Below are 57,671 nucleotides of genomic sequence, written 5' to 3'. Positions count from 1 at the left end.
GACGCGAACAGGCGCGCGTCGGCGCCGCGCTCGAGGGCGGCGAGCAGCTCCTCGGGCGCGCGGTACGTCGGGTTGTCGTCGCGCGTGTACTCGTGGGCGGCGGGCAGGCGATAGCCCTCGTCGCGCGCGTACGTCGTGCTCGCGTGGAGCGGCGGCACGACCGCGCCGGTCGTGTCGTCGATGAAGTGGCGCGCCTGCGCGGCGAGCGTCTCGGGAGAGGCCATGGGCCGGAGGATAGCGCGGCGGCCGGCGCTCGCGCCCGCCCCGGTCGATGGCCTCGTGGCTCATCGCCGCGGCGGCAAGGGACTGCGAGGAGATTCGACTCAATCCACGCGGACGACGGCGACCTGCGCGATCGTGCCCGGGGGCTCGACGTCGACCGTGACGAAGTGTCGCCCGATGCCGTCGAGCCGCTCGGGGATCGCGCCGCCGCCGCCCGAGATGTACGCCGGGATCCCCGCGTTCTCGAACGCATAGAACGAGTGGATGTGGCCGTAGAACGTGAGATCCACGCGCCCGTCCGCGAGCATCGTGAGCAGCTTGTTCGCCTCGGCGCGGCTCGCGAACGCGCCGTTGCGCGAGCCCACCGGGTCGAGGGGCGCGAGGTGCATCGTGACCACGTGCAGGCGCTCCCGCCCCTCGGCGAGCCAGCCGTCGAGCCACCCGTACGCGAGCGGATCGATCGTCGCGCTCGCCGAGTCGAGCATCGTGAACTGCACGCCCCGGAACGCGAAGCTGAAGTTCCCCCGGCCGAACCACTCGTGATACAGGTCGTCCCGCGTGCCGAGCTCGTGGTTGCCGAGCGTCGCATAGCACGGGAAACGGAGCGTCTTCATCTCGCGCTGGAACCGCTCGAGCTGCTCGGTCGAGCCGCGCGAGGTGAGATCGCCGCTGATGAGCGCGAAGCGGACGCCCTCCGCCTCGTTCATCTTCGCGTAGATGTCCTGAACGCTGTCGATCTTCTCCTGGACATCGGCGAACACCGCGAACCGCCACGGCTCGAGCCGCGCCTCGTCCGGCGGGCGCAGCGAGAGCGCCGCCTCGGCGCCGGGCGGCAGGGAGAGGCGGAAGGTGCGCTGGGTCGGGAACGGCGCCTCGACGAGCTCCACCGGCACGCGCTCGTCGCCGACGCGGGCCGAGAGCTCGGCGTCGGCGAGCATGTTCTCGATCGTGATCGTCCACGGCCCGCCCGCCTCGTCGGTGAGGCGGATCGAGAGCGCGGGCGCGCTCGCCCAGAGCGAGAGCGCGCCGGGCTCGAGGCGGCGGACCGCCGCGAGCCCCTCGTCCACGGCGACGCGCGCCTGGCCCCGGGAGGCCTTCCCCACCTCCAGGTCGCGGCGCGCGCGGCCCTCGGCGACGTCGAGGCAAGACAGGGTGAGCGGCGCGGTGAGGGCGAGCAGCGCGAGGAGAGCGTGTCTCGGGATCATGGCGAGCCTCCAGGGCGGAAGAGCAGCGACAGGCGCCCGACGTACGCGGAGCCGGCCTCCACGTCGGCGAGCAGGCCCCAGCGCGGCGAGGCGTAGAGCCGGCCCTCGAGGCCGAGGTGGCCCGGGACGCCGCTGCCGAGGCCGGGGATCTTCGCGCCGCCGGCATACCCGTCGTGCCGGTGGTCGTAAACCACCTTGGCCTCGCCGCGCGGAGTTCCGGCGTGCCCGAGGTACATGCCGAACGCGAAGTGGGGAATCAAGAGCTCGTTCCCCTCGAACGGGCGTCGGCCGTAGCGGTAGCCCTCGACCGCGATCCCCCACCCCATCTCCGCGAACGAGCCCCGCAGCGTGCGCCCGATGTGGGCGAGATCGAGCCGGCCCTGGAGGGTGACCTCGCCGGTGGTGATCGAGAAGTCGTCGGAGGTGTAGCGATGATGGGTGATCGCGCCCTCGAGCTCGAGGAACGAGCCGTCGGCCGCGCGCGGGCTGTCCGGCGTGCGGGGGCCGAGGAAGCGGTATGCGGCCTCGGCGCGGAGGCGCGCGTTGTCGTCGTTCAGGGAAAACCAGCCTGAGCCCGAGAGGCGGAGCGAGCTCAGGCGCAGATCCATGCCCGGCACGAGGAACGTGCGGTAGGCGAACGTGGGGTCGTACACGTAGGCCATGCCGAGCTGCGTCTCGACCCAGGGCAGCGACCGAGGAGGGCTGCCGGTGCCGCCCTCCGGGGCGAGCACGCCATAGAGGTCCGCGAGGAGGGAGATCCCGAACAGGCCTGCGCCCGTCACGGTGGTGAGCACGATGGGGGCGATGACGCGCCGCGAGGCGCCGGAGACCGCAGCGCCCGCGAGGCCGCCCACGGCGAGCCCGGCGCCCGCGCCCTCGAGCCCCAGGAGGATCCAGCCCGTGCGCGCCTCGCCCAGGAGGAAGTGCCCGGTGCCGTGCGCGATGACCCCGGGGATCACCGCGCCGGCCGCGGCGAGGGCGCGCCGCCCGGTGGAGACGCCCTCCTTTGGCGGCGCGGCGGCCGCAGGCGCTTCGCTCGATGCGGCGGACGCAGGCGCTTCGCTCGATGCGGAGGCCGCAGGCGCTTCGCTGGGCGCGGGCGTGGCCGGGGAGCCCGGCGCGCCCTTGCCCTCCCCGGCCTGGGCCGGCGCGGCGACGAGGAGGAGCAGCAGGGCGAGGAGGTGGCCTGTCGTACGCGGGGTCCTCAGCATCGAGCTCTGCGCGGCGGACACCTACCGTGACACGGTCTCGCGGGCTTTGCACGCGTCGAGCGACCGTCTTGCTGGTGCTGGGCCTCGTCGGGCTCCCGCGCGAGCGCGACCTGCGCGGCGCGGTTGCTCCTGGTGAAGGGAAAGCTCGAGCAGGGAGAGGTGATTCACGTGTTCGCGCTCGAGCTCGAGCTCGAGCGGTTCAGCCTGCCAGCGGACGAGGAGCTGCCGGTGCCAGGTCCTTGCGGATCGCCTTGCCCTTGAACGTCAGTCCATCGGGCACCCAGAGGACGGTGCTCAGTAACACCAGCCCGCCCGCGGCGCTATCGCGGCGGGCATTCCTCTTCGGGCTCCTCACGGCCGCGCGCTTTTCACCACGACCAGGGCAGCAGGCTCGTGTAGTTCGACATAATGGCTTGGCACGTCGGCAAACTGCGGTATGAGGCCGCGGAAGTCTTGATAGATCGCGCGGGCGCCGTGCCGCAGCAGGGTCGGATCGCCGCCGATGCCGACGCACAGGGCGCCGCTCTGGACCGCCGCCTTAACCCCGCTCTCGGAATCCTCGAACACCAGACATTCTGCGATCGGTACCTCCAGCCGCCTGGCCGCCAGCAAGTAGCTGTCCGGGTGCGGCTTACCGAGCGCCACGTCGTCACGGCTGATCACGGTGGCAAAGGCGCTCCTCAGATCGTGCTGTCGTAATACGTAGCCGATCCGTGCCGGCCAGCTGCTCGTCACCAGCGCGAGCGGCACCCGGGCATGGCGCAAGGCGTCCAGCAGCTCGGCGACGCCCGGCACCAGAGCACAAGGGGCGGTTTCCTCCTCCGCGTCGACACGTTGCTTGATCGCCTGGCGCTCGGCCTCGGAGACCCTGCCAAACAGCGCGTCTAGCGTGTAACTGCCCGGTCGCCCGTGGATGTGCGCCTGTATGCAGGCCTCGGTCAGGGTAATGCCGTAAGCGCGCGCCACGCTGGTCCAAGCGCGTTCGATCACCTGACGAGATTGGAGCAACACGCCGTCCATGTCAAAAAGGACGGCGGAGAACTGCGCGCGCGTCATCCTTTGCTCCTGTTCGTTGGTTGGCCAAATAGGCTGTGACGGTGCCGCCGAGAGCGATCAGCGCCATACATAGATAGGCCCGGCTCGGGCTGATGTCGAACAGCCAGCCGGCGAGCGGGGTTACGATGCCCATTGGCAACGCCACTGCTAGAGAGTAGTAGAGTCCTTGAATTAGCGTGCGCACGCCCTCGGGAGAGTGGTCGCGAAGATAGCGCATCAGCGCAGAGTGATAAGCGGCAAAGCTGGCGGCGTGAAGCAGCTGACCCGCCAGGATTGACACCAGTCCGCCGCCCAGCGCGGCGAGCAGCCAGCGTAGCACGGCGCACAGCCCGGACAGCACGATCACTTGCAGCGGGGCGATGCTCCGCATCACCCGCGCCGACAGGGCGAAATAGCTAATTTCGGCTATCACTGCCACTGCCCAGAACGCGCCGATCAGCGGAGGGGAGTAGCCAGCGGCGCTCCACATATTGGATGCTGTCGAGAAGTACAGGCAGTGACTGAGCTGGATCAGGCCTGCGGCGGCCAAGGCTAGCAGCAGCGGCGCGTTGCGCAGCTGCCGCCAGTCAGGGGCTGGCCGCTTGGCGACCGGACACACCGACCCACTCACGCGGCGTTGTGCGGCTATGCTGAAACAGGTCTTCGCGGTCAGCAGCATGCAGGCCGCCACCAGGCCGGGCACCAGGCCTTGGCCAAAGCGCTCGAGCAAGCTGCCTGCACCGATGCTCGCCAGCACGAATGCCAGCGAGCCCGCGGCGCGGATAAGGCCGTAGTCGTGAAGCGCCTGCTTGTCGAGCTCCAGTAGATATGATTCACCCAGCGGCAGCACCGCTGTCCACAGTCCCCCGTAAAGGATGGTAATCAGCAGATATAGGCCGACATGGTGCGGCAGGTAAAATAGCAGCATGCACAGCGTCGCCAGCAGCGCCGCTGCCGCCGCGAGGCGCATCTGGCCAAAGCGCCAGTCGGCGAGGTAGGCGAGCGAGAAGCCGACCAGGACCTGCGGCCAGTAGGCGGCGGCGATGAACAGACCGATATCGCTGTTGCGATAACCGAGCGACCTGAGCCATGTCGGCCAGAAAGGATAGAGAATGCCTTCTGCCGCGAAGTAGTACAGGTAGATTCGGTACATCGGGTGGGGTCGATGGCGGGCGGACGGATGACGGTGGCACCCGCCCGCGCCGCTGAGGGCCTATTCGAAATACTGCCTGGCGAAGCGGTTGCGGCCTCTCTTCCACACCAGGATCTGCTCGTTCATCACCACGAAGTCGACCATGCCAGCTCGCAGCGCATCAAACGCGTCGCGAGCGCTGCTGATAATCGGCTCCTCATGCTTGTTGAACGAGGTGTTGATCAGCGCCAGCTGGGCCGTACGGGCATGCCAGGCGGCGAGCAACCGGTGCATGAACGGGTCGCTCTGCGGGTAGACGATTTGCGGACGGGCGGTGCCGTCGATGTGCACCGCTGCCGGGCAGGCTCGGCAGAACTCAGGGTGGCACTCGTAGGTCATGGTCATGAAGTCGGCCGCTACCTGGTCGGGCTTCCAGCCGATATAGCTTTGGGCGGCATGCTCGACGGCGCTGACCGGTGCGAACGGCATGAACTCGGTGCGGTGCATCCGAGCGTTCAGCCAGTCGTTCACGCTCTTGTCGGCGGCGTGATAGATGATACTCCGGTTGCAGAGCGCGCGCGGCCCGAACTCCATCCGCCCCTTGACCATGCCGAGCACCTGGTCATGGGCCAGCGCCTCGACGAGGCTGGAGATGATGTTGTCGGGCCGGTGATAGCTCAGCTCCGGATAATCGCCCGACAGCAGAGCCAGGGCGGCTCGCGTGTCGCCGGAATCGGGGCCCAGCGCCATCGACGGGGTGGAGAATCGGCTACCGCGCTTGAGGTAGGCAGCGCCGACCGCGGCCGCCAGTGCCAGGCCGCCATCACCCATGCACGGCAGCACGTAGACATTCTCAACTCCGCGAATTTCACGCAGGCGTTGGTTGATCTTGACATTGCCAAACACTCCGCCAGCGAGGCACAGGTTTTCATCCCCGTCGCAATCGAGGTGATGGCGAACCGTATCGACCAGCAGGTTTTCGGTATGACGCTGCGCCGCAGCCGCGATGTCCTCCGGCTTTTCCTGGGCCAGCAGCGCTCTGAGCCGGTCGCTATAACCGTCGTAGGATGGCTGATACAATTCGCCGCAGCGGGCGCGGATCCTGCCGTCCGCGAAGTCGATCATCTGTTGCATCAATGGCAGGAGTTTCTCCGGGTCGCCGTGGGCGGCCAGTCCGGTGATCTTGCCCTCGTGGCGGTTCGGCGTGTAGCCGAGCAGCCGGGTGATGCGGCCATAGAAGTAACCCAGGCTGTCGATGCTGGTTTCACGCTGTAGCACCGTACTGCCGTTTGGACCGTAGCGGCTGACGGTCAGCGACTGGTAATCGCCACGACCGTCGCAGGTGAGCACGAGCGCCCGCTCGAACGGTGAGCACACAAAGGCGCCCAGAGCATGGCACTCGTGATGGTCGAGGTAGATCGCCTTGTCGCGCAAGCCGCGCTCAGCCAAGAAGGTATCGAACTCCAGGCGCTTGGCCTTGTCGTTGTGGATCTCGTCGGTGATGCGCCGGCGGACATGCACCAACCCGGCCGGATTCTGGGTGGCCTCTTCGACGATGCGGTCGAAGTACAGCGGCAGGTGCTTATCGGCGTTGAAGCCGGCATTCCAGCCGTATGCAATGTAGTCTACCTGCTCCAGGCGGAGCCCGGCAGCGCCCAGCACATAGGCGATCGAGCGCGCCGGCCAGACCTTGTCGTCCTTCCTGCGAGTAAACCGCTCTTCGCTGACCGCCGCAACGATATTGTTATCCCTGACCAGGCAGGCGCCAGCCAGGTCGTTATTGCTGATTCCAACCACAATCATATCGATCCATCCACATCTCACGAGCCGTTCAATCGCTGCGCTTGCCGTCGAACGCCGGCGGTTTCGCCGGCCGGCGGCTTCACCGCTCGAGGTCTCCGCGCACCGGCTAAATCACCCCCGGCGGGCGCCCTGTGCGGTCCACGTTGATCGGCCCACGTTTTACCGCGCTCGCTTGGTCGAGCGCCGCATCTGCACCGACTTGTGCAGTTGCCGTGCCACCCTCGCCAACAGGGCGAGGCCGCCTTTCCACGGCCGACGGCGCGATAACCAAAGGCGACCGAGCGCCCTCGGGTTGCGATGGAAGCGGCGTGTTGGCGAGCAAGAATTTGCGTGCGCGCGCAAACTCGTCTCGCGCGTCGCCTACGGCGAGGGCTGTCTGGTCGGCGCGATGTCTGACGCGCGGAGCTAGGCCCCTCGCTGCCGCTCGAGCCGCTCCCGCATGACGTTGGGGATCCTCCCCGCCGCCTCGATCGCCCTCTCGAGCGCCGCCTTCGCCTGCTCGTGGAGGCCGCGCCGCGAGCGCGCCCGCGCGCGCGCCTCGATGACCTCGATCTGCTCCTGCCCCACCGAGTGGCGCGCCGACCGCTCCTCGAGCTCGTCCCACGCCTCGTCGCTCGCGTCCCGCGTCGCCAGGTCGATCATCGACCACAGCACCTCTTCGGCGGGGGCCATCGCCGCGTCCTCGCGCCCCGCCGCCGCGGCCTTCGCCTGCTGCGCCCGGATCCCCTCGATGATCTCCCGCGCCCGGCCCTCCTCGCCGCGGTAAAGGAGCAGCCTCGCCTGGAGGAGGTGCACCACCGCCCGCGCCTCCTCCCCGCGCTGCTGGCGCTCCAGCGCCACGGTCCGCTCCACGCGGGGCGTGGCCGCGTCCAGGTCGCCCATCAGGTAGAGGTACTCGCCCAGGTTGAACTCCCCCACGACCTCCATCGTGCCGAGCCCCAGCTCGCGCGAGATGGAGAGAGAACGGCACAGGTCCAGGACCATCCCCTCGTTGTCCCCGAGGCACGCGCGGAGCATCGCCCGGTTGTTGATCGCGGGCCCGAGATGCAGGAGATCGCCGCGCTCCTCGCACATGTGGATCGCCCGATCTAGCACCGCGCGTGCCTCGTCCAGCTTGCCCAGCCCCGGGTAGATGAAGCCCAGCAGGAGCAGCGACACCACCAGCGTCTCGTAGCCCTCGTCGCCCAGCCCTTCTGCCTGCGCCGCCGCGCGCTCGAACTGCTGCGCCGCCTCCTCCTCGCGGCTCTCGCGGTGGAGCGAGCGCGCCACCGCCATCGACAGGCGCGCCGCGAGCGCCGGCAGCAGATCCCCCGGCGCGAGCGCCCCCGCCTCCTCCACCCGCTGCTTCGATCGCCCGTAGTCATCCATCCAGTCGAGCGCCGTGGCCTCGTCGAGCAGGATCTCGACCTGCTCGGTCACGTCGCCCTCCTCGACCGCCATCGCGCGCGCGCGATCGAGATCCCCGAGCGCGTCGTGGTAGCGGCCCAGCCGGTAGCGCATGAGCCCGCGGCCCCGGTACGCCGCCCTCCGCCGCGCCCCGCGCTCCGGGGCCGGCTGCGCGAGCGCCCGGCTGTAGTGGAGCTCCGCCTCCACGTAGGCGTGGCGCGCCCGCGCCCGCTCGGCGAGCTCCAGGTAGACCTCCTCGGCGACCGTGGCGAGCCCCGCCTCGGCCGCGTGGTGCGCGATCTTGTGCCGCCGCTGGTCCCGGCCCTCGTGCGCCGCCTCGCGGTGGTGCTCGTACGCGGCCAGGTGGATCCGCCGCCGCTCGGCCTCGGCGACGTCCTGCGCGACGGCCTCCCGCACCATCGCGTGCCGGAAGCGCAGCCGGCCCTTCCGCTCGTCGACCAGCACGCCCGCCCTCAGCAGCCGCTCGGTCCCGACGCGCGCGTCGAGCGGGAACGCCGCGCCGTCGCCGCGGAGATCCAGCTGGCGCAGCACGCCCGCGATCTCGTCGATCGACACCTCGGCGCCCAGCAGCGAGACGAGCCGCGCGTGCGCCCCGAGCGCCGGCCCGAGCGCCTCGATCTCCGCCTGCGCCAGTGGATCGAGCTCCGGCAAGGCAGGCAGGCTGTCGAGCTCGTCCGTCGCCAGGTACCACGCGTCGCCCCGCCGGTGCCGGCGCAGGATCCCCTCGCGCTTGAGCCCGTGCACGAGCTCCACGAGGATCAGCGGCACCCGCTGGGAGCGCTCGAGCAGGCGATCGATCGCCGGCTCCGGCACGTCCCGCGCGGGCAGGAGCAGCCGCCGGCACAGCGCCCGCGCGCTCTCGTCGTCCAGCGGCTCGAGCCGCAGCGCCTCGCGCCGGGCGGCGCGCTCGCCCCAGGAAGGGTTCGCCTCGGCGAACGCCGGGCGCCCCATCGCGCAGATCCACAGCGGCGTGGCCTCATCCGCTAGCGCCGCGTACTCGAGCGCCGCGAGCGTCGCGTCGCGGGCGTAGTGCGCGTCGTCGAGGACGACGAGCACGGGCGCCGCGGCCGCGCTCCGGCGCAGGCACTCGCCCGCGGCCCGCACGCGCGCCGAGTGCAGCGCGCCGGGCGCGGCCCGGAGCGCCTCGAGCTCCGGGAAGATCTCGACGCCCGTCTGCTCGTCCACCCACCCGAGCGCCATCGCGAGCCCCGAGCAGAGCTCCTCGCCGACCGCGGGGCCGAGCCGCTCGGCGAGCGCCGCGCGGACGCCGCTCTCCGGGGGCTCCTCGGGCACGCCGAGCGCCTCACGCACGAGCTCGTGGAGCGTCGCGTCCGAGGCGGCGCTCGTCGGCTCGTGCCCCCGGAGATCGATGATGTGGGCGCGCGGCAGGCGCTCCCGGAGCCGCCTGACGAGCTCGGCGAAGAGGCTGCTCTTGCCGTGGCCGGGCCCGCCCGTCAGGGAGACGACCGTGGGCTGCCTCAGGCGGAGCGCCTCCTCGGCGCTCTGCAGGAGCTGCTCGAGAATGTCGCGGCGGCCGACGAACGCGTCGGGCCGCGTCGCCTCCCGCGACTGGTCCTCGATGCCCGGCGGCAGCTCGTCGGCCGCCGGGGCGTGCGGCGCCTCCGGGAGCGCGGCCGACGCCTCGGGCGTGAGGAACGGCCCGGTCGGCCCGGAGGCGGAGGGCCACCGCTCGGCGCGCGAGAAGAGCGGGCTCAGGAGACGCCGCGTCCCGTCCGCGCGCCCCTGGATCGACACCGGCGCGAGATCGATGAGCACCCGCCCGCACACCCCGCGCCGCAGCAGCTCGTCGGCCGCGCGCCGCGCGCGGCGGGCAGGGCTGGCCGCGCCCTCCTGGGCGAAGACGCCCACGTAACGCGCGCCCGAGGCGTGCGCGAGCTCGCCGCCGAGCGCCCGGAGCCGGCGCTGCACGGCGATGCGATCGGACGCGCTCTCGAAGAACAGCAGCCCCATCACGCGGCGCTCGATGCCGGCCACGGAGCGCGGCGCCTCGCGCTCGCCCGCCGTGCGCTCGTCCCGGAGCGCGCGCTCCAGCGCCACGCGGAGCTCGGTCGCGCTCGCGAACCGCTCGCTCCGTTCCTTGGCCAGGCAGCGGTGCACCACCTCCTCGACCGCCCGCGGCACGGCCGCGCTGGCCGACAGGCGCGGCGGCCTGCGGCTCCGGTGGTCCTCCAGCACCGCCGCGCGCGGCCCCCAGAACGGGGGCCGGCCCGCGAAGAGCTCGTAGAGGATGACGCCCATCGCGTAGATGTCGGCGCGCGCGTCGAGATCGGCCCACCCGGCGGACTGCTCCGGCGCCATGTACTCGGCCGTGCCGACGGCCAGGTCCTCGTCCTGCCCGTCGTAGCGCCGCCCCACGACGCGGGCGATGCCGAGGTCGATGAGTGTCGCCTTGTGCTGATCGACGAGGATGTTCTCGGGCTTGAGGTCGCAGTGCACGTAGCCGCGGGCGTGCACGGCCTCGAGGGTCGCGAGGGTCGCGAGCCCGAGCCGGGCGGCCTCCTCGAGCTGCGGCGCGGGGCGCGCCGCGAGCCGGGCGGCGAGCGTGGGCGCGGCGATGTGCTCGATCACCGCGTAGGGCGAGCCGTCGTCCAGCGCCCCCCACGCGTGCACGGCGGGCACGTGGGGGGCGCCGATCGACGAGAGCGCGTCGACCTCACCCCGGAGGCGCTGGGCCGCGCCGCGCCGGTCCGCGCGCGCGAGCTTGATGGCCACGCGCGCCCCGCCGCCCTCGGGCTCGGCCTCGACGACGAGGCCGAAGCCGCCCTGCCCCAGCGTCCTCCGGGTCCAGTAGCCGGGGAACCGCGGCAAGGAGACGGGGACGACCGCCGTGATGTCCGGCGGGATCGACGACTGGCCGGCCTGCGGCCGAGCGGACGGCGTGCACTCGGGGCACGCCCCCTGGCTCCGCCGCCCGCAGGCCGGACAGCGCCCCGCCTCACGGACCGGGCGTTCCTGCTCCTCACCTCGCAGCGCTTCCGAGCGCATTCACGCTCCTAGGGGGCGGGCGGCAAGAACGTGGTGATCACCTCGTCCATGCGCTCCCACGGCGAGACCGAAGGATTCCTGAGACACCCCCTGTAGAAGCCGTTCACCGTGTCCGTCCCGTTGCAGATGGTATCGCAGGAGCCCACGATCACCATCGGACCACACTGCTGAACGGTCGTGGCCCCGCTCCCCGGGTCGACGCTGAGGTGGCCGGCCGCACAGTCGCGCTGCAGCTGGCGCGCGCGCGTGACGCCTGCTGGTGAGTAGCAGGCCCGCAGAAAGGGCGCCTCCGCCGTGCCGAACATGTTGCCCCAGAACGCGCCCTCTCTCACGGGAAAGGCCGTGCGCTCCGCGGCGGACGAGGACATCTCGTTGTTGCGCAGGGAGATCCTCACCGAGACGCCGTACCAGTTTATCCGCGCGGCGAGGCAGGCCGTGATCTGACGCTGAACGTATGTGTTGGGACCGATGGGGGTGGTCGTCCACCAGTGCGCGTACCCGAGCTCGCCGCGGTAGACCTCCGGGTGGGAGACCCCGCCGCTGTCGATCCATGAGAACGAGAACGTCTGGTCGGCGCGCAGCGCACAGCTCACGGTGTAGCGCAGGAGGTCCCTCGCCATGGCGCCGTTCGTTCCCGGGTCCCGGAGGGCCGACAGCGCGTTCTGGCTCAGCGCGTTCTGGCTCAGCGCGTTCTGGCTCAGCGCGTTCAATGTCAGCGAGTTCTGGCTCAGCGCGTTCTGGCTCAGCGCGTTGATCAAGTAGCCGTTGTCGGCCTCGAGCGCGCCCTCCGCCTCCTCGAGCAGCGCTTCCGGATCAGCGTCGAGCTCAGCACCGATGCAGGCAGTGGTAACCAGAGGTACGACGAGCAATGCAGCGAGACGCGCGCAAGAAAGTTCCATGATCGTCTCCCCCTTTCATCTCAGGGTTTTCGAAGCGAGGTCGAGCTATGGGAAAGTTTAAGTTACCATTTGGAAACGCCCCTGTATACGACTTCGTAAAAGTTAATAAAAAACGTATCGCTCGATCAAAAATGTATCGCTTGGCTGAACGAGCGCGGACGAGCGCGGACGAGCGCGAACAACCGCGGGCAAGCGTCGCGTCGGCGGCTGGGCGCACGCAACGCACGCGCAGGTGGTAAGATATCGACGCACCACGCGAAGAGGCGACATGACCGACGAAGATGACGAAACCAGGACGTTGTTGTATGCTGAAAGGCTTATCGCGCACAGCGAGCTCCCGCCAGGCACGATGGCCGGCGAGTACATCCTCGAGGAGTTCATCGCCAAGGGCGGCTGCGGGGCCGTGTTTTCGGCGCGGCACCTCCACACGGAGAAGCGGGCCGCTGTCAAGGTGCTGAACGAGGCAGTGGCCCACTCCACCCGCGTGCTCGACCGGTTCGCGCGCGAGATCGAGGCCCTGCGCAGGATTTCCCACCCGAACATCGTCGAGATCTACGAGGTCGGCGAGATCGACGATCACCGGCCCTTCTACGCGATGGAGCACCTCGAGGGCCAGACGCTCGACGCGCTCATCAAGGCCGAGAAGCGGCTCGGGCTCCGCGACGTGCTGGAGCTGATGGAGCCGGTATGCGCGGCGCTCGGGGCGGCGCACGCTGCAGGGATCATCCACCGGGATGTCAAGGCGAGCAACATCTTCATCTGCTCGGGCCAGCCGCGCACCGTGAAGCTGCTCGACTTCGGCATCGCCAAGATGATGGCCCCCGAGGAGAGCTCGACCTGGTTCACCACCGCCGGACGTATGCCCGGGACGCCATCGATCATGGCGCCTGAGCAGATCCTGGGCGGTCCCATCGATGCGCGGGTCGATATCTATGCGCTCGGGGTACTTCTCCATCGCATGCTGGTAGGTAGATTACCATTCCACACAACCGACACGGACGAGATGGTGCGGAAGCACCTGGAGGAGACGCCGCTGCCCCCGAGCGTGCGGGTCCCGCTGCCTCCCGAGCTCGACGCGGTGGTGCTGCGGTGCATGGAGAAGATGCGTGAGCGGCGTTACAGCTCGGTCGAAGAGCTGATGAGCGCGCTCCGGGACGCCATCGGCGGGCCGGCATCGGTCTCGCCGGGCGGCCCTGATCCGACGCACCCGGCGGTGGCGGTTTACCTGGAGGTGCGGACGCGCGGCGGCGCCGACGAGCTCGACGAGGCGCTGGCCGCCGATATCGGGCAGGTGCTCGACCTCGCGGAGGCGCGGCTCTCGCGCGCGGGCTTCATCCTGGCGTCGCTCACCAGCAACGAGGTGCTCGGGGTGCGCCTCCTCCCGGCCACCGCGGCCGACGAGCGGCGGGCGCGGCGGATGGCGCTCGACGCCGCCGCGTCGCTCCACGAGGCGCTGGCCCAGCGCCCGGACGCGGACCCGCGCGTGCACGTCAACGTGTGCGTCCACGCGGACGAGGTGCACGCGCGCCCCGGGCCGCCGCCCGAGATCACGGGCGGCGCGCTGATGAACGCTGGTCAGTGGGCGCCGGCGGGCGAGGTGCACGGGGTGTTCGCGACGCCGAGCGCGACCGCGGGCATGACGAGCAACGACCCGGCGGAGCCCACGCCAGTGCGATGACCGCGCGATGACCGCGCGATAATCGCGCGGTGGACGGCGTCGCGCTTGCGTCTCCGGCCCGGTCCTCTGTACCTCTCCATCCGAGGAGGGTTCCATGACAAAGGCCGCTGTTCTCCAGTTTCTCCCCGACTGGCTCCACGCGCAGCAGGGCGGGATCGAGCGCCGGGAAACGCTCAGGATCGAATACGACATGAGCCGCCTATCGCGCTGCTTCACCACCTGGCGCGGCGCGAAGATCGGCGACATCGTCGCCTACGTCCGCTTCCACCCGCGCGGCGAGATCGTGCAGGGGAGCGTCGTCGAGGAGGTGCGGGCCGAGGGGAGGCCGCCGGGGCCCGTGGTCGCGCACAGGGCCGCGCCGCTGGAGCTCGCCGTGCCCGACGACGCCACGCGGGTGGAGATGTGGTTTCACCATTTCTCCCAGACCAGCCGCCGCTGCGACGCGTGGGACAGCCGCTTCGGGGAGAACTACTGGTTCGACGTCGGCGGCCCGCCGCCGCGGAGCCCGGCGCAGCCGGTCGTCTACCGCGCGGGGGCGCAGGCGCGGGCCGACGTCACGAACGTGCAGACCGCCCGGGTCTCGAAGATCAACGCGTTCCCGAGGCAGGCCAGCGGGCCGAGCGTCGGTAAGGACATCCAGACGCACCTCGACCTCGTCGCGTGGGTCAGCCACACGGCGTGGGGCGCCAACGCATGGATCGATGTCCACGTGTTCGACGGCGGCGACGCGCTCGTCGACGCCGAGACGCTCCCGCTGGCCTATGCCGGGTTCGGCCCGGTCCAGCAGTATATCTTCACCGGCAAGATCTTCCAGGGATCCACGGCGACGCCAGGATCGGTGTCGCCGCGGCCGGACGCGCGCAAGGTGCAGTTTCGGTTGTACTATGAGCTCGACGGCCAGGTGTTCACCGACGGCATCCTGCACCAGGCGGAGCTCCCCGAAGACGCGCTGATCTGAAAGGCGCCCTGCGCGCGCGCGCCGGGAGCGCGACGCGCCGCGGCGCAGGCCGCCGACGGGCCCTCCCGCGCCCTCGAAGAGGGGCCCTCTTGCTCCTCGAAGCCCCCAGGCGCGCCGGAGGCCGCCGGGCGCGCCGCCCCTTCGAGGGCCCGCGCGCCCCAGACCTCCGCGCCGCGGCGCGACGCGCGCCGCCTCGCCGCGGGAGAGCGCCCCATGGTAAGAGAGCGCTCCCATGGCGAGCCGCTTCTACGTCACGACGCCCATCTATTACATCAACGACGTCCCGCACCTCGGCACCGCCTACACGACGATCGCCGCGGACGTGCTGTGCCGCTATCACCGGGTGCGCGGCCACGAGAGCCGCATGCTCACCGGCACGGACGAGCACGGCCTCAAGATCCAGCGCGCCGCCGAGGCGCGCGGCATGGCGCCGGGCGTCCACGCCGACGAGATCGCCGCGGCCTTCCGCGCCACGTGGCCGAAGCTCGGCTGCGCTCCGGACGACTTCATCCGCACGAGCGAGCCTCGCCACAAGAAGGCCGTGCAGGAGCTGTGGCGCCGCATCCAGGCGCGCGGGGACATCTACCTCGGCCACTACGAGGGGCTCTACTGCGTCGGGTGCGAGGCCTATTATACCGAGAAGGACCTGAAGCAGCCCGGCAACGTCTGCCCGCTGCACCACCGGCCCGCCGAGAGCGTCAAGGAAGAGAGCTACTTCTTCCGCCTCTCCAAGTATGGAGACGCGCTGCTCGACTACTACCGGCGCAACCCCACCTTCGTGCAGCCGGCGAGCCGCCTGAACGAGGTGACGAGCTTCGTGCGCGAGGGGCTCCAGGATCTGTCGGTCTCCCGCACCACGTTCCAGTGGGGCATCCCCGTCCCCGGCGACCCGAAGCACGTCATGTACGTCTGGTTCGACGCGCTGGCGAACTACCTCACCGCGCTCCAGGAGCCCGAGGACAACACGCGCTTCTGGCCGGCGGACGTGCACCTCGTCGGCAAGGACATCCTCCGCTTCCACGCCGTCTACTGGCCCGCATTCCTGCTCTCGGCCGGCTACGGCGAGGCCGAGCTGCCGCGCCAGGTGTTCGCCCACGGGTTCCTCACGTACAGCGGCCAGAAGATGTCGAAGACGCTCCGCAACACCATCAGCCCCGTCGAGGTGGCGGAGGCCCTCTCCGAGGCGGCGGCGGCGGCCCTCCCCGGCGGCGCGGGCGCCGCGGCCGGCGCGCCGCCGGTCGGGGTGGACGTGGTGCGCTATTGCCTCATGCGCGCGATCTCGTTCGGTCAGGACGGCGATTTCAGCATCCAGGACCTCTTGGCCCGGTACGGCTCGGAGCTCGGCAACGCGCTCGGCAACCTGCTGAACCGGGTGCTCCCGTTCGCCGACGAGGTCCCCGAGAAGGGGGAGCTCGGCCCGCTCGAGGAGGAGCTCCTGGCCGCGCAGCGGCAGGCCTCGGCGGCCGCGGCGACGGCGTTCGACGCGCACCAGCCGACGCGCGCGCTCGACGCGATCTGGACGGTGATCGCGGCGGCGAACCTCTACGTCGACAAGGCCGCGCCGTGGGTGGCCAAGAAGACCGATCCGAGGCGCCTCGGGACGATCGTCGCGACCCTGATCGAGCAGCTCGGCGCGATCAGCGTGATGATCTCCCCCGTGATGCCGGAGGTGGCGAGCAGGATGCGGGATCAGCTCGGGCTGTCGCCGCTCGCGCCCGAGCCGGGCAACGACCAGTGGCCGGTGCTCCCCGCGGCCCGCGCGCCCGGCGAGAAGCTCCGCAAGGGCGCGCCGATCTTCCCGCGCCTCGAGAAGGAGAAAGAGGCCGAGCTGCTCGCCCGGTTCGCCCCGCCGCCGGCGGACGCCGAGGCGACCAAGGCCGCGCCCGAGGCGAAGGCCGCGCCCGAGGCGAACGGCGGCGCCGGGGCGGCCGCCCAGCCGGCGCGCCAGGGCAAGAGCCCCGTGCCGTTCGACGACTTCGCCCGGCTGGACCTCCGGATCGGCGTGGTCACGAGCGCCGAGCGCGTGAAGAAGAAGGACCGATTGCTCGATCTGCGGGTCGACACCGGCGACGGCGCGCCCCGGCGCATCATCTCGGGCATCGCCGCGAGCTACGCCCCGGAAGAGCTGGTCGGCAAGCGGGTCATCGTCCTCTGCAACCTGCCGCCGCGCGACTTCGGCAAAGGCCTCGTGTCCGAGGGCATGCTGCTCACCGCCGACGTCGAGGGTCGAGTCCGCACCATCACGGTCGAGGACGCCGCGCCCGGCACGCCGGTGCTCTGACGTCACGCCTCATTCTGTAACTCAAATTACGTTTCCAACCCCGATCGATCTCCGGCGGCGGCGCGTCCTCTCCGGCGCGCTCTCCGCGGGAGAGCCGCCGGCAGCGCCGCAATTGTGCTTTTCGTGACGGCGGGTGGGGGACGACCGGGGGAGCCGGTCCGCGCGCCGGGGGGCATGCTAGCCTTGCTCGATGCGTAGTCGCCTTGGCTCGAGGAGGCGGTGAGCATCTCGTTGCGGGGACGCGAGGCCGTGGCCCTGGCCATGGCGGTCGCGGCGCACCTCGCGATCCTCGCGGCGCCGACGCCCGAGCGACCCCCCGAGGCTGCGGCCGGACCGCCGGCGCTCGTGGACGGCATCGACATCGAGCTCGAATCGCCGTCCCCCCGGGGCGCCGCGGCGGCGCCGGCCGGAGGCGAGGCGGTCGCGAGCGCGCCGGAAGAGGCCGGCGAGGTCGGCAAGGCCACGCTGGCCGAGAAGACGCAGGCGCCCGCGCCGGGCGCCGCGGCCGCCAAGGTCGCCTCGACCGAGCGCGCGAGGCCGGTGCCGGCCGCGCCCGCGGCGCCCGCCGCCGAGCCGAAGGAGGCGCCGGAGGCCGCGGCGCCGGAGCCGGAGGCCGCAGCGCCCGCAGCCGAGGCCGCAGCGCCTGCGGCTGGGACGCCCGGCGACGAGTACGGCGGACCGCCCCCCGCGGCGGGCGCGCCCCCCGCGGCCACGGGCGGCGGCGTCGCGCTCGCGCCCGGGATCGGGACGCCCCTCTGGAGCGTGCCCGGCCTGCTCCCCGGCCCCGACGCGCCGCGCGCGGCCCCGACGGCCGCCCCGCGCGCCCAGCCCATGGATCCGGCGATCGCGGGCAAGGTGCTGAACGAGACGCTGCACGGCAAGGACAAGAGCGTGGGGATCAGCGTCCCGGCCGCGGGCGCGGTGGCGAGCACCTTGGCCGACACGGTGCGCTCCTCGACCGCGCCCCTCGACGCGCGCGCGACGTTCGAGGTCAAGCTCGGCGCCGACGGCCAGGTCCTCGGCGTCCGGCTGGTGAGCGCGACGGCCGGAGACGGCCCCACGTGGGATCGCATCGTGGACGCGGCCAAGGGCGCGCTCGCGGGGAGCGCGCTGCAGATGGGGCCCGACCGGCAGCCGGTGACCGTGACGGTCAAGGTCCAGTCCAAGGTGCAGTATCCGTCCGGCGCCAGGAAGAAGCCCAAGCCGGAGCTCGTGTGCGCCGAGGAGGTGCTCGAGCAGCTCCAGCAAGCGATGGAGAACCCGAACATGCTCGGCGATCGGCGCGGCCTGGGCGACGGGGCGGCGGCCGCCGCCGACATGGATGAGGAAGAGAGAAAGCGGCTCTTCTGCATCCCCGTGGGGCTCCGCGCCGCGGGGGATCTGTCGGATATCGGGGCGCACAGGATCAACGTGGTCTCGGCGTCGTTCGCGGTGAAGCGCGAGGGCGAGCGCGCGCTGCCCCACGAGGACATCCTGCCGATCGACACGCGCGTGCCGTGGGCGCCCAAGGACCCGAAGAAGACGAAGCCGCCGCCGAAGCCGAAGAAGAAGTGGAAGAAGAAGCAGCAGCAGCCTTGAGGCTTCGCTTCGAACGTGACCGTCGATGCCGTCAACGCGAGGATGCCTTGATGGCGGCGAGAGCGGACGTGTACTCGGCCATCGCCGCCGAGATCGTCGCGGCTTGCCGCTCGAGCGACGATGCGCGTTGGAGCGCCTCGCGCTGCCGCGAGAGCGCATCGCGCGCGAGATCATCGTTGCCCGCCAGAACCGCGAGCTCCGCGCATCGCTCCCACTCACCGGCGTTCGCGGCATGCTGTGCAGCCTCTCGCGCCAGCGCCGCGCCGTACTGCTCGAGGGATTCCAGGCGGCGTTCCACCTCGTCGAACCGGCGAGCCTCCTCATCCCCGGCGTTCGGTCGCGCCTTCCCACGTCGCACTCTCGAAAAAACGCGGGCGAGCCAAGAAGGCGCCGTTTCCCGTGCCCGCGCGGGGCCGAGCCGGGCAGCGGCGGCCGCGGCATCATTCATGCGCTTCAGCTCGCGTTCGATTCGCTCGGCGAGCTCGGCGAACTTCTCACCTTGGGAAGCCATGTCGACTCACCAGCCTCGAGACCCTCGCAAACGCCGGGCGCGTCACCCGCCCGGGCCGCGGAGCCCCGCCTCGGTGACGGCCCGCTCCACGCGGTCGGGCGACCACGCGCCGGCGTGGCGCGTGAACAGCGTTCTCCCCTTGAACGCGCGGCCCGCGAGCGCCGCCGGCATGTCGGGCCAGCGCGCGACGAAGCTCCCCTTCGGCGCCCCCTTGCGCGCGGCGACCCAGGGAGGGGCCCCGCCCTCGATCGTGAACCAATCGATCACCCGTTCCACGTCCTGGGCCGCCTCGAGCCGCCCGATGAGCTTCGTGCTCGTGTTGCCGAACACGTTGTAATCCACCGAGCGAGGGCTCTGGGTGCATAGCAAACATCCAACGCCGTACTTCCGGCCCTGGGTGAAGAGCCGGATGAGCGGCTGCTTGGCGGGCGGCTTGCTGCCGCCGGCCGGGATCCAGTCGCGCGCCTCGTCGATGTAGAAGAGCAGGTTCACGCCGCCGGAGGTCGCGTCCACGGTCGTGATCATCCACCGGTACAGCTCCGTCGCGAGGGCCGCGAGGAAGAAGTGCTTCTCGTCGTCGTTGCTGAGCGCGTTCAGGTAAACGATGTTGAGCGGCACGCGACCCGGCCTCGAGGGCCGGAGCAGCTCGGTGAAGTCGAGGCGCGTCCCTCCCGAGAACAGCCGCGCGGACGGGCCCTGCACGAACGTGTTGAGCCGGCGCGCGAGCCGCTCGCGCTCGGACTTGCGGATCAGGCTGTCCACCTCGTCGAAGCCCAGGTCCTCGGGCGCGGTGACGGCGGCCACGATGTCCCTCAGCCGGACCGGCGCCGCGCGCGGCAGGCGCTGCAGCACCTGGTAGAGGAACGTGCGCTGCGACTCCTCCTCGCCGCCGCACGCGCACAGGCTGACGAGGTTGGCCGCCACCGCCACGAGCAACCCCTCCTCCTCCTCGGCGCGGAGCGCGGGGTTCGCGATGTGCGACAGCTCGCTCGCGCTCGGGAGCCGCAGGGGGTCGAGGCAGAGCCGCTGGCCGTGCGAGGACCCGGGGGTGAGGATGCGCGGCTCCATGCGCTCCTGGAGCTCCTCCCACGCGCGGAGCAGCGCCGGCGGCACGTCGGCGCGCGGGCGCGCTTCCATCATCTGGACGAGATCGCCCTGCGGATCGATCGCGAGGACGGGGACACCGGCCCGCAGCGCCTCCTCCGCGATGATCTTGGCCATCCACGTCTTGCCGCTGCCCGCCGCGCCGACCACCGAGACGTGCGTCCGCAGCACCGCGGGATCCATGCAGACGGGCGAGCCGCCGTCGTCGAATCCGAGGAGCATGCCGGCGACATCCGCGGTCCGTGCCTCCGGCGGCCCTGCTCCCGCGTCGAGCGCCGTAGGCGTCGCGCGCGCACCGCCCGGCGGCGCCTTCGGCCCACGGCTCGGCGGCGCCTCCGCCGGCGTCGAGCGCGCGCCGCCCAGCGGCGCCTCCGCCGGCGCCTTTTTCCCTCGGCCCGACGCCGGCGCCGGCCTCGGGCGCTCGCCGGCCGGCTTCACGACCGCCAGCGCCTCTTCGAGCTCGGGGTCGTCCTCCACCATCGGCTCGTCCGCCGGCGGCTCGTCTGCCAGCGGCTCTCCGGCCGCCGGCGCGCTGGCCGCGGCGCGCGCGCGCTCCTCCGGCGCCTCGCCGCGCGTCGCCTCGAGCGCCGTCCAGCGCCGATCCCACGAGCCCCTGTCCTTGTGGCCGAGCTCCGCGACGCAGGCCCCGGAGCGCTCGTGCTTGCAGCCGTCGCAGTACGTGCGGTCGCCCGGCGGCAGGAGCCCCCCGGCGCCCAGCGCGTGGTCGGACCAGGCCACCATGCTGGCGATGAGCTCGTGGATCTTGCCGCGCTTCGCCTCGACCTCCTCCCAGCGCGCCTCCCGCACGCTGCGGGTCGGGTGGAGGTAGAACACCGCCACGTCCGGCTTCGTGCCGTGCTGGTGGTGGTGCATCAGCGCGTACGTGAAGACCTGGAACAGATCGCTGTTGGGAGAGGTCGCCGGCGTGAGCTTGTAGTCCACGATGCGGTGCTTCCCGAGCCGCGGATCGAAGTACACGTAGTCGATCGCCCCGGTCACGTGGACGTGGACGTCCTCCCCCACGTGGAACGTCACGTCGACCCGCTTGCGCGAGTCCCCGAAGAGCTGGCCCCTGAGCTCCGCGGCGGGCAGGCCGGCCGCCCTGGCGTGCACCGCGAGGCGCGCGAGCTCTTCCATGTAGACCTGGACCGCGGAGATGAAGCCCAGCCGCAGCGGCACGGGGCGCGCCGCGAAGGCGTCCAAATTGATGCAGCTCGCGTTGAACCAGCGCATCAGCGCCTGCTGGAGGTCCGCGGCGTCGCGGGCCCCCTCGAGCGCGGCCAGCACCTCGTCCGAGCTCGCGGCGGCGGCGTTGAAGCGCTCCACCGCGGTGTGGAACAGCGCGCCGCAGCCGGGCGCCTCCCCGCCCTTGCGCCAGATGCGGCTCACCACCTTCCGCCCGTCCTGCCGCTCGGCCGTGGCGCGCGTGTCGAACCAGTGGAGCCTCGGGCACGTCGCCGCGACGCGGAGCTGGGTCACGTTGACGTGGACGAGCCTCATTTCCTGCCCCGGAGCTGGACGAAGAGGTCGTCGTCGGTGGCCGTCGCGTGGACGTGCCCCTCGTCATGGAGCGCCTGCGCCGTCTTCTTGATGTGCGACCAGACCTCCGGGAAGCGCTTCTCCGAGAGCTTCTTCCGGCTCGCGAAGATCTGCGCGAGCTCCTTGGCCATCAGGCCGAGGCGCCACGACAGCTCGGCCATGATGTGCTCGCGCGTCTGCTGCGGATCCCACGGCGGGGGCGGCACCGAGTCCGTGCCCCCCTTCACGATCTCCTCGGTGAGCAGCTCGCGCAGCAGCGGGTGCGCGAGCAGCAGGCTCTGGCGCTGGAAGGACGCGATCACCTCCTCTTCGGTCACCTTGCGGTACTGCCCGCGCGGGTGCTCGATCTCGAGGTCCTGGCTCTTCGCGGCGCCGAGGAGCCCCACCAGCGAGTCGAGCTCCGCGTGCCCGGCGAAGTCGAGGTGGAGGTGGAGGAAGCGCTGGCGGCCCAGCTTGCAGAGCGCGTCGTACGCGGCCTTGCCGGCGCCGCCGAGCCGCAGCGGCCGGCGCTCCTCGTCGGTGATCAGGAGGCGCTTGTCCGTGTGCTTCGTGTCCTCGGCCATGCGCTGGAGCGGCATGCGCGCGCCGTGCCCGCTCGGCGCGCACAGGAACGTCACGCCGGTGGTCACGATCACGCCGTCCGCGCGCCGCTCCTTGGCCAGGAGGTGATACGCCGGGGCCTTGCCCCGCTTCTTCGCGGTGAGGTGCTCGATGCCGAGGAGCGTGGCGTTCGCCTTGCCGGCGCACCTGGAGAGCAGGCGGTGCGTCAGGCTCGCGAGGTTGTCCTCGTCGGGCGGCAGCGATGCCTGCTGCAGCCGGCGGCGGTTCTTGCCCTCCTCGAGCTTCTTTCGCACCTCGGCGTCGATGACGTCCTCGAGCTTCGGCGGCGGCGGCTTCGCTCCGCCGTCCTCGGGGCCGGGCCACTCCTTGAGCCAGCGCTTGCCGCCGACGGCCGCGAGCCGGTCCTGCTGCGCTTCCCAGCGGTCCCGCGCCCAGAGGATCGCGTCGCGCGGCCGGAGCTCCTGCACGCCGTCGAGGCGCCGCTCGAGCCACTCGCTGCCCAGCGGGAAGAGCCGGTCGCGCTTGCGGGCGGCGATGACCTCCTCGATCTCCTTCTCCTCGAAGCCGGAGAGCGCGGCGTCGAGCCGCCCCGCGAGGATGGCGCGGGCCTCCTCGGGCGAGATCATGTGCAGCTCGAGGATCCGCTCGGCGATCCGGTCCCACGCGGCGGCCGGGATCACCTCGCCGGTGCGCAGGGAGAGCATGGACTGCTTCACGCCGGAGACGATCACGACGAGGTGCTTGGCCCGGTCGAGCAGCGCGTGCGCGTACGACATCAGGGCGCGCACGGCGTCTGGATCGAGGTTGTCGACCTGGTCGAGGCAGAGCACGAGCGGGAGCTCGGCGAGCGCGCACAGGTGGGAGAGGACGTGGAGGACGCGCTCCACCGCGGCGTCGTCCGGGAGGGAGAGGCCTTCCTCGCCGGCCGCCTGGTCGAGCAGTCGCGCCTGGTCGAGCAGGCGCGCCTCGTCGGGCCCGAGCGTCTCGCCGGAGAGCCAGAGCACCGCGGCCTGGGCGCGCTTCTCGGCGCTCGGGTCGCCGAGGCTCGCGTGCGACGTCCCGGTGAGGAACGCGTTGAGCACGGGGATGACGGCGCTCTGGGGGTCGATCTTGGCGCCGAGCCGGGCGAGCGCCTCTTTGCGCGCCTCGATCTCCTTGGGGCCGGTCATCATCTTGCGGCCCTTGAACGCGCCGGTCCGGATGAGGGCGCGGTTGAGGATGGTGTAGAGGCGCGACTGCGTGTAGTCGCTCCCGCGGTGGCCCGCGAGGTCGCTGACGGTCGCGTTGAGCACGTACCGGAGCATCCGCTCGGGCGAGGCGAGGATGTTGTGCAGGTAGACGACGGTGGCCTTGTCCTCGCCGGCCCACTGGAAGAGGCGCGCGAGCAGGTGGCTCTTGCCGACGCCGGGCGCGCCGATGAGCAGCGCGCCGATGCTGGCCGGCTCCTTGGCGGCGTCCTGCACGACGCGCGTGAGCTTGGTGAAGGCGTTCTTGTGGATCGACTCGACGGTGGCCTCGCCGCCCCCGACGTCGGTGATGCGGTGGCTGCGGAACGGGTTTGTGCCTCGGAGCGCCTGGAGGAAGCGCTCGAAGGTGGGCTCCTCGGCGCTCATGCGTCGTGCCTCCGCGCGACGTAGACGAGCAGGTTGCCGGCTTCCTGGATGCCGGCCTCGCGCTCGGCCTCGGCCATCTGGTGGTGGCGGCCGTCGGAGGGGTCGAGCGAGTAGCGGCGCTGGCGCCGGAGGGCGGCGAGCTCGGCGTCGAAGGTGGCGCGCGGGACGTCGGGGAGCGCGGCGCGGAGGGCGCGGAGGGTGACGTAGTTGTTGCCGCCGGAGTCGCGGTCGAGGGCGGTGAAGGCGGCGTCGAAGCGGTCGGCGAAGGGGGCGGCGGGGGTGGAGGGGGCGGGGGCGCCGTCGGGGGAACCGGCAAGGGAGGCGGCGGGCGCGCCGGCAAGGGAGGCGGCGGGCGCGCCGGCAAGGGAGGCGGCGGGCGCGCCGGCAAGGGAGGCGGCGGGCGCGCCGGCAAGGGAGGCGGCGGGCGCGCCGGCAAGGGAGGCGGCGGGCGCGCCGTTGGAGGGGGCGTCGGTAGGCGCCGCGTCGGCAGCGTCGGCAGGCGCTGTGCGGGCGCCGCCGGGGGCCGCGGGGCGGGGACCGCCGTCGGTCGGGGCCGTGGTCGCGGCGGGGCGCGCCGGCGCGCCGGCGGGCGGGAGGACGGCGTCGGCGAGGAAGAAGAAGAGCGGCTTCTTGCCGGTCAGGGCGCCGATGGTCCGGGGAAGCCGGCGCTCGGCGAGGCGCTGCTCGAGCGCCGCCTTGAACGCGCGGCCCAGGGCAGGCAGGAGGCCCTTGGGGAGCTGCGCCAGATCGACCGCCGGAACGTCGGGCTGGCGCGCTGACTGGAGCTGCAGCTCCAGGAGCCGGTCGGACTGCGCGACCGCTTGGAGGTCTCCCTTGAGCAGCACGAGCACGGGACCGGGCGCTGGCTTCTTCTTGCCTCCCGCGGCGCGGGACAGCAGCACGCGCGCCTTCGCTTCCTTGGAGCTCAGCGCCTTGCTCGTCACGGCGGCCGTGTCACCGGTCAGCTCCGCGAGCCGCTCGAGCGTCGGCGGATACGACGCGCCGCCGAGCTGCCGCTGCGACTCGAGGACGCCGAGGAGCCTCGGCACCGGCGAGGGCGGCGCAGCCTTCTTGCGCCCCGTGCTCTTCTGCCTCGCAGGCGCCTTCTCCTTCGTCGCGGCGGCCTTTCGGGGCGCGGCAGCCTTCTTCGGCTTCTCGGCGCTGCTCTTCCTGGCTGCCGTGGACTTCGTGGTCGTCGCCCGCGCGCGCGGGCTCGATGCGCTGTTCGTGTTCGTGGCCCACCTCCCGAGCGTCCGAGATTACCCGGGCGTCCAGCCATGGGAAGGGGCTCCGCGCCACCGGGTGGTGGCCTAATTTGAACATGAAGGCGGGAAGGCGGGAAGAAAGCTCAATGATCTTCCCGTCTTCCCACCTTCATGTGAATCACTCCGGGGCAAACTAGGCCACCACCCGCCACCGCGCGGCGGCGAGAGGCGAGCGGGTCACTGGCTCGGGAGGACCCGATCAGGGGTACGGCCCTGGCCCGCTCCGCGACCGAAGCGGGCTCATCTCACGCTCGGCGCTTCCACTCGCGAGGATGTCGGCGGCCGTGAATCACGCCAACGACCACGATCGCGTCGCGCAGAATCCGGTAGAAGACCGCGTACGGGAACCGTTCGACGAGTACGCGCCGGAGATCTCGGTACAGCGGCGGGTACGCGAGCGGTGCGTTCCGGATGCGCTTGATGGCGTCGTCCAGCTCTCTTCGGAAGACGGCGCCGAGCCCAGACCGCTGCTCCTCGTACCAGTGAAAGGTCTCGAGGGCTTCGGCGCGAGCTTCGGCGAGGAAGACGACGACGCGGCTCACGACCCGCGGGTGGTCATCTCGGCTCGGACGTCCTCCCAGGGGACACCGATGGGGCCCTCGCGCTCAAGGCGGTCCAGGCGGCGGTCGAGCTCAGCACGAAGCTCGGAGCTCAGGGGAAGGTCGTCCGAGGAAAGGCTTCGCCAGAGGTCATCGATCAGATCGAGCTTCTCGTCGGCGGTGAGCTTGGACAGATCGAGCGCGGGCTTGCCCATGGGTGGATCCTGCATCAGCGGGGCCGGCGGTGCCAGCACGCGCGAGCCTGGCCGGGGACGGCGATGGCCCCCGCCGCATCGCGGGGGCTTGCACCAGCGCGCTGGCGGGAAGAGCTGGCCAGGATCGCGGGGTCGGAGGGAGGCCTCTCCAGCGCGGACACGGGTGCCACCCATCTTTTGTTGGAGGCACGTCCACCGCGGAGATGGGTGCGACCCGTCTTTTGTTGGAGGCACGTCCACCGGGAGACGGGTGCCACCCATCTCCCGCGTGGACGAGCCAGGTCACCCGGATGGGTTCACGGCATGCCGCCCGCCTCGGGCGGGGGCGCCGGGACGGCTTCGGGCTTCCTGGCGGGGGCTCTTCGACGGGTCCTCGCGAGGTCGTCGACCATCTCGACGTAGGGCGCCAGCAGGAACGCGGCGAGGGCCTCGCTCCCCGGGATCTCCGGATCGGCGTGGCTCTCGATCTTCTGGATCAGGCTGCGCAGCGCATCACGGGCGGCGCTCCACTGCGAACGGCCATCGGTCGGCGCTCCCTCGTTGGCGAGGACCACGTTCGTGAAGCCGTACGCTTCGCCGAAGCGCGCGTGGGCGGCGACGAGCTGCCGGTGATGCCGGGTCCCGCCGACCCCCTCGATCACCGCCTGCGCGCGCTCCTCCTCCAGCGTCTTCATCCGCTGCACCATCGCGGCCCACTGGACCCGGGGCCGGCGCGTGATGAAGCGAAGCCCCTCGGGCGCCGGGAAGAGCTGCGCGTAGAGCCAGCGCGCCTCGGACGGCGGCGGCGTCTGCCCATCGTCGGAGAGCCCGGCGGCCCCCGCGTTCCACTGCTCGAACGCGCGCCACCGGTCGTCGACGTCGGTGTTCGCCGCGCTCCGCTCCTCCTCGCTCGCCGCTGAATGGCGCTGATCGGCCTGCGCGCTCGCCCGCAGGCTGCGGAAGCCCTGGAGCTCCGTGGCGGCAGCGTCGAAGCGCCTCCACGGCCTGTCGATGTGCGCCGGCAGCGCCACGAGCGGCTCGAGCCCCCTGGGCAGCGGCGCGTCGGCCTCCTTGCGCTTGCCGCCCCTGGGCCGGAGCACCGCCGCGATGCGCGCGCTCAGCTGATCGCGGAGACCGATCACGTCGTCCGCGACGAGATCCGGGGGGAGGACCATGGTCGAAAACATCGGGGATTCACTCACGGGGGAAACCTCCTGTGACGTCATATGAATTTAACCTGCCGCCGGGGCGGCATGCCGTGGTTTCGTTGCGGGGTCGCGAGACGGCAACAGATATGCCGGCGCGAGATGCGCTGATGTCTCGGCGCAGCGGGTGAGGACGGCGAGGAGGGGAGCGCAACGGCCTGTCATGAACCGCAAGGGATTGCGGCGTTGCGCAAGGCTTCGGTAGAGGAGGTGAGCGTGCGTGGTCGCCGCTGGCTACGTTCGGATCGCGAGCCTGGGCCGAGCGGTGGCGCAGGCTGTGAGCTGGCTCTAGCGGGAGCCCGGCGGCACTCGGAGCGCCATGAGTCTCAGTAAAATTGTGCCGTGGTGTCGGAAGCAGCGGATGGGCAGGCCCGATTACCTGTCATTGCACAGAGCACACCCATACTCGTGCTGGTATGCTCGATGGATAGGGCAGAGCACCAACTGCATCGGACGGCTGCCGTAGGACCAGACCGTCGCCTCCGACGCGCATGCTCGACGATGAACGCCTCAACCATCGCCCTGAGTTCATCCAGGCAGGGCTGGGTTACTACGACCGCATCCCGCACACCCTTCACTTGTCCGCCGCGTTGTAGACGACTCCAGCGTGGATCATCTCACGAAGCAATGCCTCGTTGGCGGCAAACTCGGCATGCGATACACTAGCGCGCACCCATTCCCCTTTCTGTTGAATGGTCAGTCCTGCATCGCGGAGTCTGGTCGCAAGCTCGGACGACTTATCGAAGTAAGTGCCGACCAGCAGATGTTTCTTCCGAGGCCAAAGAACAACGAAGTTATTGGAAAGAGGGCCCCTCTTGAGGCCAACATAATGCTTGTTGAAGTTCAGCTCGAACTTATCTTTTGCCTTCTCGTTCACGTAGCTCAGCACCTTCTCCGCAAGAGCAACGGATTCGTTGCTAGCTCGACCGACCCAGTCGGCCCGGCTGGTCGGGGCATCCGGAAGACTCGATGAGTCGTCATCTCGAAGTTCGCGCTGATCGAGGATTTTCGAGAAGTGAAGGACTATGCCATCCGCCACACGCAGGGCATTCAATTGGAGCACCACGAGGGGGATCGTGCCACTCAGGAGAGAGAGAACATTCAGGAATCGACTGGTGACGTCTTCGGCCACGATGACCGCGCAGTGTTCGTAGGCTGGATACCGGCGTCGCTCGATGTCCCAGTACTCGATGGCGCGTACAATGTGGCTCTCGTCGAGTGGGCCAAGCATCAACTCGACTTCATATCTCGTGCCCGAATCTGGGTCCTCGAGGAGCAGGTCGAGTCGACCCGCGCGCTCCTGGCGTCGCTCGCGATCTCGGACCAGCAGATCGCCAAGCCCGAGCATCGAGGTATCGGCGCTGAGGCGGTCCTGGAGCCACTTCTCATTCGTCTCGCCCGTCTGAGAAAGCCAAATGCGTTCGTGTTTCACGCATATTGCGACCATGCACTCTCCTAGCACCTTCGATTACCACTGATCGACATCGCTCGTTCCCCATCCCGTTTATCCGCCCAGTGTATCAGGCTTGCAGCCGCAGCGCAGCCCGTCAGATGCAAGCTTCTGCTAGGGGACACTCCTTTACCGTGCCCTTCATCCCCGAATGCACTGGCGGCCTCCCATCATGGTGGCGTGCTGAGTGATCCTTATACGCCGACCCTATGCTCGAACACATGGCACCGGCGCAGCTAGCTCGCTTACAAAACCGGCTCATTTTCTCCGTCTATCCGGCTGGCAACCCGTGGGCAGCCGACCGAGTAAGGCGAGGAGGACTAACGACTCAGTGCCTATTTAGACCCGCTTTCTCTCGCTGACGATCCAGCGCAGTCTTACATGGAGAAAGCGCTCGGTCCCGTGGCAAACGGAGTGGTGTACCAGCAAGCGACGCATAGTCGGATCCGGCGAGTGCATCTGCCGTGATTACGGTCATGCTTTCCGTATCGATTGCAAGTAGGCCCAGATCAAGGAGAGTGTGAATGTCCGTGCGTAAGAGCAGCCCGTTCTGAGGATGATTCGTGCCTGGACCCTGATAAGCAATGATATGAGCCGCGTCCAGCACCTCCAGGAGAGCGCATCCGGTAACGGCACAGCGGCCATCGTACGCCTCAATGAGCTTCCGCCGAAATGCTGGTTGACCCTGCCGGCGAACAATCGCGCCGATAGTCTTCGTGCGGGCGTCCTGGACGCCGTCGGGCTCAAACTCACCAGCCGCATCGGCTGCTTTGGCCTCTGCGGCGACCAGGTCCTCGCCCTGAGCAGGGCGGCAGTCGCTGCAGATGTCTACTGTGACTCCGTGGTCGACAGCCCACGCTCGAAGCGCACCGATGTTGAGTGCACACGCCTTCCGCTTCCGAACGAGGTCGCCGCCGGTTCCGTCGCTCTCCCAAGTTGAGTCCCCTAGGTGGTGACACTCTGCGCGATGAAGCTTGCCCGACGTCCTCGTGAGGCAGTTCAGCAGGAACCCGTCCGGGTTTTCGCTGCGCCAGTATTGTAGCTGCGCGTGGGCATCGGACTGTTCACGGTAGAAGAACACGCTCACTATTGTCATGGGCCCGTCCTGATTGAGTGAGGCTGTTCAGTCTAACGCCCTGCTGCTGCCGACGCGCGAAACGCGGTCGGCAGCATCCGCGGGTGGGGCCAGTCGTTTCACGAGAGAAATCTACTCGGAATCGTCCTCTACCCCGTCGTGCCGGCCCCACTCATCCTGGAAAGGTAGCGTACCTGACGACTACCCTGTCTTGTCAAGGAGACCAGCGCAGGAGCGTGCGGGCTCTACGCCAGATGATGGCGCGAGCGTGCCCTCGATGTCCTCTCCTCCGCTGAAAAAGTGGCCTTGCAACGGCTTGGCCGGTCAAAGTTGCCGCGGCTTGCTGAGTCCACCGAGAGGCGCGGCAGCATCCGCAGTCGCGGCAAAGCGCGGCCAACTCTAAGCCAAATGCCGGAGCGCGCGGATGGCCAGGGGCGATCGACCTGCGGACAACGAGGGATGGACCATCAAGCGCCAGCGGAACGCTTCCGCGGCCGACCTCGCTTGATCTCCGGCATCGCGGCGCTGCGGAGGAGAACCGCGGGCGACACATCCAGCGCGTTCGCGAGGCTGAGGAGCGTGCCGAGGCTCATGCTCTGCCGCCCAACCTCGATCGCCTGCATGGTCCGCAGCTCGATTCCGGCGGCTTCCGCGAGCTGCTCCTGCGTCATGCCGCGCTTCTGGCGTAGACGCCGCAGGTTCGCCGCGATGTAGAGCAGGAGGGTATCGAGCATGAGCGTTCGCACGCCGTTCGCGTACCCCCGGGCCCGGTCCAGAATAATGATCCAGCGGATCGGATTTCATTGACCCGCCGGCTGTCGGTCCGTAGCGTGACGAGACCACAAAAGTGCCGCCCGCGGGTGCTGGTAACACCCCGGGCGGCGTGGCCGAACCCCGCTTCCACGAGGTCCGACATGGAAACCGTACGTCTACGCCCCGACGGGGGCCAAGAGATCGATCCGCCCTCCCGCCGCCGCCCCGGCCCCGCAGCTCGCAACCGCCTCGCCCGCCCGCCCAGGACCCCTGACCAGCCCCCTCCCCCCGCCGTCTACCTCGACCCCACCGCGCTCCTCGAACAGCGCCCGCTCATCCGCCGCACCCTCCGCGCCCGCGGCGTTCTCCCCGCCGATCTCGACGACCTCACGCAGGACACCGTCCTCGGCGCCTGGCGCAGCATGCGCGCCGGCCGCTTCCGCCCCTCCCCTTCCGCTGCTCCCGCCGACGCCCTTCGCGCCTGGCTCGCCGGCATCGCCGCGCGACAGGGATCGCACTACCGCGACAAGGCCTACCGCCGGCACGAGGCGCCCCCGCTCGATCCTCACCGCCTCTCCACGCTCGCCGCCCCCTCTCCAGAGGCCCGCCTCGTCGCCCGCGGCCTCCTGCGCGCCTTCCACCGTCTCCGCCCCGAGCTGCGCGAGGTCCTGGCGCTCGCCGCCACCGGCGTTACGTCGCACGAGATCGCCGCCTCCCTCTCGCTCCCCCGCCCCACTGTCGCCACCCGCCTCCGCCTCGCGCGCCGCCTCTTCGCCCGCGCCCTCACCCGCTCTCGGAGGTGGCCGCGATGAGCCGCGCCGCGCAGCGCGCCTCCACGACCGCGCTCGCCGACATCCCCGCGGTCCTGGCGCCGCCGCCCATCGACACCGTCACGGGGGCGCCATGAGCGACGCGGTCGACAGCCGCCCCACCGCTGCCCCGCTCGTCGACGTGCTCACCGCCCCGGAGGCCACGCTCGTCGACCTGGTGCTCGGCATCCCCGGCGCCGCCTCGCGCGTGCTCGGCCTGCACGGCCTGCTCGAGCTCGGGCGCCTCTCGCCCCACGCGCTCGCGCAGCGCACCGAGCTCGGCCTCCACGACGCCCAGCGCCTGCTCGCCGCCCTCGAGCTCGGCCGGCGCGTCCACGCCGCGCGCTCCCGCCGCCCGAGGCGCCTGCGCTCGCCGCGCGACATCGCCCGCTTCTTCGAGCCAACGCTCGCACCGCTCGTCCACGAGGAGCTCTGGATGGCCGCGCTCGACGTCCACCACGGCGTGCGCGGCGTCCGCATGCTCGCGCGCGGCGGCCTCACCGCCACCGTCGTCCAGCAGACCGACGTGCTGCGCGCCGCCCTCGAGACGGCCGCCACCTCGTTCGTGCTCTGCCACAACCATCCGAGCGGCGACCCCAAGCCCACGGGCGAAGACGTCGACCTGACCAACGCCGTCGAGCACGCCGCGCACGTCATCGGCGTGCCCCTCGCCGATCACGTCATCGTCACGCCCGCCGGGCGCTTCTCCTCCGTGCTCCGCCGCTGACACCGGCCCGGACCTGCCGCCGGTTCTGCGCGACGCCAACCAAGGTCGGCCGCCGTCGCCGTTGCGAATATCTCCTTACCGATAGCAAAGCCACTGCATCACGGGAATTGACGTCCACGGCATCGGCGCGTCGCACATAGCCCCGCAGTCGCGGTGCCTTGCCCCGGCCTGGCACACCGCTCATTCCTTCCAGACCGCCGTAATTTTCACGCCACCGACAACGATTCCCAAACGATTGGCACCTCATGTCGGTAATCGGCTGCGATGTCTCGATGTAGTGCAGCTCGATTGAGCACAGGGCGACGCGACGATGCCTCCATTCGAATCTTCTCGTCGATTCGAGATGGCGCATGATGCGGTGATGGATTAGGGTCGTTCCCCGATGCACAACCGCTCTGACCAGTTCGCGAAGAACATGCTGCGCGACGGGCTGAGCCTCGTCTCGGCGGCGGAGACCGAGGTCGAGGTGCTGGCGGCGACCCAGAAGATCGACGTCTTCAGCGTGCCTGATCCAGCGCGCGACGCCGAGCGTGCCCGGATGGGCCTGCTCGGAGAGCTCGCGGCGGAGCCAAGCCTGTTCGAGCCGTTCCACGGCACGCCCAGCCTCCGTCAGGTCCGGCGGTGCCTGCGCAAGCAGCTCACGTGGCATCACGAGCTCGAACGCCGCGCCCGCGCCGCTGCCGGCGCCGTCGTGCCGGAGGAGGACGCCGACGCGCCGCCGCAGCCGCCGGTGGCGTTCCCTGCGCTGGTCGTCATCAGCCCGGGGCGACCCGAGACGGTGCTAGACGCCTACCGCTGCGAACCGGCGCAACCGGGCGTCTACCACGCCGTGCCCGGCCTCGTGACGCGCGTGGTGGTGCTCGCGGAGCTGCCCCGGACGCGCGCGACCCTGATGCTGCGGCTGCTCGGCTCAGGCCGCGTCCTGCGCGAGGCGCTGGCCGATCTCGCGGCGCTGCCGGACGATGCCTGGGAGAAGAGCATCGCCACGCCGCTGCTGATACACTTCCGGCTCGGAACCCAGGAGCCGGCGATCGACAAGGAGGACGAGGTGAGCGCAGAGATCCGGGCATGGGTCGAGGAATACGAGCAGAAGCTTCGGGCCGAGGCGCGAGCCGAGGAGGCGGCGCGTGCCGTGCTGACCGCGCTCCGGGTTCGCGGCATCGCCGTACCGGACGTCGCGCGGGAGCGCATCCTGGCCGAGAAGGATCCGGAAACGCTGGAACGGTGGCTTGAGCGGGCCGTCGTCGCCGCGTCGCTCGCCGAGGTGCTCGACGGACTTAGCTGAGCGACGCCCAGCGCCTGCTCGCCGCCATCGAGCTCGGCCGGCGCGTCCACGCCGCCCGCACCCGCCGCCCGAGGCGCCTGCGCTCGCCGCGCGACATCGCCCGCTTCTTCGAGCCCACGCTCGCACCGCTCGTCCACGAGGAGCTCTGGATGGCCGCGCTCGACGTCCACCACGGCGTGCGCGGCGTCCGCATGCTCGCGCGCGGCGGCCTCACCGCCACCGTCGTCCAGCAGACCGACGTGCTGCGCGCCGCCCTCGAGATGGCCGCCACCTCGTTCGTGCTCTGTCACAACCATCCGAGCGGCGACCCAAAGCCCACGGACGAAGGCGTCGACCTGACCAACGCCGTCGAGCACGCCGCGCACCTCATCGGCGTGCCCCTCGCCGATCACGTCATCGTCACCCCCGCCGGGCGCTTCTCCTCCGTGCTCCGCCGCTGACCCAGATCCGGTACTGCAACCGGTCCGGCGCGACGTCATCAGGTCACGGGATAAACAACCTGTCCCACCGGACCTCCGTCGCTGCAAGCTCCTCGTTGCGCTCGACGGTGCCAGGCAGGCATCCGCGCACCGTGCTGTCCTAAAACTGCAAGAACAGGCCGTCGCCGCTCACTGCGCCAACGCAGCGTCCGGCTACGAGGTGTCGCCGATTCCTCCTCGATCTCGTCCATCCGCAGGCGCCGGTGTCCCTCGAACACCGTCAAAATCCGGATATCCTCACCAGCGACACGGTAGATGATTCAATAGGATCGAAGGAAGACCTCTCGGACGTCGTTGCGCCCGAGCTCTGGCACGACGCGTCCGCCGAACGGCGTCGTCGCCGCGAGCTCCGCATGCTGAACGATGCGCGCTGTCCAGCGCGCAGCAGCCTTCCGGTTATCGCGTGCAATGAAGCGAAAGATGTCGACCAAGTCGTCGCGCGAACGTTCCGTCCAGACTACGGCCACGCAATCGGCCCAACCTCGCGCTCCAGTGAGTCCATGAGCGCCTTCGTGTCCATCACCCGGCCCGCGGCATCGTCGGCGAGCCCCTGTGCAATCGCACGAAGGAGGCGTACGCGGTCGTCCTCGGGACGTACGGGATCGGCCTGATCGCTCGTCGGAGTGATGGGATCCATGAGGGACAGGGTAGCGTACCGGCCCCTGCATGAGCAAGCCGTGCCTGGCAGCAAGCGCCTGCTGCCCGAGCCACCAACATCCACAGCCGCCTCGCTCGTCGACGTGCCCACCGCCCCGGAGGCCACGCTCGTCGACCTGGTGCTCGGCATCCCCGGCGCAGCCTCCCGCGTGCACGGCTTGCTCGAGCTCGGGTGCCTCTCGCCCCACGCCCTCGCGCAGCGCACCGAGCTCGGCCTCCACGACGCCCAGCGCCTGCTCGCCGCCCTCGAGCTCGGCCGACGCGTCCACGCCGCGCGCTCCCGCCGCCCGAGGCGCCTGCGCTCGCCGCGCGACATCGCCCGCTTCTTCGAGCCCACGCTCGCACCGCTCGTCCACGAGGAGCTCTGGATGGCCGCCCTCGACGTCCACCACGGCCTGCGCAGGCTGGCCGCCGTCGCCGGTGCGGAGACAATCCTTACCGATGGCAAAGCCATCGCATCACGGTAGTTGATGGCTACGGGCAGCGGTCGGGCGCACACACCCTTGTAGTCCCGCTGTCTTCCCCCCCCGGTCTGGCGACTCGCTCGTTCCCCCACGCAGCTAAAAAAAAATCGATCAACAACGATTCCCACACGCCTGGCTCCCCATATCGGCAAGCGCTTGTCATTCGATGCGCGGCGGCGCGACGACGCCTCAATCGCGTCTTCTCATCGATTTGAGATGGCGCATGATGCGATGATGAATTAGGGTCGTTCCCCGATGCACAACCGCTCTGACCAGTTCGCGAAGAGCTTGCTGCGCGACGGGCTCAGCCTCGTCTCGGCGGCGGAGACCGAGGTCGAGGTCCTGGCGGCGACCCAGAAGATCGACGTCTTCAGCGTGCCTGATCCGGCGCGCGAGGCCGAGCGCGCCAGGATGGGCCTGCTCGGCGAGCTCGCGGCGGAGCCAAGCCTGTTCGAGCCGTTCCACGGCACGCCGAGCCTCCGTCAGGTCCGGCGGTGTCTGCGCAAGCAGCTCACGTGGCATCACGAGCTCGAACGCCGCGCCCGCGCCGCTGCCGGCGCCGTCGTGCCGGAGGAGGACGCCGACGCGCCGCCGCAGCCGCCGGTGGCGTTCCCTGCGCTGGTCGTCATCAGCCCGGGCCGTCCTGAGACCGTGCTCGACGCCTACCGCTGCGAGCCGGCGCAACCGGGCGTCTACCACGCCGTGCCCGGCCTCGTGACGCGGGTGGTGGTGCTCGCGGAGCTGCCCCGGACGCGCGCGACGCTGATGCTGCGGCTGCTCGGCTCAGGCCGCGTCCTGCGCGAGGCGCTGGCCGATCTCGCGGCGCTGCCGGACGATGCCTGGGAGAAGAGCATCGCCACGCCGTTGCTGATACACTTCCGGCTCGGAACCAAGGAGCCGGCGATCGACGAGGAGGACGAGGTGAGCGCAGAGATCCGGGCGTGGGTCAAGGAGTACGAGCAGAAGCTTCGGGCCGAGGCGCGAACGGAAGGCCACAGGGAAGGCCTCAACGAAGGGCGCAACGAAGGGCGCAACGAAGGGCGCGCCGAGGAGGCGGCACGTGCCGTTCTGACCGCGCTCCGGGTTCGCGGCATCGCTGTGCCGGACATCGCGCGGGAGCGCATCCTGGCCGAGAAGGATCCGGACACGCTGGAGCGGTGGCTTGAGCGGGCCATCGTCGCCGCATCTCTCGCCGAGGTGCTCGACGGGCTGAGCTGAGCGACGCTGCTGCGGCTGCTCGCCGCCATCGAGCTCGGCTGGCGCACCCAGGAGCCAGCGATCGACGAGGAGGACGAGGTGAGCGCAGAAATCCGGGCGTGGGTTAAGGAGTACGAGCAAAAGCTTCGGGCCGAGGCGCGAACGGAAGGCCACAGGGAAGGCCTCAACGAAGGGCGCGCCGAGGAGGCGGCACGTGCCGTTCTGACCGCGCTCCGGGTTCGCGGCATCGCTGTGCCAGACGTCGCGCGGGAGCGCATCCTGGCCGAGAAGGATCCGGACACGCTGGAGCGGTGGCTTGAGCGGGCCATCGTCGCCGGGTCGCTCGCCGAGGTGCTCGACGGGCTGAGCTGAGCCCTGCCGGCCCACGACCTCGCGGCCGCGCCGAAGCGCCTCCACGCCTGTCGACGTGCGGCAGCAGCGCCGCAGGGACTCGACTCGTTGCGCAACTCTCCGGCCACCGCGGGGACCCCCTCGCGGACTCCCTCATGGACTGGCCGCGTGCGCCCCCGCCTCGCGCCCCCCGGCGCGACTCCCCGGCTCGAAGCAGACCGGCAGGCGCGTCGGGCCGTGCACGATGAGCGCCTTGCGCGGCTCCCACGGCTCCTTGCTCGCAAGCTCCAGGCCCCTCAGCCGCGTGAGGAGATCCGGCAGCGCGATCCGGGCCTCCAGGCGCGCCAGCGACGCCCCGATGCAGAAGTGGATGCCGTGCCCGAACCCGACGTGCGGGTTGGGGTCGCGCGCGACGTCGAACCGGCCAGGGTCGCGGAATTGCTGAGGATCTCGGTTCGCGGAGCCGATCACGGGCAGCACCAGCTTCCCGGCCGGGACCACCTGGCCATGCACCTCGACGGCGCGCCTCGTCTCGCGGAACACCATCTGGAGCGGCGAGCGATAGCGCAGGACCTCCTCGATCGCCGATGACACGAGATCGGGCGCCGCCCGGACGCGGGCCAGCTCCGCCGGGCTCTCGAGCAAGCACAGGATCGCGTTGTCGATCAGGTTCGTGGTCGTCTCGGTGCCCGCCGCGAGAAGGAACTGGAAGAAGCTCAGGAGATCGTCCTCGCTCAGCCGCTCGCCGTCCACCTCGGCCTCGACCAGGCGGGTCAAGAGGTCGTCCTCCGGCGCCCTCCGGCGCGCCTCGAGCAGGTCCGCGACATAGGCCTTCATCTCCTCCTTGACCGCGGCGTGCTCGCTCACGACCCTGGCCGCCGCCTCGCCCCCCGAGAGGGTGTGGCTGAGGTTCACGATCGCCTCGCTCCAGCGCATGAAACGCGCCCGGTCCTCGGCGGGAATGCCGATCATCTCGGCGATCACCATCGTGGGCAGCGGGCCCGCATAGTCCGCCGCGAGGTCCATCGTCCCGTGCTCGATCCGCTGATCCAGGAGCTCGCGCGACAGCTCGCGGATGCGCGGCTCGAGGCCCGCGATGGATCGCGGCGTGAAGGCCCGCTGGACGATCCCGCGGAGCTTCGTGTGACGCGGCGGGTCGGAGAAGACGATCCACTCCGGGGCCTTGCCGGTCGGGGGCGTCACGGCGGAGCTGAACGCGTCGTGGTCCGTCAGCGCCCGCTTCACCCCCTCGTAATCGAAGATCATCCAGAGATCGAACGGGGCGATGTGGAGCAGGGGAGAGCTGCTCCGCATCCGCTCGTACAAGGGATAGGGATCGCGCCGCACCTCGTCCGGAAACAAGTTCATCGCCAGGACCTCCGTCGTGTAGGCCGCCGGGAGCTGCCGCCCGCGGAGAGACGATGCTAGGGGATGTTGCGAGGGGATGGCGCGCTCGAAGACGCGTCGCCCGCGCCCTCGAGGCCCTGCGCGACCCGGCCGCCGACCCGCGCCCCGCCGCGCCGGAGAGGGTGTCCCCGGCGCACCTGCGGGCGCGGTTCGTCCGCGACGTCGGGCTGCCGAGCCGCACCTTCCGGCGCTGCTCTATTTGCGTTCGTAGAAGGTGAGGCTCACCCCACCCGCCGCACCCCCCGGGTCGGAGCTCACGTACGACTTCGTGTTGAGGATCGCGTAAGGGCCGTCCGCACGCGTCTCGAAGACCGGCACGAGCGCGCCGAACGGTCCACAGTTCCTCACCACGATGACCTCGCCGTCCCTCGAGGACAGCGCGTACCTGGCGTCCAGGACCGTGCTCGATCCGATGAGCTGGTAGTCCGCGCCTCCGGGGAGCACCGAGCCCGAGAGGCCGCTGAGCAGCATTCCACCGGTGACGGTGCCCCCGGTGATGGGAATGATGTTGCGCGTGCCGCGCTTGCTCGCGCCGACAGAAATGGATGAGCCGAGCGTGACGGACTCGGTGAACACGCTCGAGCCCCTCGCCCCGGTCGCCGTCGAGCACTCCCACGATTGATGGGGGACGCCGTCGGGATCCTTGAGCTGGATCTTCGGCTCTGCGGCGGCCACCTCGGAGATGTCATAGACGTCGAGCTGGAGCGTGCCCGCCTCGGCGTCGACGACACGGGTGCCCGCAAACTTCCCGGTGTTGAGCCACGCGAGCGCGCTCGACTGCGCCACCTCGAAATCGGGGACGATCCGGACGACCGAATCGCCGGCGGGGGCGACGCCGCAGCTCCGCAGATAGATGAGGGAGCCGTCGCTCGCCTTCAGGATGTTGATCTCCTCGAGCTCGACGGATCCGTTCGACAGCGTGAGCTCGAGGTCCATGCCGCCCGTGAGGAACGTGGCCTGGATCTTGTCGCCCTCGAGCGTGCCCCCCTTCACGTCGAGGAGGCGACGGTGTCCGAACTGGGTGGTCCCGACATCGTGGGTCTCGCCGAGCTGGAGCGTCGCCCGAAAGACGAGCTTGCCGCGCGTGGGGAGCGGAATGCCGTCGGGCATACCGCATGTCCACGATGGATCGGGGACGATCGTCGCCTCGCCGCCGCCGCCGCTGCCGCCGCCGCCGCCGTTGCCGACCATCCCGCCGGTGCCGCCGCTGCCAACGGTCTCCATGGCTCCACCGGTCCCGGCGATTCCGCCACCTGCGCCGCCCGTGCCGGCGCCATCACCGGTGCTCGTCGTTCCTCCAGGACCGCTCGGCGCCGCGCCCCCAGAGCCGCTGCTCGCCGTTCCTGCGCTGTCCTCTTCGTTGGACTGACCACACCCCCCAGCGCAGATGCCAAGGATTCCAATCAGCAAGAGCTTCGTTGAGAGATTCGCGATCTCCATCATCCGATCCACCTATCCAGGCAAGAGCATGTCGTTCGGGCGAGCTCTGGCTCAGAACTGCGAAAAGAAGCGCCAGATCGACTCACCGGAATTGCTCGGCATGGCGTGGCCGCCGCTGAACTCACACCAGACGACGGGGTAGCCCGCGTCGCAGCCCTCGTAGCTGACGCAGGGGCTCGGGTCGACCGGCTTGGTCTGCTGATCGCAGCCGTTTCGCTCGAGGAAGACATCGCGAGCCGTCCGACCATTGTCGAGCGGAACCACGTTGTCGGCGTCGCCGTGGGAGCCCCACATGGCCACAGGGTGGTCGCCGTTGTCGCAACCGCTGTAAAGCGCGCCGGACATGGGGGCGATGGCACGGAAGACGTCGCCCATCGCGCAGCCGATCGCGTAGGACATCATGCCGCCGTAGCTGAACCCCGTCGAAAAGATCCTGCTCTCGTCGATGCAGAGCTCGGCGCGGAGGCGGTCGAGCATGGCGCGGAGGAACGCGATGTCGCGGCCCCCCGTGTTCGCCCAGCCCTGGTCGATGCCCTCGGGCGAGACGAAGATCGCCGAGCCGGCGGCGCGGCTCTGGAGGCCGTAGTAGCCGCCGCCGAACCCCGTCGCGACCTGCTCGGCCGAGCCGCCGCGGGGGTGCCAGGTGAAGATCAGCCGGTAAGCACGGTTCGAATCGTAGCCGTCCGGTACGGCGAGGATGTACTCGCGCGTCGCGCCCCCGACATCGATGCTGAAGCGGCCGCTCTTCGGCGCCGTCGCGCTGCCGCACCCCGCGCTCTGCGCCTCGCCCCCGGAACCGCCCGAGCCAGAGCCGGCGCCCATGCCGCCCGCGCCAGCATCCCCCGAGGAGGGGCGCCCGCCGCTGCCGCCGACGCCACCGGTCACCCCCGATGAGCCGTCCGTCGCCGACGAGCCGCCCGTCGCCGACGAGCCACCGGTGGCGCCGGAGCCGCTGGTGCCAGGCCCGGCCAGCCCTCCGGCGCTGCCGCCGGCCTCGGTCGTCCCATCTCCTTGGCTGGAGCAGGCCAGCGCCGCGAACGCCGCGAGCGCGACGAGCCCTGGAGCGATCGCGCCCCAATTACGAAGCGTTTCCATTCGCCCTCGCCTCCCTGTCCCGAGATCACCGTGCGCCGCCGCATCACCCGATGCGGGTGACCGCAACGACGTCGTACCCGAGCGCTCTGGCGCGAGGCATAGGCATACTCGCCTATGCCCCGATGCGAGACGTCACGCCCGCGCGCGTGGGCTGGGCGATCCGGGCGAGCGTCGGCTTCGAACGAGCCCCGCCGCGCGCGCGACGTCGATCACCTCCGCCCGTCGCCCCCTCACCCGGTCCACGCCGCCCAGACCTCGTCGCGCTCCACGCGCGGGGCGCGCTCGACCGCCAGCTTGGCAAACACGGTCGGGCGCGGGACGCGGTCGAGGCGCACCTTCCGCCAGGGGAACACGGTCTGGCCTCCGACGGCCCCGAGCGGCGTCGAGGTCCGGTCGAGCCACACCTCGTCCACGCCGTCGAACACCGTGACGTCACGGCCCTGCCGGCGATCCACCACGATGCCGTGATCGTGAAGCGCGATCCGCAGGCCCCGGCGGCGCAGCGCCCAGGCCGCGAGCACGGAAGAGCCCGCCAGCCCGAACGGGAGCGACCGCAAAAAGCCTTGCCAGCCGGCGATGAATGCGCCGAAGATGCTCGTGAACGTCAGGAGCAGCGCGCCGCGCCCCGCGTGGAACAGCGCGTAGCGCCGGTGCACGGCGTGAACGGCGCGGAGCTTGCCGAGGCGCGGCTCGTCGAAAGGCGCCGTGGGGCGCTCCGCCGGCTGGCGAAATGGGTGCGGCTCCACGAAAGCGGCGTAGCAGAGGGGCAGCCGCGACCGTGAGAGAAGCACGCCTGCGCCGGCGCGCCGTCCCCTCGAGCCCGTCACGCCACCGAGCATCGATGCCAGTGCGGGCGACAGCGCGACCCGATGACGGCGTGGCTTCACGGCGCCCCCCCGATGCACCTGGGCCGCAGCGCTGATGTCTGTAGACCTCTATCGCCCCGCCGCGGAGCCGCCATGAGGCCCAAAGTCGCCGGAGCTCGCCGGCGCCGCGCGCGGAGAGGCGTGCACAACGCTTGCATAGGCCCGGCAGCGACGTCGCTGCGAAGCCCGGGTCGCAGCAGGTGCCGACCTGTCGAGGCCGATGCGAATTTGGCCGGCCGCCCATCGAAAAGTCCACCGATGACGGCCGGCGGAGAATATAAGACGGCCCGGGATTCGAAGCAGCTGGCCGCTCCTCCTCGTCGAGGACGCGGTGTTTCCCCCAACGTGCCTGCGCGCCGGTGCAGTCGACGGCCGCTCGCCCCATGCACCCATAGGTGATCCTGCGCATGAGAGTCCATTTCCCCCCTCGATGGATCTGCGGCGCCGCCGCACTAGCGGCGGCGGCGTGGGCCGCGCCAGCGTCCGCTCAGGAGGCGGGACCGGCGCGCGGCCTCGCGCTCAACCGCTTCAACCCAGCGCCCGCCGGCGACCGGATGTTCAGCGTGTCGTCGCCGTACGCGGCCTCGCCGCGCCAGGACGGCAGCCCCACGCTCCACCTCGCCCTGCTCGGCGACTACGCTCACAACCCGCTCGTGCTCACGCGCGAGGGCAGCGACGACCACCTCGGCGCCATCGTGGGGCACCAGCTGTTCCTGCACCTGAACGGCTCGCTCTCGCTCTGGGACCGGCTGCACGTGAACGTCGACGTGCCGCTCGCCGTGCTGCAGGAGGGGGATAGCCCGGCAGCCGAGGGGCTCTCGTTCGCCTCGCCGAGCGGCGCGCAGATCGGCGACCTCCGGGTCGGGCTGCGCCTCCGCCTGCTCGGCGACTACTTCGACCCGTTCCAGCTCGCCGTCGGCGGCTTCATCTGGTTCCCGACCGGCGGCGGCGAAGGCTCGTTCGTGGGCGAGGACTCGGTGCGCGGCATGCCCCAGCTCATCGCCGGCGGCCGGGTCCCGGGCTTCGTCTGGTCGGCCGCGGCTGGCGTCGATCTGCGCCCGGCGCAGACGTTCGCGCAGGTGCGGCAGGGCCTGATGTTCAACGGCGGCGCGGGCGTCGGCCTGCTGCTGCTGCCCGAGGAGCAGCTCCAGATCGGGCCCGAGGTGACCGTGTCGACGGTGCTGGAAAAGCCGGAGGCGCGCAACACGAACGTCGAGGCGCTGCTCGGGGTACGCTACCGCTTCGCGCCGGCGGTCCGCGACTTCGAGATCGGCGTCGCGGCCGGCCCCGGCTTCACGTCGGGCATCGGCACCCCGGACTTCCGCGCGGTCGCGATGCTCGCGTACTCGCCCGAGGTCCGGCGCGAGGACCCCGACCGCGACAAGGACGGCATCCTCAACGAGAACGACGCCTGCCCGGACGTGCCCGGCGTCGGCGACCCCGATCCCAAGAGGAACGGCTGCCCGCCGTCGGATCGCGACGAGGACGGCATCCTCGACCGCGTCGACGCGTGCCCGGACACGCCCGGCATCGCGAACGACGACCCGAAGAAGCACGGCTGCCCGCCGCCCGGGGACCGCGACAAGGACGGCATCACCGACGACGTCGACGCGTGCCCGGACGAGGCCGGCCCGAGCAACGAGGACCCGAAGAAGCACGGCTGCCCGCCGCCGCCCGACAAGGACGGCGACGGTGTGATCGACGCGGAGGACGCCTGCCCCGACATCCCCGGGCTCCGCACCTCGGATCCGGCGACGAACGGCTGCCCCGGCGATCGCGACGGCGACACGGTGCGCGACGACAAGGACGCCTGCCCGGACGAGAGGGGCAAGCCCGATCCGGATCCGGCGAAGAACGGCTGCCCCGTGGCGGTGCGCGTCACCGAGCAGGAGATCGTCATCCTGCAGCAGGTGCAGTTCGACACCGGCAAGGCGACCATCAAGAAGGCGAGCGACGAGCTCCTCGACGAGGTCGCGGGTGTGCTGAAGGAGCACCCGGAGATCACCAAGATCGAGGTGCAGGGGCACACAGATCCGCGCGGCGGACGCGCGTACAATATCCGGCTCAGCCAGGCGAGGGCCGAGTCGGTCACGAAGGCGCTGGTCCAGCGCGGCATCGAGGCCGAGCGGCTGGCGTCGAAGGGCTACGGGCCTGACGTCCCGATCGCGGAGAACGACACCGAAGAGGGACGCCAGAAGAACCGCCGCGTGCAGTTCAAGATCCTCGAGAAGAAGCCGAAGCAGCAGCAGGAGGCGCCGTGAAGCGACGTTATTTCATAGGTGGTCTTGTCGGGCTCGCCTGGATGGGCGGGCAGAGCGGCGCAGCGCACGCGGCGCCCGCGCTGCGCGTGCAGGTCGATCAGCGGGGCGACTTCGTCCTGATCGGGAACACGCTCGGCTACGAGTGCGGCGGCGACGGCATCGAGCCGCCCGTGCTGGGCGACGTCGGCCCGTGCGGGAGCAACACCGGCGACAGCGCGCCCGACATCTTCTGGCGCGCCGACTCGCCCGCGGAGGGCGGTGCGGAGGCGAGCAGCAGCATCACCGCCGCCCAGGCGCGCACCACGGCGGTGCTCCAGGTGCCGGCCGGCGCGACGGTCACCCACGCGTACCTGTACTGGTCCGCGCACCTCGGGCCCGTCGCGGGCGCCGGGACCGCGGACGAGGCCATCACCCTGGAGCGGCCCGGCGCGAGCGGCTTCTCCGAGGAGGTGACGGCCGATGACAGCGTCGAGAGAGTCAGCTCGAATCGCCTCTACTACCAGTCGGTCGCGGACATCACCCCGATCGTGCAGGCGCACGGGTCCGGCGCGTACCGGGTAAGCGGCGTCAACACCGCGAGCTTCACGAACAACCTTTTCGACAACCACTTCGCCGGGTGGTGGCTGGTCGTGTTCTACGAGCTCGCCTCCGAGCCGCCGCGCAACCTCGCGCTCTTCGACGGGCTCGACACGGTGGCCAGCGGGACGAGCACGACCGCCACCTTGTCGGGGTTCGTGGTGCCGAACGCGGGCTATGACGCGAAGATCGGCATGGTCACGTTCGAGGGGGACCAGTCCATCCCCGGAGACGCGTTCCTCTTCAACGGGGTGGCGCTCGCCAACGATCAGAACCCCGTCGACAACTTCTTCAATGGCACGCGGTCCTACTTCGGCGTGCCGGTGTCGAACGAGGGCGACCTCCCCCGGCTGGCGGGGACCCCCGGGACCATGGCCGGCATGGACATCGACGTCTTCAACATCAGGGATATGGTGACCCCGGGCCTGACCTCGGCGCCCATCGTGGCGTCGAGCACCATGGACCTGTATTTCCTCGCCGGCTTCGTCACGTCGATCTCGACGTTCAAGCCGGACTTCACGTCCTCCACGAAGTCGGCCGTCGACGTGAACGGCGGGCTGCTGCTCCCGGGTGACGTGATCCGGTACACGATCCAGGTCGTCAACACCGGCAACGACGCGTCGGTCAACACCGTGCTGACCGATCCGCTGCCCGCGGGCGTGACGTACGTGCCGGGGTCGCTCTCGGTCACGGCGGGCGCCAACATGGGCGCGAAGACGGACGCGGCCGGCGACGACCAGGGCGAGTACGACGCCGCGACGCGCACGGTCCGCGTGCGGCTCGGCACCGGCGCGAACGGCGCGACGGGGGGCTCGCTCCCCGCCGCCACCGGGTCGTCGACGGTCACCTTCCAGGTGAGGGTCGACGCCGGCGCCTCGGGCCTCATCCGCAACCAGGCGATCGTCAGCGCGGCCGGGCAGCAGGGCGCGCCGGCCGAGGAGACGCCGACCGACGGCAACGGGCCGACCGACGGCGTGCCGCCGACCGAGAGCGTCGTCGACGAGTGCGAGACGAACGCGCAGTGCGCCGCGCCGACGCCGTACTGCGAGACGGCGGGGACGCCCAACACGTGCGTCGAGTGCCTCACCGACGCGCACTGCGGGACGCTCACCCCGACGTGCGATCCCGAGGGCAACACCTGCGTCTGCGAGCCCACGGGCGCCGAGGTCTGCGGCGACTCGATCGACAACGACTGCGACGGCGTGCTCAACAACGGCTGCGACTCGGACAACGACGGGATCGAGGATCCCGACGAGGTCGAGGCCGGCACCGACCCGAACGACGCCGACAGCGACGACGACGGCGTGCCCGACGGGCAGGAGCCGCGCTGGAACGAGGACACCGACGGCGACGGCCTCATCAACGCGCTCGACCCCGACAGCGACAACGACGGGCTCTACGACGGCACCGAGCTCGGCCTGCCCTGCGACAACCCGGCCACCAACGCGGCCGCGGGCCACTGCCGCGCCGACGGGGACGCGGGGGCGACGAAGACCGACCCGCTCGACGCCGACAGCGACGACGGCGGCGTGTCCGACGGGAACGAGGACGTCGACCTCGACGGCGTCGTCGACGAGGGCGAGACCGATCCGAACAACGGCGACGACGACGTGCCGCCGGTGGACTCGGACGGCGACGGGCTGAGCGACGAGCTGGAGGAGACGATCGGGACCGATCCGAACGACGCCGACAGCGACGACGACGGCGTGCTCGACGGCGACGAGCCGAACTTCAGCGACGACACCGACGGCGACGGCCTCATCAACGCGCTCGACGTCGACAGCGACAACGACGGGCTGTTCGACGGCACCGAGCTCGGGCTGGGCTGCGACAACCCGGCCACCAACACGGAAGCGGGCCACTGCATCGCCGACGCGGACGAGGGGGCGACCAAGACCTCGCCGCTCGACGCGGACACCGACGACGGCGGCGTGACCGACGGAAACGAGGACATCAACCGCAACGGCGTGGTCGACGCGGACGAGACCGACCCGAACGACGGCCGCGACGACCTGCCGATGGTCGACACCGACGGCGACGGGCTGAGCGACGCGCTCGAGACCGAGATCGGCACCGACCCGAACGACGCGGACAGCGACGACGACGGCGTGATCGACGGCGACGAGCCGAACTTCCGCGACGATCACGACGGCGACGGGCTCATCAACGCGCTCGACCCCGACAGCGACGGCGACGGGCTGTTCGACGGCACCGAGCTCGGCCTGCCCTGCGGCCTCGAGGCCACCGACCCCGAGGCGGGCAACTGCATCGCGGACGCCGACCCGACGACGACCACGAACCCGCTCGATCCGGACACGGACGACGGCGGCGTGCCCGACGGCGTGGAGGACGCGAACCACAACGGCGCCATCGACGCGGGCGAGACCGATCCGAACAACGGCGCCGACGACGCCGTGGCGGACGATCGCGACGGCGACGGGCTGCCCGACGCGGTGGAGGAGATGATCGGGAGCGATCCGGACGACGCCGACAGCGACGACGACGGCGTGCCCGACGGGCAGGAGCCGCGCCCCGGTGAGGACACCGACGGCGACGGGCTCATCAACGTGCTCGACGTGGACAGCGACAACGACGGGCTGTTCGACGGCACCGAGCTCGGGCTGGGCTGCGACGGCGAGGGCACGAACGCGGCCGCGGGCCACTGCCGCCCTGACGCGGACAACGGCGCGACGAAGACCGACCCGCTCGACGCGGACACGGACGACGGCGGCGTGCCCGACGGCCAGGAGGACGTGAACCTCAACGGCGCCATCGACCCGGGCGAGACCGATCCCAACAACGGCGACGACGACGGGATGCCGGCGGACACCGACGGCGACGGGCTGATCGACGCGCTCGAGGAGGAGATCGGAACCGACCCGAACGACGCGGACAGCGACGACGACGGCGTGCTCGACGGCGCCGAGCCGAACTTCAGCGACGACCACGACGGCGACGGGCTGATCAACGCGCTCGACCCCGACAGCGACAACGACGGGCTGTTCGACGGCACCGAGCTCGGGCTCGACTGCTCCGACGCGGCGACCGACCCGGCCGCGGAGACCTGCATCCCGGACGCCGACCCGACGACGACCACGAACCCGCTCGATCCGGACACGGACGACGGCGGCGTGCCCGACGGCGTGGAGGACGCGAACCACAACGGCGCCATCGACCCTGGCGAGACCGACCCCAACAACGGGGACGACGATCTGGTCGAGACGTGCAGGCAGGACAGCGACTGCGGCGGCCCGACGAGCGGGTCGATCTGCGTGGATCATGCCTGCGTGGACGGCTGCCGCGGCGCCGACGGCAACAGCTGCCCGTCCGACGAGGTGTGCAGCTCGACCGACAGCGCGCCGGGCACCTGCGGGCCCGCCGAGGCGAACGATCCGACCGGCATCTTCGCCGAGGGCAACGGCCTCTGCACCGCGCGGCCCGGGCCCGCGGGCAACGCCCGGAGCGCGGCTGCGCTCCTGCCCATGCTCGCCGCCCTCGCCGGCCTGGCCCTGCGCCGGCGCCGCACGGGCCGCTAGCGATAGCGAGAGGGCCCCGCCGCGGCGCGGGGCCCTCTCATCCCCGCCGCGGCGCGGGGCCCTCTCATCCCCGCCGCGGCGCGGGGCCCTCTCATGTAGTTTTCTTGCTCACCTGTAGCGTTCCTCCGTAGCGTACCGCGCTGAGGAGAACGACCATGGAGATGCTGCTCGCCAGCGAGCGCCGCGTCACGCGCCGCGCCGCGATCGTGGAGTGCCATGCCGTGCGCGAGCGGGGCTTCCGGCTGCTCGGGACTCGGGCGATCGACCTGTCCATCGACGGCATGCTCGTGCTGACGAGCGCCCGCGCGCTCACGGGCGAGCCGGTGATCGTCTCGTTCCGGATCCCGGACACGGACGTCTGGATCGACGCGACGGCGACGATCGCGCGCACCCTGCACGGCCGGCGCGAGGGGGACCCGGGCCGCGCCGTGGGCCTGCGCTTCGACCCGCTCGACGGCGCGTCGACCCGCCGCCTCCGCACGGCGCTCGAGCGCTTCCCGCCGACCTACCCGTACCGCGCGCAACGCGTCGACTACGCGGCGACGGCCGCGATGATCGCGCTCAGCTGATCGGCGCGCAGGCGAGCGGGCCGGCATCGCCCCTCGCGCGACGGCCGCCTGCGGGGCGCTTGGGAGCACCTCGAGCGGCTGGCCGGCGCCCCCGCCGGCACGTGCGACGAGCGCGCCGCCCGGCGAGGTGTGTCACGACCCGTATTCCGCCGGGAACGGGCCATACCCTCGGTCGAATAGGCTTCTCGGCCTCGCTCCGCTCTCGAGCGACCGCCACGCAACATGCCCGTCCTGCACTCACGACGGGCGGCGCGAGCGTTCACCACACAACTGCGCGGCAGGAGCGATAAGCCATCTTCAACGCGAGCACGCGAGCACGCGAGCACGCGAGCATTGACTCGCTGGAGACCACGGCTACCATGGCCATCGCGCAACAGGCGAGCATCCGCACACCGCCGCGCGAGCCCCGCAGTCGAGCGGCGCAGCAACGGAGTCGACCATGCAAACGTTCCTTCGATTCGCGCGAGCGATCGCGGCGGCGGCGCTGCTCTGCGCCGTCGCCGCCCCGGCCGAGGCGCAGGTGCTGGGCCCGGCGCCCGAGGGCTGCACCGACGAGGTCCTCCCGAGCCGCGCGCGCATCCGCCTCTGCATTCCCCGTCGCGGATGGAACGGCGACCTCCTCGTGTGGGCGCACGGATATGTCTCCCCTCTCCAGCCCCTCGACTTCTACAGCTTCTCGTTCCCCGAGGGGTTCAACCCGCAGGAGGCCGCGCTGAGCCGCGGTTTCGCCTTCGCGACGACGAGCTATCGGCGAAACGGGCTCGCAATCCTCCCGGGCGTCGAGGACGTCCGGCAGCTCGTCGAGGCGTTCCGCGCGAGGGCGCTTCCGGCGCACACGTACCTGTTCGGCGTCTCCGAAGGCGGACTCGTCACGACGCTCTCGCTCGAGCGGTATCCGGAGCTGTACAGCGGCGGGCTGGCCATGTGCGGGCCCATCGGCAGCTTCCGGGAGCAGCTCAACTACTTCGGCGATTTCCGGGCGCTCTTCGACTACTTCTTTCCCGGCGTGATCCCCGGCAGCGCCATCGAGATTCCACCGGAGGTGATCGCCGGCTGGTTCACCGTCTACCTGCCGCGGGTGCAGGCCGCCATCGCCGCGAACCCCGGCGCGGCCAAGCAGCTCGTCCGCACCGCGAAGGCGGCCTTCGACCCGGGCGACCCGGAGACCATCGCGACGACCATCGTTAGCGTGCTCGAGTTCAACATCTTCGCCACGAACGACGCGGTCGAGCAGCTCGGGGGAAACCCCTACGACAACCGCGGGCGCCTCTACGTCGGCTCGCACAACGATCTCTTGCTCAACCTGCGGGTCGAGCGCTTCGCCGCCTCGCCGCGCGCGCTCCGGAACGTCGCCGAGCACGAGACCACCGGCGACGTGTCGCTCCCGCTGGTGACGCTCCACACCACCCTGGATCCGATCGTCCCCTATTGGCACGAGCCGCTTTACCTGCTCAAGGTCGACACCTCGGATCGCGGCGTCGTGGTCCCTATCCCGGTCCACCGCTACGGCCACTGCGCTCTGACCAACGAGGAAATCCTGGGCTCTCTGAAGCTCCTCCTCGCCCTCGGCCGTTGAGCGCGCGCGCCGGCCGGCCGGGCGCGCGGCGCTTGCATTCATGCAGCCACACCTGGCTCGGAGCGCGGCCGCCGATGGGCGGAGGCCGCGACGACGCCGGTGTGGAACCCGACCCAGATCGGAGGTACCTCTCGGGGGCCGCCGGTAAAGTCCGCCGCGCGGGCACCGAAGGAGCTCGAGCGATGATCAAGATCTCCGGCCCGAACGCCGACGAGATCCGGTGCTGGAACGAGGTCGCCGGACCGAAGTGGGTGGCCCTCAACGACCTCATCTCGGCGCAGATGCGGCCGCTCGGCGCCCTCGCCATGGATCGCGCCGGGATCGCCGCGGGCGAGCGCGTCCTCGACGTCGGCTGCGGCATCGGCGAGACGACGCTCGAGCTCGGCCGCCGCGTCGGCGCTTCGGGCGCCGTGGTCGGCGTGGACGTCTCGGCGCCGATGCTGGACAGGGCGCGCGCCGCGGCGCAGGCGGCGGGCGCCGCGAACGTGGCCTTCGAGAACGCGGACGCGCAGACCGCGGCGCTGCCCGGGCCGTTCGATGTCCTCTACTCGCGCTTCGGGGTGATGTTCTTCGCCGACCCCGCGGCGGCCTTCGAGAACCTCCGGAAGGCGCTGCGGCGCGGCGCGCGGCTCGCCTTCGTCTGCTGGCGATCGCTCCAGGAGAACCCGTGGCTCTCGGTGCCGACCCAGATCTTGGGCAGGCACCTCCCGCTGGCGCAGGCCGACCCGCACGCGCCCGGCCCGTTCGCGTTCGCCGACGCAGCGCGTGTCGGCGACGTCCTCTCGCGCGCCGGGTTCGTCCGGGTGCAGTGCGAGCCGATCGACCAGGAGCTCTCGATCGCAGGCGGGAGAGCGCTCGACGAGACCGTCGATTTCCTCCTGAAGATGGGTCCGGCGGCCGCCGCGCTGCGCGAGGCGAACGCCGCGCCGGAGCTCGTCGATCGCGTGCGCGCCGACCTGCGCGAGGCCATCGCGCCCCACGCGGGCGCCGAGGGCGTGCGCATGGGGAGCGCCGTGTGGATCGTGACGGCGGCCGCGGAGTGACGGCGAGGCGAGGCGGCAAGCCCGGCGAGGTCGCCGGGCGCGCCGCCGGACAGCGGGGCGAGGGTGTCAGGCCGCGTCGGGGAGCTCGACGTCGGCCGCCGGGAACTCGGCCCGGAAGCCGGAGAGCCGGACGGCGAACACGACCCGCCCCGCGTCGATGGGCGGCATGCGCGCCGGATCGACACGCGCGTCGAGCAGGCGCGCGCGGCGGACACGCCCGGCCGCGGTCGGCGTGCAGAAGTAATCGTGCCCGTCGCGGTGGTGCACGAGCCCGCGAAGGCGCGCGGGCACGAGCGCGCTCGAGGCAGGCAGGCTCGGGCCCGCGGCCGCGAAGCGCACGTCGGCGAAGACGTCGCCCCCCTGCGACGCCCGGAGCCGCTCGCTGCCGTCGGCCTCGCGCGCGAGATCGAAATCGGCGCGCTCCTTGGGGATACCCCAGTTGGCCTGGCCGCTCACCACGCTCTCCCACGAGCTGACGTAGATCTTGCTGATCGACCAGCGCAGGCCGCGGCGCGTGCGGTAGCGCCCGGGGATGAACAGGAGCTCGCGATAAGGCCCCACGTTCGAGGACGCGTAGTCGAGCGCCATGAGCAGGCTGTAACGCCCGTCGAAGCGCGGGCGGAGCGCCTCCGGGATGAAGCACCGCTCCCGGAGCAGGCGCTCCGGGAGCTCGAGCATCGCGATGTAGGCGTCGCCGGTCAGCGTCCACGGCGCCGGAGCTATCTTGACGTCAGGAGGATGGCTTCCAGCGCTCTGATCCATTCCAGATCTCCGTGGGCTCGATAGAGCGAGCCGGCACGCTATCACGGTCGAGCAGCGTCAGGGGATGCATCGCTATCCATGCAAAGATCCAGTCCGTGCCGCTGACGCCCCATCTCGCGTTCGTATCCGACGATACCACGGGCGTCTCCGGAAGCGTGCGAGTCGCCGCCGCCGATCTCCTCTCCGAGCACCGCCGCTCGTCCGATGGCGGTCGGGGCTGCCGGGCGCGCCGGGCCCGCTACCCGAGCAGGTCGATGCCTCCCGGGGGCCGCGGGGCGACCGCGAGCTCGGACCGCTCGAGGTGGGCGAGGACGGCGAGGACCGCCGCCTCGTCCCACGCGTCGCCGATGATCTGCAGGCCGATGGGCAGGCGCTCGGCGTCGATGCCGACGGGCGCGGTGCCGGCGGGGAGGCCGGTGAGGTTGGCGAGGAAGGCGAAGCGGCACACCCCCTCGAGGGCCGCGGGGTCGAGGAAGGCGCGCCCCTCCTCGGCTTGCTGGTAGCGGGGCGCGGTGATCGCGGTCGTCGGGAGCGCGAGCACGTCGACGCCGGCGAGGGCCCGCGCCACCTCGCGCCGCATCCCGGCGCGCAGCCGCGCGGCGTCGCGCCGCTCGCGCGCGGTGACGCCCGAGAGCACGCTGAAGGTGACGCGCAGGTCCTCGCTGATGAGGTCGCGCTGCTCCCGAAAGGCGCGCTGGTGGGCCTCGAGCGACTCGGGGCCGATGACGAGGTAGCCGATCTGCGCGGCGTACCGGGCGATCGGGATCTGCACGTCCACGAGGACGGCCCCCTCGCGCTCGAGCGCGCGCAGCGCGCCCCGGCACGCGCTCGCGATCGGGACGCTGGCGTCGCGCCACTCGGCCTCGTCGACGCCGATGCGCAGGCCGCGCACGCCGGCGCCGAGGAGCGCGCCGAAGCCGCCGGGGGGCGGCGGAGGCGCCCACGCGGTGAGGTCGTCGTCGGGGTCGGGCTCGCTCGCGACGGCGTCGAGGAAGAGGGCGAGATCGGCCGCGCTGCAGGCGATCGGGCCGGCGTGGGCGACCGAGCCCTTGAAGCCGTCGCCGGCGCGGCTCACGCGGCCGAAGGTCGGCTTGAGGCCGAAGATGCCGTTCAGCGCGGCGGGCGTCCGGATCGAGCCGCCGCCGTCGCCGCCGGCCGCGAGCGGGGCGAGCCCGAGCGCGACGCCGACGGCGGAGCCGGTGGAGGAGCCGCCGGCCGCACGCTCGCTGTGGTGCGGGTTGTGGGGCATGCGCTGGTGGACGTTGTTGCCGAGCGGCGACATCCCCCACTCGGTCAGCACCGTCTTGCAGAGGAGCACGGCGCCCGCCTGGCGGAGCCGGGCGACGACGGCGGCGTCGCCCGGCGCGGGCTCGAGCGGGCCGCAGCGCGAGCCGAGCGTGGTCGGGAGGCCCTCGACGTCGAACTCGTCCTTGACGAGGAAGGGCACGCCGTCGAGCGGGCCGCGCGCCCGGCCGGCGGCGTGGCGCGCGGCCGCCGCGTCGGCGTCGCGGAGCGCCGCCTCGCGCGCGGCGGCGACGGCGATGTTCATGCACGGGCGCTGCGCGGCGAGCGCGTCGATCTCGGACAGGGCGCGCTCGGCGACGCGGCGCGGGTCGGCGGCGCCGTGGCGGTAGGCCGCCGCGTAGGCGAGCGAGGTCCTGGGCCAGTCGCGGCGCGGGAGCGCGCCGAGCGCGGCGTCGCCCCAGCGCCGCGGCGCCGCGGCCTGGATCGGCCGGGCCTGCGCGGGGATGTCGTCGCGCCATGCGTCCGGGAGCGACGAGAGGCGATCGATGCCCAGGGCGCGCTTCAGCACCTTCCGGAGCGCGGCGGACGATCCGGGCGCCTCGGCCGCGAGGCGCGCTGCGGTGAGCGCGCGGCCCGTGAGTCGGGGTACCTTCATGCGGCGCAGCTTACTCGACGGACCCCGTCGCGCGGCGGGCCGCGATCGCGGTGGGCGTCGAGATCGCGCCGTGGGGGCGCGGCGGCGGGGGCGCGGCGGCGGGGGCGCGCGGCGGGGGCGCGGCGGCGGGGGCGCGGCGGCGGGGGCGCGGCAGGGCGGGGGCGCGGGGCGGGCGCGGGGCGGGCGCGCGGCGGCGCATGTGCGGCGGCGCCTGCGCGGCGGCGGGTCCGCGGCGGCGGGGCGCGGGGCGGGCGCGCGGCGGCGCGGGCGCGGGGCGGGCGCGCGGCGGCGAGCTGGTTCGGCGCTGGTCGTGGCGGCACGTGCACCTCGGTGCGAGGGGGACGTCGTGGGCGCCGGCCCTCCAGGGGGTTCGCTGGACGTGGAGCGAGGCGGCGTGGAAGGCGGAGCTGCCGCAACGGACGGCCTACCCCGCGGGGAGCTCGCACGCGCGAGCCTCGGCTTGCGGGGTGAGAACGAGCCCCTCGAAGGCCCGCCGCGCCGTTTCGCTGGTTCCGTGCTCGCTTGGCCGCCTTCATTGGGGCAGCGTCGATGTCATCCCCCGAAGCGTCCCGCGATCGCCAGCACGTCCGAAACGCTGGGCACGCGGCGGGACATTCGCTGAATGCCGCACTCCTCCACGAGCCACACGGCATCCCCGTCCACGAAGACCTGCGCAGCGGCGTCGGAGAGGTCTTCGCGGAGACTGAGCCCGGGCGGCAGCGCCTCCTCCGATTGGCACGTGGCCTCCGACGCATACCCGTTCTCGAGGAGGTAGATCTGACGTTCGAACCAGCGCTCGACGCTCGTGCCGACCAGGCGCACTTGCACCTCGTCGTCGTCTGGCTCCTGCCACGAGGCCCACACCCCGCCCGTCTCGTCCACGTAGATGCCTGTGCGCACCGAAGTATTCTCGGTCCAGCCGACGAACCAGGCTCCGTTGTACGGGTGAACCGGCGCAGACCAGATGCCAGACGCGGTCCGTTCACGGATCACGCTCGCCGCCCATGGGGCGATGATCGAAATCCCCCGCTGCCCGCGGAACCCGCCCACGAGCTCGTCCACGGCGAGCACCGCGTTCGTGAGCGCCTCCGATGCCCGGAATCTCTCGAGCTGAGCGCGCAGGCCATCCTGCTCCCGCAAACCCGGCTGCCACTCGCCGAACGAGCTGGCCCGCGCGAACCGATCGGGGGGACGTGGAGCCGTGGCGATGCACCCGCCGGGCTTCATCTGGAACTGCGTCTCGAAAGCGCCCTGGAGCACCCCGTGAACCAAGCAGCCGCCCTCCGCCTCGTGAAGTGCGAACGCCTCCGGGAAGTATCGGTCACTGGCGTCTAGCGACCCGAACAGCGCTCCGGGATGCGGAAGGCCGGCGATCGGGTCGTAGGAGTACCTCGCTGGCGCGGGCGAGACCCCGGACGGCAGAGGGTGTGCGAGCAAAGACCGGAGCCGCTCGGTGGTCGCGCACGCCACGGTCAAGGCGTCGGCCAGCAGCAGGACGATCGCGCCGTCGAACCACAGCAGCTGCTCCGAAGGCCCGATCGAGCGAGCCACGCGCGGCGGACCCAGCGCCCCCTCGACCCACCCGGTCATGAGCGCGGCCTGCGCTCCGTGGTTATGACGGTGGCGGATAACGAGCCCTTCGCCGACCAGCCGCGCCGCCTCGCGGAGGGCGGCAGGATCGTCGGCTGGCAGCGGAAGTCGTGGCTCGAACGGGTTTCCGGAGCGTGGAATGCGCACCACCGCTCCCCCGTGCGGTGCGAGCGAGCCCAGCGGCCCCAGGTCCTCGAGCCCCGGGGCGCTCGGCAGATCGTCGCGCACTGCGAAGCTCATGGGCGTGGCCCGCAGGTTCCGGAGGAGTTGTCGAAGACCCCTGGATTGAGCCCCGCCACCGAGCCTGTCCCGTGTGTCGAGCGACCGACCGGGAAGCATGCACGGCTGAGCCGTCGAAGAAGTGGATACCGCCGCAACCGACCGCCTATCCTGCAGGAAGGTCGCACGCTCGTACCTCGGATTGCGGGGTGAAGCACTTCAAGAGCGCTCGCTCACGGAGCCGCTCGCGATCGTTGAGCGAGACGCCTGGAAGGGCGGGGGAATCGTGTATCTGCATGTTCGACGACGAGTCCACGGAGCGCGCGGTGCTTCAGGCAGGGGAGGTGAACTCGTCCCAGGCGAGCACCGCCTCGGGGCGCAGCTCGCGCAGCCATGTAACGGCGCGCCCGTCGGACAGCCTCCGCTCGAATACCATCGCCGCGTCGCCGGCGTACAAGGTGCCGGTGGAGTCGGTGGCATCTTCGACCTCCTCCAGGCCGAGCGCCTGGGCGAGCGCACGACCATGCGACGACCGCGAGACATGAATCGGCACTTCTTTGGGGTGTCCCCACAGCGCGACCCGGGTGACGAACACGCGCGCGGAGTCGCTCGTTCGCTCCCAATCGTCCCAGCCGAACCCATAGGCCCACATCCTGCCGTCCTCCGTCAAGCACACTAGGGTGTCGGGGTTGTCGATATCTCGTACGCTCACCAGGATCGCGGGGCCGTCCGGCGTCTGCTGAAGTGGCCACTCCGCCACGCTCCCTTCGGCGAGGGCTCGGTCGAGCATCTGAATCCCGCCGAAGCGCTGGACCCGGTCGACGCTGCGCAAACCGCCGAACGATCGCTCCGCGTCTGCGGCCGTCCTGGCGAGTGCCCCACTGCCGCCGTTCTCCAGCACCCATGAGGCGAGCCGCGAATGGTCGCCGGGATCGTGCAGCCGGCAGAGCCAGCGCGACGCCGCCTCTCTCGCGCGAGGCGACAGCGGAAGCGTCTTTGACGCTGGATCGACGGTTGCGCAGAGAAATCCGACCACGCTATGTCGAAGCCGTTCGTTCGCTTCTTCGAGCGGGAGATCTAGGTGCACGGCGTCGTTGTCCAGAGCCGCACGCCCTGTCGCGTCGACGTAGTCGTCGCGAAACTCGATCCAGCCAGACTTGGGAGCGACAAGCGACGGTCCGGCGGCTCGAACCACCGGAAAGATGCATTGTAAACGCAGCGCTGCGCACTCTTCAAGCCAGGGCCGCAGGCTGCTCGCCGTGGGCCCCAGGACTCGCAAGAACACGTCGTCGCGCAGGGCGAGCACGTCGTCGCAGACGTGCCACGAGAAGCTGTGCAGGTGAGACTGGCGACTCGCCTGGCCGACCCGGCGAGCAACGCCATTGACGAGAGCGTTCGTCTTGTCGAGCGCGGTGACCGGCCCCGTCTCCGGCTCGAAGGTGCCGAGATGGACGCGGGCCCGCAGTTCGAACCCCGGGGCACGCCACCGCTCGAGCCTCTCCGCCACCTCGTTCAACTGGGAGATGGATGCCGTGAGCTGTTTGGTTCCACAGATGGATCGGAGCTCGGGGTTGAACATGCCCTTCTCGATTGTACCGAGGAGGGGATGGCTGAATCGAGTCTTCACGTCGGACCCCAGTCGTTGTTCTGGCCGGTACCTCCGAAGACGCCCGGGGTCATTCCGGCCACGCGATTGGCGCGGCGCTCAATCTCCGCATTCGAGTGATTGTTCCGCCCTGCCGCCCGATCCGCTTCGAGCTGCTGTCGGTACCGCGCCGCGTTCGCCCGGCGCGCGTCGTCCAGGGGCGCCGTGTTCCCCTGGGCGGCCTGTTGCCGCGCCCGGTCCAGCGGTGCGCCCGCGCCGGCAGGCCGGAAGTTGAGGGGCGGTCCGCCTCTAGGGGGCGACGCGGGAATCGTCTCGGGCTGCTGGCCCGTGCCTGCCAGGGCGTGCAAGCGAGCCAGCGTCTGTGAGCAGTTCGGGCACGGCGCGCACGCGGTTCCACTGACATCGGTGCTTCCGATCGGCCCCATGCGGCGCAGGGCGCGGCGGAGATGCCGCTGGCCTTCGGGTGTGCCCGGATCGCATCTCACGCCGTTTCGATCCTCGTAGTCGTGGAGATAATTGCTGATCGCATGGGGCTCGGAACACCAAGACGGATCCCTGCCCTGGCCGCGCCCTGAGTCCTGGGGGAGCGCGGCGGCGACTGCCGGGTGGAGATCGTACAGCGGCCCCCTGCCGCCGGCGTTGCGCTCGCTGGCTGACCGCCCCGTGAAGTCTCGTGTGCCGCCTCCTTGAGATCGGGGGAGGCGCCGGGAGCTGAGGGTGGAGCCCATCAAACCATCGAGGTCCACCAACGCGAGCGGCCGCCCGTTCACATACCCGTACGCTTCGAGCCCTCCCTCGAGCCCCAGCGGCTCCGGGCTCAGGTACGTCGCGCTCGCCGGATCGAAGTACCGCCACCGGTTGTAGTGGAGCCCCGTCTCCGGCTCGTACCAGTGCCCCGGGAATCGGCTCAGCGTGGCGGTGGCGTCGCCCGCGATGACCCGGCCGTTGAAGCGGCCGGCCTCGTCGTAGCTCATGAACGTGCGGGCGCCGAGCGGCGAGCAATGCTCCACCACGCGCCCCATCGCATCGTAG

The 57,671-nt window shown here is 71.1% G+C and carries 47 protein-coding genes (1 of these 47 running past the window's edge); 18 read left to right on the top strand and 29 right to left on the bottom strand.

All coding sequences use genetic code 11. The annotated features are described in order from the left end of the window. The 3 genes from WMF20_RS00855 to WMF20_RS00845 all read right to left on the bottom strand — a co-directional run. Positions 1–224: the start of a trans-sulfuration enzyme family protein gene (locus tag WMF20_RS00855; RefSeq protein ID WP_437609818.1), read on the bottom strand. Its footprint begins 913 nt before the window's first position; 224 of the gene's 1,137 nt are visible here — the first part of the coding sequence; the start codon lies at positions 222–224; its stop codon lies off the left edge, out of view. A gap of 99 nt (positions 225–323) precedes the next feature. Beyond that, complete coding sequence (locus tag WMF20_RS00850; protein ID WP_437609816.1) at positions 324–1,427, bottom strand: metallophosphoesterase family protein; 1,104 nt, start codon at positions 1,425–1,427, stop codon at positions 324–326. Beyond that, positions 1,424–2,638: a hypothetical protein gene (locus WMF20_RS00845; protein ID WP_437609814.1), complete on the bottom strand. Its 1,215-nt coding sequence runs from the start codon at positions 2,636–2,638 to the stop codon at positions 1,424–1,426. The genes WMF20_RS00850 and WMF20_RS00845 overlap by 4 nt, the downstream gene beginning before the upstream one ends. A 132-nt stretch (positions 2,639–2,770) precedes the next feature. Between WMF20_RS00845 and WMF20_RS00840 the strand changes: the two genes are divergently transcribed. Continuing rightward, positions 2,771–2,899, top strand: coding sequence for a hypothetical protein (locus WMF20_RS00840; protein WP_257792760.1), 129 nt, complete (start codon positions 2,771–2,773; stop codon positions 2,897–2,899). A 90-nt stretch (positions 2,900–2,989) separates the two neighbouring features. Here WMF20_RS00840 and WMF20_RS00835 read toward each other — a convergent pair whose 3' ends face one another. From WMF20_RS00835 to WMF20_RS00815, 5 genes are all read right to left on the bottom strand, one after another. Then, positions 2,990–3,694, bottom strand: coding sequence for an HAD family hydrolase (locus WMF20_RS00835; RefSeq protein WP_437609811.1), 705 nt, complete (start codon positions 3,692–3,694; stop codon positions 2,990–2,992). Next, the gene (locus tag WMF20_RS00830; protein WP_437609809.1) at positions 3,660–4,826 is read right to left on the bottom strand and encodes an MFS transporter; all 1,167 of its coding nucleotides are present in this window, start codon (positions 4,824–4,826) and stop codon (positions 3,660–3,662) included. The genes WMF20_RS00835 and WMF20_RS00830 overlap by 35 nt, the downstream gene beginning before the upstream one ends. Before the next feature lie 60 nt (positions 4,827–4,886). Then, a complete protein-coding gene (locus WMF20_RS00825; protein ID WP_437609807.1) occupies positions 4,887–6,608 on the bottom strand; it encodes a carbamoyltransferase family protein in 1,722 nt (573 codons plus the stop codon). Between the two features lie 405 nt (positions 6,609–7,013). Further along, positions 7,014–11,021, bottom strand: coding sequence for a serine/threonine-protein kinase (locus tag WMF20_RS00820; RefSeq protein ID WP_437609805.1), 4,008 nt, complete (start codon positions 11,019–11,021; stop codon positions 7,014–7,016). An 8-nt stretch (positions 11,022–11,029) separates the two neighbouring features. Next, positions 11,030–11,920, bottom strand: coding sequence for a hypothetical protein (locus WMF20_RS00815; RefSeq protein ID WP_437609803.1), 891 nt, complete (start codon positions 11,918–11,920; stop codon positions 11,030–11,032). 268 nt (positions 11,921–12,188) lie between these two features. Here WMF20_RS00815 and WMF20_RS00810 point away from each other — a divergent pair, with 268 nt between their 5' ends. The 4 genes from WMF20_RS00810 to WMF20_RS00795 all read left to right on the top strand — a co-directional run bounded on the left by WMF20_RS00810 (position 12,189) and on the right by WMF20_RS00795 (position 18,415). Then, a complete protein-coding gene (locus tag WMF20_RS00810; RefSeq protein WP_437609801.1) occupies positions 12,189–13,598 on the top strand; it encodes a serine/threonine protein kinase in 1,410 nt (469 codons plus the stop codon). 94 nt (positions 13,599–13,692) lie between these two features. Next, positions 13,693–14,556, top strand: coding sequence for a DUF6209 family protein (locus WMF20_RS00805; protein WP_437609799.1), 864 nt, complete (start codon positions 13,693–13,695; stop codon positions 14,554–14,556). A 232-nt stretch (positions 14,557–14,788) separates the two neighbouring features. Then, on the top strand, positions 14,789–16,837 hold the full coding sequence (metG, locus tag WMF20_RS00800; protein ID WP_437609797.1) for a methionine--tRNA ligase: 2,049 nt from the start codon (positions 14,789–14,791) through the stop codon (positions 16,835–16,837). A gap of 219 nt (positions 16,838–17,056) precedes the next feature. Further along, positions 17,057–18,415, top strand: a complete 1,359-nt coding sequence (locus WMF20_RS00795) for a hypothetical protein (RefSeq protein ID WP_437609795.1) — start codon at positions 17,057–17,059, stop codon at positions 18,413–18,415. Between the two features lie 31 nt (positions 18,416–18,446). Here the strand turns inward: WMF20_RS00795 and WMF20_RS00790 are convergent, their stop codons facing one another. Genes WMF20_RS00790 through WMF20_RS00775 form a run of 4 tightly spaced genes read right to left on the bottom strand, consistent with a single transcriptional unit; the run spans position 18,447 to position 24,792 of the window. Next, positions 18,447–18,926: a PspA/IM30 family protein gene (locus WMF20_RS00790; RefSeq protein WP_437609793.1), complete on the bottom strand. Its 480-nt coding sequence runs from the start codon at positions 18,924–18,926 to the stop codon at positions 18,447–18,449. A gap of 42 nt (positions 18,927–18,968) precedes the next feature. Further along, positions 18,969–21,530: a helicase HerA-like domain-containing protein gene (locus WMF20_RS00785; protein WP_437609790.1), complete on the bottom strand. Its 2,562-nt coding sequence runs from the start codon at positions 21,528–21,530 to the stop codon at positions 18,969–18,971. Beyond that, positions 21,527–23,743: an ATP-binding protein gene (locus WMF20_RS00780; protein WP_437609788.1), complete on the bottom strand. Its 2,217-nt coding sequence runs from the start codon at positions 23,741–23,743 to the stop codon at positions 21,527–21,529. The genes WMF20_RS00785 and WMF20_RS00780 overlap by 4 nt, the downstream gene beginning before the upstream one ends. Beyond that, a complete protein-coding gene (locus WMF20_RS00775; protein WP_437609786.1) occupies positions 23,740–24,792 on the bottom strand; it encodes a hypothetical protein in 1,053 nt (350 codons plus the stop codon). Before WMF20_RS00775 ends, WMF20_RS00780 begins: the two co-directional genes overlap by 4 nt. Before the next feature lie 22 nt (positions 24,793–24,814). Here WMF20_RS00775 and WMF20_RS00770 point away from each other — a divergent pair, with 22 nt between their 5' ends. Then, the gene (locus WMF20_RS00770; protein ID WP_437609784.1) at positions 24,815–25,057 is read left to right on the top strand and encodes a hypothetical protein; all 243 of its coding nucleotides are present in this window, start codon (positions 24,815–24,817) and stop codon (positions 25,055–25,057) included. A gap of 196 nt (positions 25,058–25,253) precedes the next feature. On the opposite strand, the gene WMF20_RS00765 is transcribed toward WMF20_RS00770, so the two are convergent. The 6 genes from WMF20_RS00765 to WMF20_RS00740 all read right to left on the bottom strand — a co-directional run bounded on the left by WMF20_RS00765 (position 25,254) and on the right by WMF20_RS00740 (position 30,205). After that, positions 25,254–25,550: a type II toxin-antitoxin system RelE/ParE family toxin gene (locus WMF20_RS00765; protein ID WP_437570797.1), complete on the bottom strand. Its 297-nt coding sequence runs from the start codon at positions 25,548–25,550 to the stop codon at positions 25,254–25,256. Beyond that, the gene (locus WMF20_RS00760) at positions 25,547–25,762 is read right to left on the bottom strand and encodes an addiction module protein (RefSeq protein ID WP_020464846.1); all 216 of its coding nucleotides are present in this window, start codon (positions 25,760–25,762) and stop codon (positions 25,547–25,549) included. The genes WMF20_RS00765 and WMF20_RS00760 overlap by 4 nt, the downstream gene beginning before the upstream one ends. Before the next feature lie 296 nt (positions 25,763–26,058). Further along, on the bottom strand, positions 26,059–26,916 hold the full coding sequence (locus tag WMF20_RS00755; protein WP_437609781.1) for a hypothetical protein: 858 nt from the start codon (positions 26,914–26,916) through the stop codon (positions 26,059–26,061). Between the two features lie 604 nt (positions 26,917–27,520). Then, positions 27,521–28,378: a hypothetical protein gene (locus WMF20_RS00750; RefSeq protein WP_437609779.1), complete on the bottom strand. Its 858-nt coding sequence runs from the start codon at positions 28,376–28,378 to the stop codon at positions 27,521–27,523. A 346-nt stretch (positions 28,379–28,724) separates the two neighbouring features. Beyond that, positions 28,725–29,492 (bottom strand): HNH endonuclease, encoded by a 768-nt coding sequence (locus tag WMF20_RS00745; protein ID WP_437609777.1) that lies wholly within the window; start codon positions 29,490–29,492, stop codon positions 28,725–28,727. A 446-nt stretch (positions 29,493–29,938) separates the two neighbouring features. Continuing rightward, on the bottom strand, positions 29,939–30,205 hold the full coding sequence (locus tag WMF20_RS00740; RefSeq protein WP_437617253.1) for a helix-turn-helix domain-containing protein: 267 nt from the start codon (positions 30,203–30,205) through the stop codon (positions 29,939–29,941). Positions 30,206–30,385: 180 nt separating this feature from the next. Between WMF20_RS00740 and WMF20_RS00735 the strand changes: the two genes are divergently transcribed. The 4 genes from WMF20_RS00735 (at position 30,386) to WMF20_RS00720 (ending at position 33,485) form a co-directional block, all read left to right on the top strand. Beyond that, positions 30,386–31,036, top strand: coding sequence for an RNA polymerase sigma factor (locus tag WMF20_RS00735; protein WP_437609775.1), 651 nt, complete (start codon positions 30,386–30,388; stop codon positions 31,034–31,036). Between the two features lie 91 nt (positions 31,037–31,127). Further along, positions 31,128–31,760 carry a JAB domain-containing protein gene (locus WMF20_RS00730; RefSeq protein ID WP_437609773.1) on the top strand — a complete coding sequence of 211 codons (633 nt, stop codon included), beginning with the start codon at positions 31,128–31,130 and terminating at the stop codon, positions 31,758–31,760. 382 nt (positions 31,761–32,142) lie between these two features. Continuing rightward, positions 32,143–33,045 (top strand): hypothetical protein, encoded by a 903-nt coding sequence (locus WMF20_RS00725; protein ID WP_437609771.1) that lies wholly within the window; start codon positions 32,143–32,145, stop codon positions 33,043–33,045. Beyond that, positions 33,042–33,485, top strand: coding sequence for a JAB domain-containing protein (locus WMF20_RS00720; RefSeq protein ID WP_437617252.1), 444 nt, complete (start codon positions 33,042–33,044; stop codon positions 33,483–33,485). Before WMF20_RS00725 ends, WMF20_RS00720 begins: the two co-directional genes overlap by 4 nt. Positions 33,486–33,784: 299 nt before the next feature. Here the strand turns inward: WMF20_RS00720 and WMF20_RS00715 are convergent, their stop codons facing one another. Together WMF20_RS00715 and WMF20_RS00710 are read right to left on the bottom strand one after the other, a co-directional pair. Beyond that, entirely contained in the window at positions 33,785–33,991 is a 207-nt protein-coding gene (locus tag WMF20_RS00715; RefSeq protein WP_437609769.1) for a type II toxin-antitoxin system RelE/ParE family toxin, read from the bottom strand. Beyond that, positions 33,982–34,161 carry a hypothetical protein gene (locus WMF20_RS00710; protein ID WP_437609767.1) on the bottom strand — a complete coding sequence of 60 codons (180 nt, stop codon included), beginning with the start codon at positions 34,159–34,161 and terminating at the stop codon, positions 33,982–33,984. The genes WMF20_RS00715 and WMF20_RS00710 overlap by 10 nt, the downstream gene beginning before the upstream one ends. A gap of 40 nt (positions 34,162–34,201) precedes the next feature. Between WMF20_RS00710 and WMF20_RS00705 the strand changes: the two genes are divergently transcribed. From WMF20_RS00705 to WMF20_RS00695, 3 genes are all read left to right on the top strand, one after another. Continuing rightward, positions 34,202–34,648: a hypothetical protein gene (locus WMF20_RS00705; RefSeq protein WP_437609764.1), complete on the top strand. Its 447-nt coding sequence runs from the start codon at positions 34,202–34,204 to the stop codon at positions 34,646–34,648. A 252-nt stretch (positions 34,649–34,900) separates the two neighbouring features. After that, a complete protein-coding gene (locus WMF20_RS00700) occupies positions 34,901–35,863 on the top strand; it encodes a hypothetical protein (RefSeq protein WP_437609762.1) in 963 nt (320 codons plus the stop codon). A 78-nt stretch (positions 35,864–35,941) separates the two neighbouring features. Next, positions 35,942–36,214: a hypothetical protein gene (locus tag WMF20_RS00695; protein ID WP_437609760.1), complete on the top strand. Its 273-nt coding sequence runs from the start codon at positions 35,942–35,944 to the stop codon at positions 36,212–36,214. A gap of 132 nt (positions 36,215–36,346) precedes the next feature. On the opposite strand, the gene WMF20_RS00690 is transcribed toward WMF20_RS00695, so the two are convergent. The 4 genes from WMF20_RS00690 to WMF20_RS00675 form a co-directional block, all read right to left on the bottom strand. Next, entirely contained in the window at positions 36,347–37,561 is a 1,215-nt protein-coding gene (locus WMF20_RS00690; protein ID WP_437609757.1) for a cytochrome P450, read from the bottom strand. 234 nt (positions 37,562–37,795) lie between these two features. Next, entirely contained in the window at positions 37,796–38,824 is a 1,029-nt protein-coding gene (locus WMF20_RS00685) for a DUF3237 domain-containing protein (protein WP_437609755.1), read from the bottom strand. 267 nt (positions 38,825–39,091) lie between these two features. Next, positions 39,092–40,135, bottom strand: a complete 1,044-nt coding sequence (locus WMF20_RS00680) for an alpha/beta hydrolase family esterase (protein WP_437609753.1) — start codon at positions 40,133–40,135, stop codon at positions 39,092–39,094. 230 nt (positions 40,136–40,365) lie between these two features. Beyond that, positions 40,366–40,881 (bottom strand): hypothetical protein, encoded by a 516-nt coding sequence (locus WMF20_RS00675; protein ID WP_437609751.1) that lies wholly within the window; start codon positions 40,879–40,881, stop codon positions 40,366–40,368. Between the two features lie 527 nt (positions 40,882–41,408). Here WMF20_RS00675 and WMF20_RS00670 point away from each other — a divergent pair. From WMF20_RS00670 to WMF20_RS00650, 5 genes are all read left to right on the top strand, one after another. Then, positions 41,409–43,262 (top strand): OmpA family protein, encoded by a 1,854-nt coding sequence (locus WMF20_RS00670; RefSeq protein WP_437609749.1) that lies wholly within the window; start codon positions 41,409–41,411, stop codon positions 43,260–43,262. After that, a complete protein-coding gene (locus WMF20_RS00665; protein WP_437609747.1) occupies positions 43,259–47,374 on the top strand; it encodes a DUF3344 domain-containing protein in 4,116 nt (1,371 codons plus the stop codon). Before WMF20_RS00670 ends, WMF20_RS00665 begins: the two co-directional genes overlap by 4 nt. Positions 47,375–47,529: 155 nt before the next feature. Continuing rightward, the gene (locus WMF20_RS00660) at positions 47,530–47,943 is read left to right on the top strand and encodes a PilZ domain-containing protein (protein WP_129572480.1); all 414 of its coding nucleotides are present in this window, start codon (positions 47,530–47,532) and stop codon (positions 47,941–47,943) included. Between the two features lie 439 nt (positions 47,944–48,382). Next, complete coding sequence (locus tag WMF20_RS00655; protein ID WP_129572479.1) at positions 48,383–49,519, top strand: hypothetical protein; 1,137 nt, start codon at positions 48,383–48,385, stop codon at positions 49,517–49,519. A 182-nt stretch (positions 49,520–49,701) separates the two neighbouring features. After that, positions 49,702–50,562, top strand: a complete 861-nt coding sequence (locus WMF20_RS00650; protein WP_437609744.1) for a class I SAM-dependent methyltransferase — start codon at positions 49,702–49,704, stop codon at positions 50,560–50,562. Positions 50,563–50,628: 66 nt separating this feature from the next. Here the strand turns inward: WMF20_RS00650 and WMF20_RS00645 are convergent, their stop codons facing one another. From WMF20_RS00645 to WMF20_RS00625, 5 genes are all read right to left on the bottom strand, one after another. After that, positions 50,629–51,324, bottom strand: coding sequence for an acetoacetate decarboxylase family protein (locus WMF20_RS00645; protein ID WP_437609741.1), 696 nt, complete (start codon positions 51,322–51,324; stop codon positions 50,629–50,631). A gap of 238 nt (positions 51,325–51,562) precedes the next feature. Continuing rightward, complete coding sequence (locus WMF20_RS00640; protein WP_437609739.1) at positions 51,563–53,224, bottom strand: amidase; 1,662 nt, start codon at positions 53,222–53,224, stop codon at positions 51,563–51,565. A 552-nt stretch (positions 53,225–53,776) separates the two neighbouring features. After that, positions 53,777–55,054 carry a hypothetical protein gene (locus tag WMF20_RS00635; protein WP_437609737.1) on the bottom strand — a complete coding sequence of 426 codons (1,278 nt, stop codon included), beginning with the start codon at positions 55,052–55,054 and terminating at the stop codon, positions 53,777–53,779. A gap of 310 nt (positions 55,055–55,364) precedes the next feature. After that, on the bottom strand, positions 55,365–56,660 hold the full coding sequence (locus WMF20_RS00630) for a hypothetical protein (protein WP_437609735.1): 1,296 nt from the start codon (positions 56,658–56,660) through the stop codon (positions 55,365–55,367). Continuing rightward, the gene (locus tag WMF20_RS00625; RefSeq protein WP_437617251.1) at positions 56,657–57,613 is read right to left on the bottom strand and encodes a YwqJ-related putative deaminase; all 957 of its coding nucleotides are present in this window, start codon (positions 57,611–57,613) and stop codon (positions 56,657–56,659) included. The genes WMF20_RS00630 and WMF20_RS00625 overlap by 4 nt, the downstream gene beginning before the upstream one ends. Positions 57,614–57,671: the final 58 nt, after the last annotated feature.

The sequence above is a fragment of the Sorangium sp. So ce834 genome (genome assembly GCF_051521425.1).
GTDB classification, from domain to species: Bacteria; Myxococcota_A; Polyangia; order Polyangiales; family Polyangiaceae; genus Sorangium; species Sorangium cellulosum_D.
Note: the sequence above shows the minus strand (reverse complement) of the source record. Positions and strands in the feature narration are given on the sequence as shown.

What these genes read in the sequence shown, in the direction of transcription:
- WMF20_RS00850 (WP_437609816.1), bottom strand. Translation starts at nt 1,427, where the DNA reads ATGATCCCGAGACACGCTCTCCTCGCGCTGCTCGCCCTCACCGCGCCG.
- WMF20_RS00845 (WP_437609814.1), bottom strand. Translation starts at nt 2,638, where the DNA reads ATGCTGAGGACCCCGCGTACGACAGGCCACCTCCTCGCCCTGCTGCTC.
- WMF20_RS00835 (WP_437609811.1), bottom strand. Translation starts at nt 3,694, where the DNA reads ATGACGCGCGCGCAGTTCTCCGCCGTCCTTTTTGACATGGACGGCGTG.
- WMF20_RS00830 (WP_437609809.1), bottom strand. Translation starts at nt 4,826, where the DNA reads ATGTACCGAATCTACCTGTACTACTTCGCGGCAGAAGGCATTCTCTAT.
- WMF20_RS00825 (WP_437609807.1), bottom strand. Translation starts at nt 6,608, where the DNA reads ATGATTGTGGTTGGAATCAGCAATAACGACCTGGCTGGCGCCTGCCTG.
- WMF20_RS00820 (WP_437609805.1), bottom strand. Translation starts at nt 11,021, where the DNA reads ATGCGCTCGGAAGCGCTGCGAGGTGAGGAGCAGGAACGCCCGGTCCGT.
- WMF20_RS00815 (WP_437609803.1), bottom strand. Translation starts at nt 11,920, where the DNA reads ATGGAACTTTCTTGCGCGCGTCTCGCTGCATTGCTCGTCGTACCTCTG.
- WMF20_RS00810 (WP_437609801.1), top strand. Translation starts at nt 12,189, where the DNA reads ATGACCGACGAAGATGACGAAACCAGGACGTTGTTGTATGCTGAAAGG.
- WMF20_RS00805 (WP_437609799.1), top strand. Translation starts at nt 13,693, where the DNA reads ATGACAAAGGCCGCTGTTCTCCAGTTTCTCCCCGACTGGCTCCACGCG.
- metG (WP_437609797.1), top strand. Translation starts at nt 14,789, where the DNA reads ATGGCGAGCCGCTTCTACGTCACGACGCCCATCTATTACATCAACGAC.
- WMF20_RS00790 (WP_437609793.1), bottom strand. Translation starts at nt 18,926, where the DNA reads ATGGCTTCCCAAGGTGAGAAGTTCGCCGAGCTCGCCGAGCGAATCGAA.
- WMF20_RS00785 (WP_437609790.1), bottom strand. Translation starts at nt 21,530, where the DNA reads ATGAGGCTCGTCCACGTCAACGTGACCCAGCTCCGCGTCGCGGCGACG.
- WMF20_RS00780 (WP_437609788.1), bottom strand. Translation starts at nt 23,743, where the DNA reads ATGAGCGCCGAGGAGCCCACCTTCGAGCGCTTCCTCCAGGCGCTCCGA.
- WMF20_RS00760 (WP_020464846.1), bottom strand. Translation starts at nt 25,762, where the DNA reads ATGGGCAAGCCCGCGCTCGATCTGTCCAAGCTCACCGCCGACGAGAAG.
- WMF20_RS00755 (WP_437609781.1), bottom strand. Translation starts at nt 26,916, where the DNA reads ATGGTCCTCCCCCCGGATCTCGTCGCGGACGACGTGATCGGTCTCCGC.
- WMF20_RS00745 (WP_437609777.1), bottom strand. Translation starts at nt 29,492, where the DNA reads ATGACAATAGTGAGCGTGTTCTTCTACCGTGAACAGTCCGATGCCCAC.
- WMF20_RS00740 (WP_437617253.1), bottom strand. Translation starts at nt 30,205, where the DNA reads ATGCTCGATACCCTCCTGCTCTACATCGCGGCGAACCTGCGGCGTCTA.
- WMF20_RS00735 (WP_437609775.1), top strand. Translation starts at nt 30,386, where the DNA reads ATGGAAACCGTACGTCTACGCCCCGACGGGGGCCAAGAGATCGATCCG.
- WMF20_RS00730 (WP_437609773.1), top strand. Translation starts at nt 31,128, where the DNA reads ATGAGCGACGCGGTCGACAGCCGCCCCACCGCTGCCCCGCTCGTCGAC.
- WMF20_RS00725 (WP_437609771.1), top strand. Translation starts at nt 32,143, where the DNA reads ATGCACAACCGCTCTGACCAGTTCGCGAAGAACATGCTGCGCGACGGG.
- WMF20_RS00710 (WP_437609767.1), bottom strand. Translation starts at nt 34,161, where the DNA reads ATGGATCCCATCACTCCGACGAGCGATCAGGCCGATCCCGTACGTCCC.
- WMF20_RS00700 (WP_437609762.1), top strand. Translation starts at nt 34,901, where the DNA reads ATGCACAACCGCTCTGACCAGTTCGCGAAGAGCTTGCTGCGCGACGGG.
- WMF20_RS00690 (WP_437609757.1), bottom strand. Translation starts at nt 37,561, where the DNA reads ATGAACTTGTTTCCGGACGAGGTGCGGCGCGATCCCTATCCCTTGTAC.
- WMF20_RS00685 (WP_437609755.1), bottom strand. Translation starts at nt 38,824, where the DNA reads ATGGAGACCGTTGGCAGCGGCGGCACCGGCGGGATGGTCGGCAACGGC.
- WMF20_RS00680 (WP_437609753.1), bottom strand. Translation starts at nt 40,135, where the DNA reads ATGGAAACGCTTCGTAATTGGGGCGCGATCGCTCCAGGGCTCGTCGCG.
- WMF20_RS00670 (WP_437609749.1), top strand. Translation starts at nt 41,409, where the DNA reads ATGAGAGTCCATTTCCCCCCTCGATGGATCTGCGGCGCCGCCGCACTA.
- WMF20_RS00660 (WP_129572480.1), top strand. Translation starts at nt 47,530, where the DNA reads ATGGAGATGCTGCTCGCCAGCGAGCGCCGCGTCACGCGCCGCGCCGCG.
- WMF20_RS00655 (WP_129572479.1), top strand. Translation starts at nt 48,383, where the DNA reads ATGCAAACGTTCCTTCGATTCGCGCGAGCGATCGCGGCGGCGGCGCTG.
- WMF20_RS00650 (WP_437609744.1), top strand. Translation starts at nt 49,702, where the DNA reads ATGATCAAGATCTCCGGCCCGAACGCCGACGAGATCCGGTGCTGGAAC.
- WMF20_RS00645 (WP_437609741.1), bottom strand. Translation starts at nt 51,324, where the DNA reads ATGGATCAGAGCGCTGGAAGCCATCCTCCTGACGTCAAGATAGCTCCG.
- WMF20_RS00640 (WP_437609739.1), bottom strand. Translation starts at nt 53,224, where the DNA reads ATGAAGGTACCCCGACTCACGGGCCGCGCGCTCACCGCAGCGCGCCTC.
- WMF20_RS00635 (WP_437609737.1), bottom strand. Translation starts at nt 55,054, where the DNA reads ATGAGCTTCGCAGTGCGCGACGATCTGCCGAGCGCCCCGGGGCTCGAG.
- WMF20_RS00625 (WP_437617251.1), bottom strand. Translation starts at nt 57,613, where the DNA reads ATGAGCTACGACGAGGCCGGCCGCTTCAACGGCCGGGTCATCGCGGGC.